Origin of the sequence: Streptomyces sp. NPDC051310, from assembly GCF_044455245.1 — a bacterium.
GTDB lineage: Bacteria > Actinomycetota > Actinomycetes > Streptomycetales > Streptomycetaceae > Streptomyces.
Window position 1 is genome coordinate 55,172 of record NZ_JBITEO010000025.1, and the last position, 49,545, is coordinate 104,716.

Consider the following 49,545-nt stretch of genomic DNA (forward strand, 5'->3'; position numbering starts at 1 on the left):
CATGGTGAACTTCTTCACCTTCGGCGCGCCGCCCCAGTAGCGCGGGTTGGCCTTGAAGCTGATCTTCTCGCCCTTGGACCAGCCGGTGAGGACGTAGGGGCCGGTGCCGATGGGCTTGGTGGTGAAGGGACCGGAGTTGACGTCCTGCTTCGCCGCGACGTGCTCGGGGGCGATGGCGAGGACCGTGCGCTCGGCGAAGGGCGCGTAGGGGTACTTGAGCGTGAAGACGACCGTGTCGTCCCCGGCCGCCCTGACGTCCTTCAGGGCGTCGAGCTCGGTCTTGGACGGGTTGTTGGTCTTCTTGTCGAGGATGGTGCGGTAGGTGAAGACGACGTCCTTGGCGCTGAACGGCTTGCCGTCGCTGAAGGTAACGCCCTTGCGGAGCTTGTACGTGTACGTCAGGCCGTCCGCGCTCACCTCGGGCAGCGCGGCCGCGAGGGCGGGCTGGAGCTTCATGTCGCCGTCGAAGGCGAGCAGCCCGTCGAAGATCTTGGAGTTGCCGTCCTTGCCGTAGCCGAGGAGGGGGCTGAGCGTCTCGGGTTCGTAGGCGATGCCGACGACCGCGCTGTCGCCGGCGCCGTGGCCGCTGCCGCCGGAGCCGGGGTTCGAGCAGGCCGCCGCGGTGAGGGCCAGGGCCCCGGCCATCGTCGCGGCGGCCATGCCGCGTATGGATCGGGCGGTCATGGTTCCACACCCCTCGTGAAGATCGGCTGTTGTTGCGAACGATTCGCAATTAAACCGCATGTAGAGGGGTGGGTTCCTACCGCGGTCCTTACGAGCCGGCCCGGGGCCCGGGGAGGTCCACCAGCTCGGCGAGCGCCGCCTTGTGCTGTCCCGCCGCCCCCAGCGCGGCCTGGTCGGCCTTGGCGCGCTTGAGGTGGAGATGCGCGGGGTGCTCCCAGGTCATACCGATGCCGCCGTGCAGCTGGACGCACTCCTCCGCCGCGCGGACGGCCACCCGTGAGCAGTACACCTGGGCGACGGCCACGGCGACCGGGGCGTCGCCGCTGCCGGTGGCGAGCGCGTCGGCGGCGTTGCGGGCGGCGGCGCGGGCGTGCACGACCTGGAGCCACAGCTGCGCCATGCGGTGCTTGAGCGCCTGGAAGGAGCCGACCGGGCGGTTGAACTGGTGGCGCTCGCGGGTGTGGCGGACCGTCTCCTCCAGGCACCACTCGGCCAGGCCGAGCTGCTCGGAGGCGAGCAGTCCGGCACCGGCGAGCAGCCCGCGGTGCACCGCCGCGCGGGCGGCGCCGGCGTCGGCGAGCCGGGTTCCGGCGTCGCCGGCGGTCACGGCGGCGAGGGGGCGGGTCAGGTCCAGCGGGGTCTGCGGCGCGATGGACGCGTCGGCGGCGTCGACCGCGTACAGCCCGTCGGGCCGCACCACGAGCAGCACGTCGGCGCGGGCGGCGTCCGCCACGCCGGTGACGGTACCGGCGGTCGCCGGCTCGTGCCCGGGGCCGGCGGAGAGCGGCACGGCGAGCACGGCGGTCCGGCGGCCGCCGGCGAGCTCGCCGAGCAGGTCGGCGGCGGCCCGGCTCGCGTCCAGGGCGAGCAGCGCCTCGGTCGCGACGACGGAGCTGGTGAGGTACGGGACCGGTGTCACCGCGCGGCCGAGTTCCTCCAGCACGACGGCCGCCTCGCGGTGGGTCGCGCCCTGGCCGCCGAGCTTCTCGGGGACGAGGAGCCCGGCCGCGCCCATGCCGGTGGCGAGCGCCTGCCAGAGGGCGGGGTCGTACGCGGTGTCGCGCTCGATGCGGCCGGGCAGCTCCGCGGGGGCGGCGCGGCCGGTGAGCAGGGAGCGCACGGCGGCCCGCAGGTCGCTCTCCGCCTCGGAGTAGAGCAGGTCGGTCATCGCGCCAGGTCCTTCCATGCGACGTCCTTGTCGGTGCGCGGCTCGGCGGGCAGGCCGAGGACGCGCTCGGCGACGATGTTCAGGAGCACCTCGCTGGTACCGCCCTCGATGGAGTTGCCCTTGGAGCGCAGGTAGCGGTAGCCGGCGTCCCGGCCGGTGAAGTCGACCAGCTCGGGGCGGCGCATGGTCCAGTCGTCGTACAGCAGCCCTTCCTCGCCGAGGAGTTCGACCTCCAGGCCGCTGATCTCCTGGTTGAGGCGGGCGAAGGCGAGCTTCATCCCGCTGCCCTCGGGGCCGGGCTGGCCCGCCACGAGCTGCTGGCGCAGCCGTTCGCCGGTGAGCCGGGCGACCTCGGCGTCCACCCACAGGTCGAGCAGGCGCTGGTGGAGGTCGTGGGTGCGCAGTTCGGGACGTTCGCGCCAGGTCCGCGAGACCGGGCCGATCATGCCGCCCTCGCGGGGGATGCGGGCGCCGCCGATCGAGACCCGCTCGTTCATGAGGGTGGTCTGGGCGACCTTCCAGCCGTCGCCGATCCCGCCGAGGCGGTGGGCGTCGGGGATGCGCACGTCGGTGAGGAACACCTCGTTGAACTCGGCCTCGCCGGTGATCTGGCGCAGCGGCCGCACCTCGACGCCCGGGTCGGTCATGTCGCACAGGAAGTACGTGATGCCGCGGTGCTTGGGGGCGTCCGGGTCGGTGCGGGCGATGAGGATCGCCCAGCGGGCCACGTGGGCGCTGGACGTCCAGACCTTCTGGCCGTTGACCACCCAGTCCTCCCCGTCGCGCACGGCGCGGGTGCCCAGGGCGGCGAGGTCGGAGCCGGCGCCGGGTTCGCTGAACAGCTGGCACCACACCTCCTCCCCCACCCACAGGGGGCGCAGGAAGCGCCGCTTCTGCTCCTCGGTGCCGTAGGCGAGGATCGTCGGGGCCGCCATGCCGAGGCCGATCCCGATGCGGCGCGGGTCGTTGTCGGGGGCTCCGGCGGCCTCCAGTTCGGCGTCGACGACGGCCTGGAGGGCGCGGGGGGCGTCGAGCCCGCCGAGGCCGACCGGGTAGTGGACCCAGGCGAGACCGGCGTCGAACCGGGCCGTGAGGAAGTCCGTGCGGCCGGTGGTGGCGGGAGGGTGCGCGGCCAGCAACTCCTGGGTGCGGCGGCGCAGTTCACCGGCGTCGGTCATCGTGCTGCTCCTTCCGTGGCGGCCGGGAGGACGACCAGGCGGCCGGTGGTGGTGCCGTCGGCGACGCGCTGGACCGCGGCCGGCGCGTCCTCGAAGGCGACACGCTCGCTGATCAGCGGCTTGATGAGGCCCTTGGCGGCGTACGCGGTGAGCGTGTCGTGGCAGCGGCGGACGGCTTCGGGGTCGAACTGGTTGTACAGGCCCCAGTGCAGGCCGACGATCGAGTAGTTCTTCACCAGCGCGTGGTTGAGGGCGGGGGCCGGGATGTCGCCGCTGGCGAAGCCGACCACGACGATCCGGCCCTCGAAGGCCACGCACTTGGCGGACTTGGCGTACGCGTCGCCGCCGACCGGGTCGTAGACGACGTCGGCGCCCCGGCCGCCGGTGGCCTCCTTGACGGCCGCGACGATGTCCTCGGTACGCCGGTCGACGACCAGGTCGCAGCCGAGTTCGCGTGCGACGGCGGCCTTCTCGGCGCCGCCCACGACTCCGATGACCCGCGCGCCTGCCGCCTTGCCGAGCTGGACGGCGGCGCTGCCGACGCCGCCCGCGGCGGCGTGGACGAGGAGCGTCTCGCCCTCCTTGAGGCCGGCCCGGCGGTGCAGCCCGAACCAGCCGGTCTGGTAGCCGATGTGCAGGGCCGCGGCTTCGGCGTCGTCGAGGGCGTCGGGCGCGGGCAGGACCGCGGCGCCGTCGGCGACGACGTACTCGGCGAGCCCGCCGTACGGCAGGGCGGGCGTGGCGATCACGCGGCGGCCGTCCTCCGTCTCGCCGCAGATCTCCACGCCGGGGGTGAAGGGGAGGGGCGGGCGCACCTGGTAGTGGCCGCGGCACAGCAGCGCGTCCGGGAAGTTGATGTTCGCGGCCGTGACCCGCAGCAGGAGCTGCCCGTCGCCGGGCACGGGCCGGTCCACCTCTTCGAGCCGCATCACCTCGCTCGGCTCGCCGTTGCGGTGTACGCGCCATGCCTGCATCGAGGGCCTCCACAAGGGTCGGGCAGAACCACCTTGGGCAGCATACTAAGCGGTCGCTTGCCCGGCGGGGAAGAGGCGGGCCCCGGAGACCGGCAGGGTCTCCGGGGCCCGTCCGCTCGTACGGGCGCGCGGCGGGCCCGGCGTCAGCGGCTGAAGAGCTCGAAGGTCACGGCGGGGCGGCCGCCGAAGCGCGCGGCCGCGGCCTGGGCGTTGCCGGTGAGGAAGGAGCGGCAGTACTCCTCCGGGTCCTGGTCCGTCAGGCCCTCGATGTAAGCGCGGTGCTCCAGCAGCGAGCGCACGGCGCGCTCCAGACCGGGGGTCGCGTCGACGGCGTGGGTCGGGGCGGAGGATCCGGCGACGGCCACCCAGCGGACGCCGTTCCACGGTTCGAGGCCCTGCTCGGCGAGCTCGGGGAAGATCCAGCGGTTGCCCGCGTCCGCCGCCGCGTCGAGGGTGGCGCGGCCGACCGCGACGTGGTCGGGGGTGTTCCAGGCGACGCCGCCCCAGGTGTCGCGGTGGTTGAGCGTGATGACGAGTTCCGGGCGGTGGCGGCGGATCGCGGCGGCGATGTCCCGGCGCAGCGCGAGCCCGTACTCGACGACCCCGTCGCGGTGGTCGAGGAACTCCACCACCGGGACGCCGACGACCGCGGCGCCGGCCCGCTGCTCCCGCTCCCGCAGGGGGCCGCAGGTGGCGGGGTCGATGCCGTCGATGCCGGCCTCGCCGCGTGTGGCGAGGAGGTAGACGACCTCGCGGCCGGCGTCGGTCCAGGCGGCGACGGCCGCGGAGCAGCCGTATTCGAGGTCGTCGGGGTGGGCGACGACCGCGAGGGCCCGCTGCCAGTCCTCGGGCATCGGCTGGAGCTGGTCGGTCGGTCGATCGGTCAGGTGATCGGTCATGGCCGCAGGATACGGGCGTGATGATCGACTCCGCGGCCGTATCGGGCGGGGAGTTCGCCGACCCGTCCCGGGGCCGCTCGGCCGCGCCACCGGCGCGGGCCGGCGGGTCAGGACCTCGGGCCGCCCGCACGGACGCCGCCGTGGCTGCGCCCCCTCCCCGAGTCGCCGCGGAAGCCCGTACTCGCCGCGGAAGCCCCTCAGCCGCGGAAGCCCGTACTCGCCGCGGAGGCCCCCGCCGGTGCGGCCCACACGGCGGTGCGGCACACGCGGCGGGGGCATCCGGTCAGCGGTCGCCGAAGGCGTCGGCGGATCTGATCCGCTCGCGCACCCACACACCGGCGGGCTTCAGGGAGCCTGTGCCGGCCCAGGGACCGCCGGCGGCGCAGGTGCCGCTGCGGAAGACGGCGCCGGAGCGGTGGTCGTCGGAGAAGTTCCAGTTGGACCAACTGATCTTCTTGCTCGCCATCAGGTCGAGGTAGCGCTGCGCCATGGCGAAGTCGTCGGCACCCTCCCCCGCGTAGTCCTGGGTGCCGAACTCGGTGACGAAGACGGGGAGCTTGTCGGCCGCCCTGGAGAGGGTGGCGAGGTACTCGTCGCGGTGCGAGGCGGCATAGAAGTGGAAGGTGTACATGATGTTGGCGGCGCGCACCGGCGCGGCCACGACCTCCCGCTCGTCGGAGCCCTCGGAGACGCCGAACGACGACCACGCGCGCGTGCCGACGAGCACCGGGGTGCCGGGGTCCTCGGCGCGGATGACGGGGATGAGCTGTTCGGCATAGCTCCGGATGCGGGACCAGCCGACGCCGCTGGGTTCGTTGGCGATCTCGTACAGCAGGTTGTTCTTGGCGCGGTGGCGCCGGGCGATCTCGGTGAAGAAGGTCTTGGCGCGGGCGAGGTTGTGGTGCGGGTCGCCGGGGCTCAGCATGTGCCAGTCGACGATGGCGTACAGGCCGCGTGCGGTCGCCTGCTCGATGAGGGAGTGCACCATGTCGGTGTACTTGCGCGGGTCGGTCTCGTAGCCGCCTTCCTGGATGTACATCGAGATGCGCAGGACGTCGGCCTTCCAGTCCTGGGCCAGGGCGTCGAGCGATCCGCCGGTCAGGCACCGGCCGTACCACTGCAGACCGTGCGTGGACATGCCGCGCAGCTGGATCGGGACGCCGTGCTGGTTGCAGAGCCTGGTGCCGCAGACCCGGAGCCGGCCGTTGGCCGCGACCGGGGTACGGAGCTCCTGCGCGCGCTGGACCGCGGCGGTGTCCAAAGCGGGCGAGGGCGGCTGGGCGAGCCCGAGCAGCAGGGCCGCGAGGAGCACGGGGAGGAGAAGGATCCGTCTCATGTGGGGGTCTCCAATGCCATTGACGGAGCGTGAGACTGGAAGGAAACTTTCCTAACTTTCCTGGAGTGATGAATAGCAGGGCACGCCCCGCCCAGCAAGGGTCATGACAAAAGACGGAGGGAAGACGGGAGGGTCGATCCGGAGGCACATCGGCGCTTCAGGCGGTCTCCACGCGGTCGCTGCCCCCAGGGATCCGGTGCTAGAAATGGTGCATGAGTGGACGTTCCGGACGATCCAGGCACGCGTCGGGCCGCCCCTTCGCCGGCCGGTCCGGACACGGTGACCGCGACGGACGTCCCGGCCCGCCCGACGAGGACCACGGTCTCCGACCGCTCCTGGGCGCGCGCAGCGTCGCGGGCCAGGTGCTCCTGCTCCAGGTCCTGGTGGCGGTGCTGCTGATCTCGGCCGCGGTGGTCGCGGTGACGTTCCAGACCCGGCGGGACAGCGAACAGGAGGCCAAGAGCCGTTCGCTCGCCGCCGCCGAATCCTTCGCGGACGCCCCGGGTACCGCCGGGGCGCTGGTGTCGCCCGATCCGGCGGCCGCCCTCCAGCGCCACGTCGACGACGCCCGCCTCGGCTCCGGCGTCGACTTCATGGCGGTGATGGCGCCGGACGGCACCCGGCTCGTGGACACCGACCGGACGCTGATCGGCAAGCGCGCCGAGGGCGTCGAACGGGCCACCGCGGGAACGGCGTTCGCGGAGATCTTCGAGGGCGCCCCGAACGACGCGGCGCGGGCCGTGGTCCCCGTCCGCGACCCCGACGGCGACCTCGTCGGCCTCGTGGCCGCCGGGGTGGCCATCGAGAACGTCGGGGAAGCGGTGGACCGCCACCTGCCCATCCTGCTGGGCTCCGGCGCCGCCGCCCTGGCCCTGGCCGTCGGCAGCTCGGCGCTGGTGAGCAGGCGCCTGCGGCGGCAGACGCACGGACTCGGCCCCACCGAGATGACCCGGATGTACGAGCACCACAACGCGGTGCTGCACGCGGTGCGCGAAGGCGTGCTCCTCGTCGGCGGCGACGGCCGGCTGACCCTCGCCAACGACGAGGCGCGCAGGCTCCTCGAACTGCCCGCCGACGCCGAGGGCCGGCACGTCACCGAGCTGGGCCTGGACGAGGACGTCGCCGAACTGCTGGCCTCCGGCCGCACCGTCACCGACGAGGTCCACCTGGCGGCCGACCGGCTGCTCGCCGTCAACACGCGGCACACCGCCCCGTACGGCGGGGCCTCCGGCACGGTCGCCACGCTCCGGGACACCACCGAACTGCGGGCCCTGTCGGGCACGGCCGAGGTGGCGCGCGAGCGGCTGAAGCTGCTGTACGAGGCCGGGGTGCGGATCGGTACGACGCTGGACGTGCAGCGGACCGCCGAGGAGCTCTCGGAGGTGGCGGTCCCGCGGTTCGCCGACTTCGTCAGCGTGGAGCTGCTGGACCCGGTGCTGCGCGGTGAGGAGCCGACGGAGGAGCACACGCAGATGCGGCGCGCCGCCCTGAGCGGCATCCGCGCGGATCCGCCGCTCCAGCCGGTGGGCGACCGGATCCGGTTCGACGACCCGACCACGCCGATGGCGGCGGCGCTGGCGAGCGGGCACGCGGTGCTGGAGGCGGACCTGACGGTGGCGCACGGCTGGCGCGCCCAGGACCCCGACGGTGCCGACGAGGCGATGGCGTACGGCATCCACTCGCTGATCGCCGTGCCGCTGCAGGCGCGTGGTGTCGTCATGGGGATGGCCAACTTCTGGCGTTCGGAGCGCGCGGAACGCTTCGAGGAGGAGGACTTGGCCTTCGCCGAGGAGCTGGCCGCCCGCGCCGCCGTGGCCATCGACAACGCCCGCCGCTTCACCCGCGAGCACACCATGGCCGTCACGCTGCAGCGCAGCCTGCTGCCGCGGGTGCTGCCCGAGCAGGAGGGGCTGGAGGTCGCCTACCGCTACCTGCCGGCCCAGGCCGGGGTGGGTGGCGACTGGTTCGACGTCATTCCGCTGCCCGGGGCGCGGGTCGCGCTCGTCGTGGGCGACGTCGTGGGGCACGGACTGCACGCGGCCGCCACGATGGGGCGGCTGCGCACGGCCGTGCACAACTTCTCGGCCCTCGACCTGCCGCCGGACGAGCTGCTGGGCCACCTGGACGAGTTGGTCTCCCGCATCGACCAGGAGGAGGGCGACGGCGGTGGGGACGGCATCACGGGCGCCACCTGCCTGTACGCCATCTACGACCCGGTCTCGGGCCACTGCTGCGTGGCGACCGCCGGCCACTTCGCCCCGGCGCTCGTCCTGCCCGACGGAAGCGTGGATTTCCCCAAGGTGCCCGTCTTCCCGCCACTGGGGCTCGGCGGCGGGCCGTTCGAGACGGCCGAACTGCACCTGCCCGAGGGCAGCCGCCTGGTGCTGTACACCGACGGCCTCATCGAGCACCGCGAGCGGGACGTCGACACCGGGCTGCGCCTGCTGCGCGACACGCTGGCCGACCAGGGGAACCGGACGGCGGAGGAGACCTGCCGAGCCGTGTTCGGCGCGATGCTGCCCCCGCACCGCAGGGACGACATCGCGCTGCTGGTGGCGCGGACCCGTCTGCTGGACCCCGGCCGGGTCGCGGACTGGGACGTCCCCGCCGACCCCTCGGCCGTCGCTCCCGTACGCGCCGCGTGCGGCCGGCAACTGGAGGCGTGGGGCCTGGGGGACATCGGCTTCACCACGGAGCTGATGCTCAGCGAGCTGATCACCAACGCGATCCGCTACGGCTCCGAGCCGATCCACGTACGGCTGCTGCGCGAGCGCCACCTGATCTGCGAGGTGTCCGACGGCAGCAGCACCTCCCCGCACCTGCGGCGCGCCGCCACGACGGACGAGGGCGGGCGCGGGCTGTACCTGGTGTCCCAGTTCGCGGGGCGGTGGGGAACCCGGTACACGCCGACCGGGAAGGTGATGTGGACCGAGCAGCCCCTGACCGGCGAGCCGCAGCCGGTGGCCGGCCTGCTGCTGGACGACCTGTCGTGGTGACCCGTGGGGCGTCCCGAACGAGAGGCGCTAGCGACGGCGGGCGCAGCTCCAGGCGCCCATGCCCTGCTGCGCGGCGAGCTTCTTGGCGGTCGCGATCTGCTCCGCCCTGGTGGCGAGGTCGGCCCGGGGCGCGTACTTGCGGCCTCCCGCGGCCTCCCAGCTGGACTGGGTGAACTGGAGGCCGCCGTAGTGACCGTTGCCGGTGTTCGCCTTCCAGTTGCCGCTGGACTCGCATGCGGCGATGGCGTCCCAGTCGACGCGCGCGGCCGTGGGGGCGGAGGCATGGGCGGCGGGTGCGCCGAGCAGCAGCAGCGCGTGAGCGACGATCACGGTGCGGAGCAGCGTTCTGAGGGGGCGTCGGTTCGTACGTCCGGACATGGGCGTCCTTCCTCCGGGGACCCTGCCGCGGACCGGGCAGGGTGCTCCGACCGTAGGTCCGGCCGTCCGGACCGGCACGTGCTGTTGCGCCCATCGGGCTGTTGTGATCGATGAATCGACAATTCACGCCGTCATGGTTGCGGCCGTTCGCGGGCGGGCGCGGACCAGGTCACGGCGGTGGCGGCGGTGGCCAGGGCGACCGCCGTCAGCCGCTCGTAGTCGAGGGTCTCCGGGGTGTCGGTGGGCTGGTGGTAGTGCGGGTTGCGGAAGTTCGCCGTGCTGGTGAGCATCAGCGCCGGGATGCCCGCGTTCCAGAAGGCGGCGTGGTCGCTGCGGTCCAGGTGGGCCAGCGGGGGCACGGCGAGACCGGCCAGTGCGCCCAGCGGACCGTGGGGCCGGGGGTCGCGCAGGGTGACACAGCGCAGCGGCGGGTCGGTGGCGTGTGCCGCGCGGCGCCACAGCGATGCCGCCCCGTCCGTCGCGCGGCGGTGCACGACGAGCGTGAAGTCGCCCCGCCGACCGGTGGAACGGACCTCGGCGGCCACCTCGGGGAAGGCCGCTTCGAACCCCATCGGCATCAGCTGGCTGCCGGGTTCCGTCGAGAAGCAGCCGACCGACTCCAGGCAGATCATCCCCACGGCCTGCCGGCCGCGCCGCAGCCGGCGGGCCGCGTACCGGGCGCCGATCAGTCCGAGTTCCTCCATGTCGAGGACGGCGAGCGTGACGGCGGGCGGCCGCGGCAGCCCGGCGAGGAGCCGGGCGGTCTCCAGCAGTGCGGCGACACCGGAGGCGTTGTCGTCGGCGCCGGGGCTGGCGTCGACGGTGTCCAGGTGGGCGCCGACGACCACGGTGCGGCGGTGGTCCGCGCCCGGCAGCCGCGCCAGGACGTTGGCGCCCGTCAGCCGGCGGTGCAGCCGGAATTCAAGCGGGAGTGCCCGGTGGCCGCGCCGGTCGGTGGAGCCGACCCGGCACCGCACGTCGAAAGGCTGCCGTTCGGTGCGCCAGCCCGCCGCGGCGAGCTCCCGGGCGACGTACGCCTCGGCCCGCAGCATGGCCACGGGGGCGCGGGTCCGGCTGCGGGGACCGGTGGCGAGCCGCTCCACGTCCCGGCGCAGCCGCAGCGGGTCGGCCCGCGGCGCGAGCGTGCGGACGAGTTCGGCCACCTCTGTCATGGCACCACCGTGCGCCTCTTCGCGCGGCGTCACAATGGGAGGTGGAGAGCGCCCGCCCCCCACGGCGCGCCGCGACAGAGAGGGGGCGACCGACCGTGGCGTACGCGGCCGTGACCGCCCTGAGCCATGCCGGGCTGGTCCGCGAGCACAACGAGGACAGCCTGGTCATCGGCCCGTGGACGCTGTGCGGAACCGTCACGCACAGCCCCCAGACGCTGGTGTTCCCGCTGGGCACGCCCCTCGTCGTGGCCGTAGCCGACGGGCTCGGCGGACAGCCGGCCGGTGAGGTCGCCAGCGCCCTGGTCGTCCGCCGGCTCGCCGCGCTCGGCACCACGCTGGACGGCGAGGAGGCGGTCCGGGGTGTGCTGGACCACTGCAACCGCGCGGTGTACGCGACCGCGGAGGCCGAACCGGAGCTGCGCACGATGGGCACCACGGTCGCGGGCGCCGTGGTCCTGGCGGATTCGCTGCTGGCGTTCAACGTCGGCGACAGCCGGGTGTACGACGCCTCGGGCGAGGAGTTGCGCCAGGTGAGCGTGGACGACAGTCCGCCGCCCCCGCCCGGGCGCCGCACCACGTCGATCGTCACCCGGACGCTCGGCGGCGGCCCCGTGTACACCGAGGTCGCGCCGCACGTGGCGGCGTGCGCCGCGGCTCCGGGGATGCGCTTCCTCGTCTGCAGCGACGGGCTGACCGACCCGGTGCCGGACGACGAGCTGGAGAACCTGCTGCGGGTCTACGACGACGGCCGGGCCGCGTTCGAGCTGTGGAAGGCCGCCATCGACGCCGGCGGCCCGGACAACATCACCCTCGCGGTGGTGCGCATCGGCGCCTGAGCCGTACGGGCCTCCGTACGGCCGGTGGGGGCCCGGCGGGGGTCATACGCGGCCGTGGGCCTTCTGGGCGCGCCGGGACAGGGCGTCGATGACGACGGCGACGAGCAGCACGCCACCCGTGATCATGAACTGCACGGCCGCCTGGATGCCCAGCAGCGCCACGCCGGAGGCGATGGACTGGATGACCAGGACGCCCAGCAGCGCGGACCACACCCTGCCGCGGCCGCCGAAGAGGCTGGTGCCGCCGATGACCGCGGCGGCGATGGCGTTCATCAGGAGGTTGCCGCCGCCGGACGCCTGGCTGGCCGAGGTGACCCGCGAGGCCAGGAAGAGCCCGCCGACCGCGGCCATCGTGCCCGAGACCATGAACACCGAGATACGGATCCAGGCGACGGCGAGCCCGGCGCGCCGGGCGGCCTCCACCCCACCGCCGAGCGCGAAGATCATGCGCCCGTATGTGGTGCGGCGCAGGACGTAGTCGAGGCCGACGAGGACGACCATGAAGACCAGCAGGGCCAGCGGCAGGCCCTGGAACCGGTTGAGCACGAACGCGGCGGCGAAGACGACCACGGCCAGCGCGGCCGTGCGGGCGGCGATCCCGGCCGGCGTGCGGGACGGCACCCCGGCGGCCACGCGTCGCCGCGCGTCCTTCAGGGCGACGAGGAGGTACCCGGCGACGCCCAGCGCCGCCACCCCGTAGGCCACTGCCACGTCGTGGAAGTAGTGGCCGGTCAGCAGGGCGACCAGGCCCTCGTCGTCCAGGTTGACGGTGCCGCTCGCCCCGAGGATCCAGAGCATCAGGCCGTTCCAGCCCAGCAGTCCCGCCAGGGTGACCACGAAGGCGGGGACACCGACTTTGGCCAGGAAGAACCCGTGCAGGGCGCCGATGGCCGTGCCCATCACCACCGCGACCACGACGGCGAGGCCCTCCGCCATGCCGTGCTGCACGTTCAGCACGGCGAACACGGCAGCGGCCAGCCCGCTCACCGAGCCCACCGACAGGTCGATCTCGCCCAGGAGCAGGACGAAGACGATGCCGACGGCGATCATCCCGGTCCCGACGATGTCCACGCTGAGGTTGGACAGGTTGCGGGGCGAGAGGAACTTCTCGTTCAGGCTGACGAAGATGATCCAGATCGAGGCCAGGCTGAGCAGTACCGGCAGGGAGCCGAGCTCGCCGCTGCGCAGCCGGTCCGCGAACGCCCCGGCGGTGCGGTCGGCGCGGCCGCGGAGCCGGCGCACGAGGCCGTGCCGCCCGGCGTCCGGGGCCGGCCCGCTCACAGGTCCGCCTCCCACTCGCGCGAGGCCCGGCGGGTCACGGCGTTGTCCGTGGCGCCGGTGATGGAGGAGATGATCTGCTCGTGCGAGGTGGTCGTCACGTCGAAGAAGCCGTTGTTCCGGCCGAGGCGCAGCACCGCGATCCAGTCCGCGACGGCTTTGACGTCCCCCATGTTGTGGCTGATGAGCAGCACGCCCAGCCCCCGTTCGCGCAGCCGGTCCACGAGGTCGAGGACCTGGGCGGTCTGCTCGATGCCCAGCGCGGCGGTCGGCTCGTCGAGCAGGACGAGACGCGGTTCGCCGAGCAGGGAGCGGGAGATGGCCACGGTCTGCCGCTGCCCGCCGGAGAGCGAGGCGACGGGCAGCCGCACGCTGGGCATGCGGATGGAGAAGGTGTCCAGCAGGCCGAGCGTCCGGCGTTCCATCTCCACCTCGTCGAGGATGCCGATGCGGTGGATCTCGCGGCCGAGGAAGAGGTTGCCGACGACGTCGAGGTTGTCGCACAGCGCCAGGTCCTGGTAGACGGTCGCGATGCCGAGGTGCTGGGCGTCGTGGGGGCGGCCGATGTGGACGGGCCGTCCGTTCCACTCGATCGCGCCGTGGTCGGCGGGATCCACCCCGGCGACCACCTTGATCAGGGTGGACTTGCCGGCGCCGTTGTCGCCCACCAGCGCGACGACCTCGCCGGCGCGGATCTCCAGATCGATGTCCGCGAGCGCCTGCACCGCTCCGAACCGTTTGGAGATGCCCCGCAGCGCCAGCAGAGGCGGTGCTGACATGTCAACCACTCCCTTGCGGCGGCACCCCATGTCACGGGGTGAGACCGGCCCTGTCGCAGTCGGACGCGTACTTGGGGGTGCAGATCTGGTCGACCGAGTACATCCCGTCCGCGATGACGGTGTCCTCGATGTTGCCGGCCGTCACGGAGACCGGGGTGAGCAGGACCGCCGGTATGTCGCGGGTGGTGGCGCTGGTGACCCTGCCGGTCGCGATGCGGTCCGGCGGCTCGCCGCGTACCAGCGCGACGGCCATCTCCGCGGCCGCGCCGGCCTCCAGGCGGAAGGGCTTGTAGACGCTCATGTACTGTTCGCCGGCGACGATCCGCTGCAGGGCGGCGAGTTCGGCGTCCTGCCCGGTGACCGGCGGCAGCGGGTGGATCTTCGCCGACTTGAGCGCCGAGATGATCCCGGAGGCGAGGCCGTCGTTCGCGGAGTAGACGCCGTCGATGCTCTCGGCGCCCAGCGCGGCGATGGCGCCGGACATGTTGATGTGGGCGTTCAGCGGCCGCCACTCGGCGGTGTCGTACGCCTTGCCGATCCGGACCTTGCCCTCCAGGGCGGCGAGCGCGCCCTTCTTGAACCAGGCCGAGTTGGGGTCCGTCGCCGATCCGTTCATCATCACGATCTGGCCGCCGCGCGCCTCGTCGCCGAGGGCTTCGAGGAGCGCCTCGCCCTGGAGCCTGCCGACCCGTTCGCCGTCGAAGGAGACGTATGCCGAGACGGGGCCCTCCACCAGCCGGTCGTACGCGACGACCTCGATGCCGGCCGCGCGCGCCCGCTCCACGGAGGAGCGGAGGGAGCGGGAGTCGACGGCGTCGAGGATCAGTACGCCGACGCCTTTGGTGATCATGGCGTCGACCTGCTGCTGCTGGGTCGCGACGTCGGCCTGGGCGCTGGCGAACTCCATGGTGCACTCGGGGCACAGCTCGGCGATGCGCCGCTCGATCAGGGGGCGGTCGAACCGGTCGAAGCGGTTGGTGTTGTCGGGGAGCAGCAGGCCGATCGCCCGGGTGTCGCGGGGCACGTCCGCGTCCCGGTCGACCTCGCCGGCCCGGCCGCAGGCCGCCAGGCCGAAGGCCAGGACGAGCCCGGCGGCGAGGGCGCCGGACGGGCGCCGGCGGCGCGTGGGCACGGCCCTCACCTCCCCGGCCCGGCGGCGGCCGGGTCGCCGGGCGGTTCGCGGGGTGACAGGGCCAGCTCGCTCCACACCTGTTTGCCGCCGCTGAGCGGCACCGACCCCCAGGACGTGGACAGGGCCTCGACCAGCAGCAGGCCGCGTCCGCCGGTGGCCTCCCAGTCGACGCTCGCGGACTTGACCGGGGCCCGGGGCGACGCGTCGTTCACCGCGACCCGCAGCCGGTCCCCCGCGAGGGTGAGATCCAGCCGCACCTCGCCCCGGGTGTGGGCGATGGCGTTGGTGACCAGTTCGGACACGACGAGCAGCGCCATGTCGACCTCCTCCTCCACACCCCAGCCGCGCAGCGTGCGCGCCGTGAAGCGCCGTGCGTGCATGACGGCGTCGGGCAGCCGCCACACCGCCCAGCGGGCCCGCACCGGTCGCACCCGCATGCCGTCGTAGCGCAGCAGCAGCACGGCCACGTCGTCGTCGCGCCGCCGCGTGCCCGCCACCAGTTCGTCGGCGACGCGTCCGAGGTCGGCCGGGTCGGCCGCGTCGAGCACCGCGCGCACGCCGCGCAGTCCGTCCTCCAGGCGCAGGGTGGACGACTCGACCAGTCCGTCCGTCAGCAGGGCGACGACGGTTCCGGGCGCCAGCCCCACCTCGGTCATCGGGAACTCGGCGTCCGCCATCACGCCCAGCGGCGGTCCGCCCTCGACCTCGGTCTCCTCGGTGGCGCCGCCGGGCGGGCGCAGCAGCGGGGGCAGGTGCCCGGCCCGGACGAGCAGGGCGATGCCCTCCTCCATGTCGAGGTCGACGTAGCAGCAGGTGGCGAACAGGTCGGTCTCCATGCCGACCAGCAGCCGGTTGGCGTGGGCGACCACCACGTCGGGCGGGTGTCCCTCCACCGCGTAGGCGCGGATGGCCGTGCGCATCTGGCCCATGATCGTGGCGGCCCCGGCGCTGTGGCCCTGCACGTCGCCGATGACGAGCGCCACGTGGCCGTCGGAGAGCGGGATGACGTCGTACCAGTCGCCGCCCACCTCCAGGCCGACCGTCGCGGGCAGGTAGCGGGCGACGGCCGTGCCCCCGGGGAGGGCGGGCAGCTTGCGGGGCAGCAGGCTGCGCTGGAGCATCGTGGCGAGCTCGTGGCCGGCGTCCAGCGCGTGGGCGCGCATCAGGGCCTGGCCGACCAGTCCGGCGGTCGCCGTCAACAGGGAGCGCTCCTCCGGCCCGAACCGGTGCTCACCGTCCCACCCGACCAGGCAGACGCCGACCATGCGGCCGTCCGCCGGCAGCGGCAGCACGGCAAGCCCTCCCGGGCCGATGCCGGCGAGCCCGGGTTCCAGTTCGGTGCCCCGCGGCCACAGGGCGACGTGGCCCTCGCGCAGGGCGCCCTCCAGGGTGGGCAGGGAGTGGCAGGACGCGTCGGGCCACTCCGAGCGCCATTCGGAGCGCCACACCTCCGGCCAGGCGTCCGGCTCGGGCGGGTCGAGCAGGGTGACCACCAGGCGGTCGCCCTCCAGTTCGGCGACCGCCACCCGGTCGGCGTGCAGCGGCTCGCGCAGCGACTCCACGACCACGCGGCTGACGTCCCGGATGGTCGTCGCCGCGGCCAGGGCCGTGGACAGCCGCTGCACCAGGGACACCTCGTCGGGGGTGGGGCGCAGGTACGAGGCGTCGCCGACGACGCCGAGCATCCGTTCCGGCCGGCCGTCGGCGCCGGCGAGCACCCTGCTGCGCAGGCCCAGCCAGCGCAGCTCACCGCCCGGGCGGCGGATCCGGAACGCCAGCTGCTGGTGGGCATCGGGCCGGTCCGGTTCCACCACCGACATCAGCGCGGGCACGTCGTCCGGGACGGCGCAGGCCAGCAGGGTGGAGACCTGGCCGTCGAAGGTGCCCGGCGGGATGCCGAGCAGGGCGAGCACCTGCGCGTCCACCTCCATACGGCCCGTGCTCAGGGTGAGGGCGAAGGTGCCGCCGCGCATCGGCAGCAGGGCGTGGCCCGCGGGCGCGCCGATCTCCGCGGGGGCGGCGACCCGGGCCGCGGCGGCCTCCAGCCCGGCGGCGGTCTGGTCGGCGTACAGCTCCAGCAGCGCCCGCTGGACGGCGTCGAAGCCGTCCTCCGCCTTCCGTACGACGACGAGGCAGCCCAGCAGCGCCCGCTCGCCGTCCCCGCCGCCGAGCGGCAGCGCGCCCACGGAGACGGGGCTGTCCAGGCCGTAGGGGACGAGGTCCTGGGCGCTCAGCCACAGCGGGCGGCCCGTGCGGCACGCGTCGGCGACCGGGGAGCGCCCGCCGAGGTCGTACGCCGGCGGGATGCCGTACGGCCCGTGCGTGTCGCCGGCCGTCTCGGCCAGCCGCAGCTCGCCGCCGCTGCCGGCGGGGACGTAGACAGCGGCCAGCTCCACCCCGCAGGACGCAAAGATCTGCCCGGTCAAAGCGCGCACCGCCTGTCGTACGCGGAAGCCACCAGCGTGTGCCGCTGTGCCTCGCCTCTACCCCATGCTCCTCCTTACCGGGCAGGAGCAGCCAGTCAGGACGACCGTGCGGCCGGCCGCACGGTCCCGCCCGGTCAACCGGTCCACGTCCCGTCGGCGACCTCGGGCATGTCGGTGCCGTGCTCCCGGATCCAGGCGTGGTGCCGGGTCCGGGTGTCGGCCATGGCCTGCCGTACGGCGGTGGCCCGCACCGCGAGGCCGGGTACGCGGTCGATCACGTCCGGGCCGGGGGACGTGCCCCGGTGCCCGAGCAGCCGCGGCCTGATGTGCGCGGCTTCGAGGGCTGCCCGAGCAGCGGGTTGTCCCGCAGGTGGAGCTGTCCGGCCGACAGGTGGTCGGCGGCCCGCCAGTGCGCGTCGAGGGCGGCGGCCTCCTCGTCGGTGAGCGGTGCGGCATGCGGGTGCGTGGTCGTGGGCATGTGTGTACCTCCGCGGATTCGGGTGCCCGGTCCGGGCGGTGTCCCCCCGGGCACCGCCCCGACCGTCACCCGACCGGCCCCCGCGCCCCGGCCCACGGCCCCGACTTGCCGGAATCGGTACCCGAGGGGCGTGCCGGGGCGCACGCCGGGCATGCCCGACGGGAACATCCGTACGGAGGGGCATCCCCACGGAACACGACGGACCGGCGATCATGGTCCGTGTACTGGTCGCACAGGACCGATACGGAGGAGCGAACACATGCCGAACGAGCGCGCGGGACAGCAGGCGCGGCCGGAGGACCTGGTCGACGTGGCCCGGCTGGTGACCGCGTACTACGCCGTGCACCCCGACCCGGCCGAACCGGCCCAGCGGGTGGCTTTCGGAACGTCGGGGCACCGCGGGTCGTCCCTCGCCGCGGCGTTCAACGAGGACCACATCGCGGCGACGAGCCAGGCGATCTGCGAGTACCGGGAACGGCAGGGCATCGACGGCCCGCTGTTCCTCGGGGCGGACACCCACGCCCTGTCCGAGCCGGCCCGGGTGACGGCCGTGGAGGTCTTCGCGGCCAACGGAGTGACCGTGCTCATCGACTCGGCCGACGGCTATACCCCGACCCCCGCGGTGTCCCACGCCATCCTCACCCACAACCGCGGCCGCACCTCGGGCCTGGCCGACGGCGTGGTGGTCACGCCCTCGCACAACCCGCCGGCGGACGGCGGCTTCAAGTACAACCCGCCGAGCGGCGGCCCCGCCGGGTCGGAGGCGACCGGCTGGATCCAGGAGCGGGCCAACGAGATCATCACGGGTGGCCTGAAGGACGTCCGGCGCCTCCCCTGGACCCGCGCGCTCGCGGCGCCCACGACGGGCCGGTACGACTTCCTCGGCGCCTACGTGGGCGACCTGCCCTCCGTCCTGGACCTGGACGCCGTGCGCGGCGCGGGCATCCGGATCGGGGCCGATCCGCTCGGCGGCGCCTCCGTGGCGTACTGGGGCCGTATCGCCGAGGAGCACCGGCTCGACCTGACGGTGGTGAACCCGCACACGGATCCGACGTGGCGGTTCATGACGCTGGACTGGGACGGCAGGATCCGGATGGACTGCTCGTCGCCGTACGCCATGGCCTCGCTCATCGAGGCCCGCGACCGCTTCGCCATCGCCACCGGCAACGACGCGGACGCCGACCGGCACGGCATCGTCACCCCGGACGGCGGGCTGATGAACCCCAACCACTACCTGGCCACGGCCATCGACTACCTGTTCCGCCACCGCGAGCGGTGGCCGGCCGGTGCGCGGATCGGCAAGACGCTGGTGTCGTCCGGCATGATCGACCGCGTCGCCGCCGGTCTGGGCCGGGAGCTGGTGGAAGTCCCCGTCGGTTTCAAGTGGTTCGTGGACGGGCTGGCCGACGGCACGCTCGGCTTCGGCGGTGAGGAGTCGGCCGGTGCGTCGTTCCTGCGCCGCGACGGCTCGGTGTGGACCACCGACAAGGACGGCATCGTCCTGGCGCTGCTCGCCTCCGAGATGCTGGCGGTGACCGAGCGCACGCCCAGCGAGCACTACACCGCGTTCACCGAACGCTTCGGCGAGCCGGCCTACGCCCGTGTCGACGCGCCGGCCACCCGCGAGGAGAAGGCCGCGCTGAGCCGCCTCTCCCCCGCCCAGGTGACCGCCGGCACGCTCGCCGGCGAGCCGATCACGTCCGTGCTGACCGAGGCGCCGGGCAACGGCGCGCCCATCGGCGGCATCAAGGTGTCCACGGCGAACGCCTGGTTCGCCGCGCGCCCCTCGGGCACGGAGGACGTCTACAAGGTGTACGCCGAGTCGTTCCACGGCCCGGAACACCTGGCGCGCGTGCAGCAGGAGGCCCAGTCCGTCGTGTCGGCGGCGCTGTCCGGCTGACACGCACACGCCCGCCCCCGCCGGAACGGGCCGCCCGCGCACGGATCCCGCCCGGGCCGGGTCAGCCCACGCTCATCGCGAAGGTGACGGTGGTTCCGGCGGGGCCCGGGACGACGGTGAGGCGGTCGGTGATCAGCCGGGTCAGCCACAGGCCCCGGCCCGGGCAGCAGCCGTTGAGGCCGGGCGCGAGGTCGGGGATGACCTCCTCGGTGAAGCCCGGCCCGCGGTCGCTGATCCGGCACTCCAGCTCCCCGGGGGTCCGGGCGAGCACCAGCACGCCCTGTCCCCCGCCGTGCTGCACGGCGTTGACGGCGACGGCGTCCATGGCCACCACGAAGTCCCCGCGGCGCGGCTCGGGGAGCCCGGCGAAGGCGGCGTAACTCTCCACCAGGACGCGCAGCGGCGGGATGTCCGCGGCGCCGAAGCGGCGGCGGAGCAGGACTTCCTCGGCACTCGGGTGCAGGGACACGGCGCTACCCCGTCACTTCCAGGCGCGCCGGGTCCGCGCCGAGGCGGCGCAGCAGCAGCGCGTGCCCCGCGGAGCAGCGGACCCGTACGGGCCGGCCGGCCGCGGCCCGGGCGATGCGGCGGACGAGTTCGTCCGCGCACGCGGCGCTCAGGAACCCGGTGCGCCGCAGGTCCACCGTGACCACCCCGGACGCCCCGCTGTCGCGGAACAGTGCGGCCAGCGCCTCGGCGAACCGGGGGGCGGTCGCCAGGTCCGCCTCCCCGATGACGCGCAGCGTGCCGTTGCCGTGCAGGCACCTCAACTGCCCGAGCCGCGGCAGCAGGTTCCGGGGGTGGGCCCGGCACATGGCTTCGAGGACCGGCTCGGGGAAGCGGCGCCGGTCGTAGGCGCAGATCTCGCTGTAGAAGCCGTCCGTGAACAGGTGGCCGGCCCGGCGCTCGCGGTCCATCATCATGTCCAGTCCGGCGCCGAGGTCGGCTACCCAGCCCATGTCGATGTAGGCGCGCAGGCCGCTGAAGCCCTCGACGCGCGCGGCCTCGGTCTCCTCCACGATGCGCCGCCACTGCCGGTCGGCGGTGAACCGCCGCTGCGGCAGGATCAGTTCCCGCATGCTGCTCAGCTCCAGTTGCGCCCGCTCCCAGCCGGAGGCGGCCGGCAGCCCGGGAGCCTCCTGCAGCCGCGCCCGGACCTCCGACTCGCCCAGGTGCGGCGGCCCGAGGACGATGACCTTCTCACCGCGGACGAGCCCGGCCCACACGAAGGCGGCCAGGACGTCCCAGCCGGGGGCTTCGCCGTCGTAGCACAGGAACGCGTGGTCCCCGGCGCCCATGTGCTGCACGGGCAGCGTCCCGGGGTGCTGCTCCTCGCCGGCGAGACCGCCCACTCCACCACCCCCGTGTAACCGCCGTGTAGCGCAACGTTACAGAACTCCGGCGATCTCCCGGTAGCCGGGTGGCGGGAACCCGTCCGCGCTCCTTCCCCTCCTCCTGTGTGCACGACGTCAACGGAGCGGTGGGGAACGGACGATGGAAGAGACGCGCGGGGCGGGCACGTACGGGGCGGAGGCCGGCGCGGGTGCCGGAGCGGAGGCCGGTCCCGCCGGGAGGGCCGGCGGGCCGAGCCGCCGCCGGCTGCTGGGGGCGGGTGCCGCCGCCGCCTCGGGGGCGCTGCTCACGGGGATCGCCGGGGTACGGGCGGCCGGCTCCGCGCCGTCGCCGTCCCCGGCGCGGGTGGCACCGGTGGCCGGCACGGCATCCGGCGTGCCCCGCCCCGGGGACTGGGCGGCGCTGGCCCGGGGCCTGGACGGTTCGCTGCTGCGGCCGGGCGACCGCGACTACGACGCGGCCCGGACGCTGTTCAACCCCCGGTTCGACGGCGTGCGGCCGGCGGGTGTGGCGTACTGCGCCCGTGCCGAGGACGTCCGCACCTGCCTGGAGTTCGCGCGCCGGCACCGGGTGCCGGTCGCGGTGCGCAGCGGCGGCCACTCGTACACGGGCTGGTCGTCGGGGCCGGGACTGGTCGTGGACGTGCAGAGGATGGCGGCCGTCTCGGTGGGTTCCGGCACGGCGACGATCGGCGCCGGGGCCAAACTCATCGACGTGTACGACCGGTTGACCGCGCGCGGCCGGACCGTGCCGGCCGGGTCCTGCCCCACGGTGGGCGTGGCCGGACTGACACTGGGGGGCGGCGTCGGCGTGGTCAGCCGGGCCTACGGGCTGACCAGCGACAGTCTGACCGAGGCCAGGATCGTCACGGCCGACGGCCGGATCCGGGATGTCGACGCCCGCCGCGACCCCGATCTGTTCTGGGCGCTGCGCGGCGGCGGGAACGCCCAGTTCGGTGTCGTCACCGAATTGCGGATGCGCACGCACGCGGCGCCGGAGTGCACGACCTTCTTCCTGAGCTGGCCGTGGGCGCGGGCGGCGGCCGTCGTGCGCGAGTGGCAGCGCTGGGCGCCGGCCGCGCCCGACGGGATCTGGGCCAACCTCCACCTGGCCGCCCCCGTGGGCGGACGGCCCGGGTCCGTCCGCGTCGGAGGGCTCGCCCTGACCGGCCGCAGGGACCTGGAGAACCGGCTCGACCGGCTCGCCGACGCCATCGGCGCGGCGCCCCGCTCGGAGTCGGTGCGCACCCGCCCGTTCATGGACGCGATGAAGGTGATGGGCGGCGTGTCGGGCTTCACCGTCGCGCAGGCCCACCAGAAGGGCAGCCTGCCCGGCCGCACCCCGCAGGGCCGGGTGGCGCGCGAGTCGTACGCGGCCCGCTCGGACTTCTACACACGCCGCATCCCGGCCGACGGCATCCGGGCGCTGATCTCGCGGGTGGAGCAGCTGGCGCGGCTGTCCGGCGGTGGTGCCGGCAGCATCGCGCTGGACGCCATGGGCGGGGCGGTGAACCGGGTCCGGGCCACCGACACCGCGTTCGTCCACCGTGACGCGCTCTTCCTGGCCCAGTACATCGTCTCCTGGCCGGACAAGGCCGCCGCCGGGACGGTGAAGCGGCACCGGGCGTGGCTCGACGGCACGTACGACGTGATGCGGCCGTGGGCGAGCGGTCAGGCGTACCAGAACTACACCGATCCCGCGCTGCGCGACTGGCGCCGGGCCTACTACGGGGTGAACATCGACCGCCTGGTGAAGGTGAAGGCGGCCTACGATCCCGGGCGCCTCTTCCGCCACCCGCACGCCTTCTGAGGCGGAACGGGCCGCGTCACCGGTTCGCCCCGCCCGGGGGGCGGGCCGGGGCCTCGGGTGTCACGCTGCTGCGGTACGGCCCGTGCCCCTGTGCCCCCGCGAGACCGAGGAACCGCCCGTGATCACGACTGACTTCGCCACCGGCTCCCCCTGCTGGCTCGACCTCGGCGCGCCCGACGTGGCAGCGACCGCCAGGTTCTACAAAGCCGTGTTCGGCTGGGAGTTCGAGCCGTTCAGCGCCGAGGACGCGCAGTACGGCTTCTTCAAGCTGGACGGCAAGGTGGTCGGCGGGATCGGGCCGCTCACCGAGGAGGGCGCCCGCTCCGCCTGGATGATCTACTTCCGTACGCCCGACGCCGCGGTCACCACGGAGGCCGTGCGACGGGCGGGCGGCACGGTACGTGTCGAGCCGATGGACGCCGACGGCGAGGGCCGCATGGCGCAGTTCACCGACCCCCAGGGCGGCCAGTTCGCCGTCTGGCAGCCGGGCAGCTTCGGGGGGGTCGACGTGGTCGACGCGCCGGGAGCCCTGTCGTGGACGGAGCTCTACACGACGGACGCCGCCGCGGCGAAGGAGTTCTACGGCAGCCTGTTCGACTGGCAGACGCAGGACATGGACCTGCCCGGCGGGGGCGGCACCTACTCGCTCATCACCCCGTCCGGCCTGCCCCCGGAGCGCATGCACGGCGGCCTGATGCAGCTCCCGTCGGAGGCCCTCGCGCTGAACGGCGGCCGCCCGTACTGGCACCCGGTCTTCGGGACGACGGACTGCGACGCGACCGTCGCGAAGGTCACCGCCCACAACGGCACCGTCCAGATGGGCCCGGAGGACGCGGCGGGCGTCGGCCGGCTCGCCGTGTGCGTGGACCCGTCCGGCGCGGACTTCGTGGTGCTCGCCCCGACGGAGGGCTGACGCCCACCGGCTGTCGCCAACCCGCGGCGGCCCGGGCAGCCGTGGAGGGGCGTTTCCCTTACGGGTGTGCGAGGGCCTCCGGGCTGTCCCCTGGGCGGCAGGTCGGACGGAGTGGTACTGATCCGGGCGGGTGACCGCCCGTGTACACGCCGCCGGCCGGCCCCTCTCCGGCGCACCCGGTCGCGATCATGCGACGGTGATCATTCAACGCCACTCCCCCTCCCGCCGGCGCGCCGTACCGGTGGTCGGCCTCGCCGTGATCGGCCTGCTGTCGGCGCCGTCCGCCCCGCCCGCCGCCGCCCGCGACGCTGCGGCGCCCCCCGCCCCCGCCTCCGCCTCCGCGCCCCGGCCGGTGACCCCGGCGGAGGCGCGGACCGCGGCCCATCTGGAGGCCGTCCGTCATCGGCCCGCCCTGCTGCGGGCCTTCCTCCGGAACCTGCCCAAGGGCGGCGACCTGCACCACCACCTCTCCGGTGCCGTCTCCACCGAGTACCTGATCCGGCTCGCCGGGGAGGACGGTCTGTGCATCGACGAGGAGTCGATGACCGCGGTGGCCCCGCCGTGCGGGCCCGGCCGGCGCCCGGCGGCCGACGCCGCGGGCGACCCCGCCTTCCACCGGGCGCTGCTGCGGGCCTGGTCCATGGAGGACTTCCCCGCGGGGGAGTCGGGGCACGACCACTTCTTCGCCACCTTCGGCAGGTTCGGCGAGGTGACCTGGCGTCACCGCGGCAAGCTGCTGGCCGAGGTCACCGCCACGGCGGCCGCGCAGAACCAGTCGTATCTGGAGACCATGGTCTCGCCCGCGTCGGAGGCGGTGAAGAAGCTCGCCGACGAGGTCGGCTGGGACCCGGACCTCGCCGAGCTGCACGACAAGCTGGTGGCGGGCGGGAAGCTCGACCGGCTGGTGGCCGAGGCGCGGACGGAGGCCGACGAGGCGGACGCCGAGTTCCGCGCGGAGGCGCGCTGCGGCAGCGCCCGGCCCGCTCCCGCCTGCCGCGTGACCGTCCGGTGGATCTCACAGGTGTCGCGCGGTGCCGCGCCCGAGCGGGTGTTCGCCCAGATGGCGCTCGGTCTGCGGCTCGCCGAGCGCGACCGGCGGTTCGTGGCGGTCAACCTGGTGCAACCGGAGGACTGGGACAGCTCGCTGCGCAACTACCGCCTCCACATGCGCATGCTGGCCCATCTGCACCGGGTCTACCCGCGGGCGCGTCTCACCCTGCACGCGGGCGAGCTGGTGCCGGGTCTGGTCAAGCCGGAGGACCTGACGTTCCACATCGACGAGGCGGTGAACGTGGCCGGCGCGGAGCGCATCGGCCACGGGGTCGACCTGGTCCACGAGAACGACTGGCAGCGGCTCGCCCGCACGATGGCCGCCCGCGAGGTGGCCGTCGAGGTGCCCTTCACGAGCAACGCCCAGATCCTCGGGGTCCGTGGCGCGGACCACCCGTTCTCCCGGTACCGGGCGCACGGCGTGCCGGTGGTGCTGTCCACGGACGACCCCGGGGTCTCCCGTACCGACATCAGCCGCGAGTACGAGCACGCCGCCACGACGTACGGCCTCGGCTACCCGGAGCTGAAGGACCTGGCGCGCGCCTCGCTGGAGTACGCGTTCCTGCCCGGGCGCAGCCTGTGGCGCGGCAACCCCACGCGTGAGGGCTACCGTCCCGTCGCGGAGTGCGGGAGCGAGCCGACCGCGGGCGCCTCGGCCGGTGCGGCGTGCCTGGAGCTGCTGGCCGCGAGCCCCAAGGCGGCCCTCCAGTGGCGGCAGGAAGCCGCCTTCGCCGTGTTCGAGCGGACGTTCCGGGGCGTCGCCGCCGGGAAGTGACGGCGGGCGCCTGCCGGGCGCGGCACCGGCGATCCGGGGCGGGCCGTCAGGAGGCGCGCAGGTAGAACCGGATCGTGGTGCCGTCCGTGCCGGTGTGGACCCGGACCAGGTCGGAGAGGTGGTGCACGAGCATGAGGCCGCGGCCGCCGGGCCGGTGCGGGGGCGGCGGCCGCCGGCCGGCCAGCGGGTCGGTCAGCCGTCCGCTGTCGTGCACCTCGCACACCACCTGACCGCCCTCGTCCCAGATGCGCAGGGTCCCGTGGCCGGCGCCGTGGATGACGCTGTTGGTGGTCAGCTCGGCGACGGCCAGGGCCAGGTCCTGCAGCCGTATGGCGGTGAGACCCAGCCGCTCCCCCTGCTCGACGGCGAAGTGCCGCACCTCGGGGAGCTCGGGGGCGGCGAAGGCGTACGCCGCGGCGCCGGGCGGGGTCGGCAGGGCCGTGTTGTAGCGGGCGACGGCCTTGTCGGGGTCGTAGGCGGTGGAGACCGTCTCGCGGGACTCCTCCACGATGACCGGGTGGGTCGCCAGCGCGTCGGCGAGCACCCGCTCGTCGAGTCCGTCGGCGTCGTAGGGGCACAGGATGGTCACGTCGCGTCCGGCGAAGGCCATGTTGATCAGTGCCTCGTGCTGGACGCAGGCCGGGTACTCCAGCTCCGTACGCCCGGCCCAGATCGGCTCGCCGATGATGCGGACCCGGCCGGGCCGCTGGGCGTCGGCGAAGGCCCGCAGAACGCCGGGGATGATGCGGCCGGGGTTGCGGCCCGCCTGCGTCATGTCGACGAAGCGGACGGCGCGCGCGTCGTCGCCCAGCGCACCCTTGATCGTCTCCAGCCGGGCGGGCGGGGCGGCGACGGCGACCGGCTCGCCGGCGGCCAGGCCGTCCAGGATGAAGGGAACCGTTCCCGCCACGTACTGCTGTTCACCGCGGTAGAACAGCGCCGGGTGCACGAACGGATCGTCGACGGTGGCCTCGCTCGTCACGACGCCACCTCGATTTCGGACAGTCCGGGCCAGAAGAGTTCCAGTATGCGGGGCAGCTGCGGCGGTGGGTCGTGCAGGACGATCCGCCGACCCGACGTGAGAGCCTGCGCGGTCAGCGCCAGATCCGTGATGCCGGCGACGTCGACGAACGTCACCTGCGACAGATCGGCGTGACAGGCATCCCCTGGCTGCCGCACAAGTTCCTCCAGCACCGTGTGCCAAGCGGCGCGCGTGAGGTGGCTCATCTCGCCGATCACGCGCACCCCGGGCCGGTCCGACATCGGGTACGCCTCCAACGAGGCCCCTTCCGCCGACATCGTGCCGCCGTCCGCCCCGCCGGCGGGTCGGCCCTTCGTGTTCATTCTCCGAACCGTACCCTCCCGGCCGGCAGTGCGGGACGCCGGTGGGGGTGTCGAGGCCGTGGAGGCACATCCTGGTGGGCGAATGCCCGGTGCACCGTAGCCCATGCACGCGTGCGCGTCACACCCGGCCGGGCCCCCGGCGGGGCCGGGCCGCGCCGGACGGCGCGGCCACCGACAGCGAGGAGCCCGATGAACGACACGTCCGCCGCCTTCCGCCTCCTTCCCGGGGCGTCCGACTCGCCCGTGCTCCTCCATGTCCCGCACTCCGCGCGCGCCATACCCGCGGACGTCCGGGAGGGCATCGTGCTGGACGACGCGGCACTGGAGACGGAGCTGGACCGCATCACCGACGCGTGCACGGCGGAGATCGCCGCCGCGGCGGCTCTCCGGGCGGCGCCCGGCACGCCCTGGCGGTTCGTCAATCAGCTGTCGCGCCTGGTGGTGGACCCGGAGCGCTTCCCCGACGAGCGGGAGGAGATGCGGGCCGTCGGCATGGGGGCGGTGTACACCCGTACCACCCACGGTGAAGAGCTCCGGCGGCCCGGCACCGACACGGAGCCGCTGGTCCGGCGGTACTTCGACCCGTACGCGCGGGCCATGACGGCGGCCGTGGCGGGCCGGCTGGCGGCGGCCGGACGGGCGGTGATCATCGACGTGCACTCGTACCCGGCACGGCGGCTGCCGTACGAGCTCCACGGCGACGGCCCGCGGCCGCCGGTCTGCATCGGCACGGACGCCTTCCACACCCCCGCCGCACTGCGTGACGCGGCGTGCGCGGCGTTCGCGGGCTTCGGCGGAACGGGGCTCGACAGTCCGTTCGCCGGGACGTACGTACCGCTGCGGTACCACGGGCACGACCCGAGGGTCCGCGCGCTGATGGTGGAGATCCGGCGGGACCTGTACCTCGGGGACGGCGGGCAACCCTCCGCCGACGGGTTGGACGCGCTGTCGGAGGCGCTGGCCGAACTGGTCGCGGCGGTGTCGGCGGACCGGCCGTAGTCCGCGGCGGAGGTGCGGGGGAAGCGGCGCCGAGGGGCCGCACGCGGTGGCGGGCCGTCGTACGAGCGGCCGGAAAGAGTGTTGCCGCGACCGGTGAGCATCCGCTGCCCTGGAGGGGGTGACGCGTGGGTGGCGCCCGGGTTACGGGCTCGACAGCGAGGAGGGGGCCGTGATCACTGTCCCGCGGTGCACGACCGGCGCGCGCACCGGCGCCCGCGCCGTTCCCCGGCCGTACTCCGCCCCCATGGTGTGCGCGTGCGTGTTCCTGGGTTCGGCCGGGCTCCTGCCGCTGCTCGGCGCGACCGGGGAGCTCCACCACCCCGCCGCCGCCTTCCCCGCCTACTGCGTCCTCGCGGCCGCCACGGGCCTCCGGGCGCGCGCCCGGGCGGCGCCGCTCAGCGCCCTGCTGTGCTGGCTGTTCTACGACGGTTTCGTCGTCCATCAGCAGGGCGAGCTGACCTGGGACGGCTCCACCGACGCCCGCCGCCTGGGCGTGCTCCTGGCGGCCGCGGCGCTCGGCACCGCCGCGGGGTGCGCCGTCCGGGCGCTCGCAACCCGCCCGGCGGCTGGCGGGCGGCTGGCGCGGTGTGCGGGGGTACGTCAGGCTGGAGGCATGAGCGACCACGTGGGACCTCCGATGGTCGTCTCCGGTGTCGTGCCGGGCGACCCGCCGTTCCGCATGGTCGAGGTGGACGGCGAACCCGTGGGGATCGCGCGGGACCTGTCGGACGTGGTCCGGCTCGCGCGTCGGCTGGGCCTGAAGCACGTGGACCTCGACGATCCGGCGGTCGTGCGCTGGGTCGGCGGCGGCAAGTACCACTGGAACCCCTGAGCCCCGCTCCTGCGGACCGGCGGGCGGTGGGGCGGGGGGTTCACGAGCCGCAGGGACCGGGGGCCGAGGGGGAGCGCGAGCAGGCGCCGGGCGGCGGTTCAGTCGCCCTTGCGGAACAGCCGCGACATCCGCTCGCCGGTCTCCTGCCGCAGCGGGCCGGGGGCCTCGTCCAGGCCGATCAGGCGCGCCAGGTCGCGGGCGTGGACGTCCGCGGCGGCCTCGATCAGGCCGGCCAGGGCGTCGACGGCCTCCCGGCCGCGTGACCGGGCGACCAGGCCGGTCGCGACCGCGACCGCCGCCGCCGGCCACCACCACACGGCCAGGACGGCGTAGCCCACCGCCCATGCCGCGAGGCGCCCCGCGGCGGTGAAGGCGGCACGGGACGCTTCGAGCTGCCGCTGCGCGGGTTCCGGCAGCACCAGCCACAGGCGGGGCCAGAGCGCCGCGAGGTCCAGGCCGTAGGCCGCGTCGACGCGTTCGGCCGCTGCCTGCATGCGGTCGCCGCACCAGGTGGGCCGGGTGGGTTCCACCGGCGCGATGCGGTCGCGGACCCGGTAGCGGCGCTCGATCTCCGCGTCCGGCAGCCGTACGTCCCTGATCCCCTCGACGCGCTCGTCCTCCGCCCTGCGCCAGCGCGCCCGCCGGCGGCGTACCAGCGCGCGGGAGACGGGATCGGCGGCCTCCCGCAGCCAGAACCGTTCGATCGCGGCTCCCACGAACTGCGCGGCCAGCGTGGCCGCCGAGGAGAGCAGCAGAGCGACCGCCACCAGCAGCGCGGCCGTGCCGGGCCGGCCGACGGCCGGACGGCGGGTGAGGGCGTCCATGCCCTCACGCAACCGGTCCAGATCATGCCCGTGGGCGTGGCCGAGGACGGCGCCGGCCGCGGCGGCGCCGAGGAACAGCGCACCGGGCAGGATCAGCTGGTTCAGCCAGCGCTCGGTGAGCTTGCTCCCGAGGGTCGTCAGCAGGGCGTTCATGCGTCGCGGCGGAGCTGTTCCCGGCGCATGCGGACGCCGTTGACCGCGCACCGCGGGGCGGGCCGCAGGTCCGGCGCGGGTTCGCGCCGGGCGCAGGGCACCGCACCCGGGCAGCGCGCCACCTTGATCACCCGGCGGATGCCGGGCGGGGTCGTGGCGGCGCTGCGGAAGCGGCCGCCCAGACCGCGGGCGTCACCCGCCCTGCGCAGTTCCTCGTCCACCGCGCGGAAGGCGGCCAGGAGTTCCGTCCCGTCGCCGCCCGCGGCCAGCAGGGACCGGGCGCGCTCCACGGCGGCGCGCACCCCGGGGACCGCGGTCACGGATGTGTCCCGCTCGGCGAGCAGGAGGCACAAGGCCGCGGTGTACGCAGCCAGTTGCTCACCCGGTCCCTCCCGGCCGGTCTGTCCCTCGTGCCCGGTCTGCCGGGCCTGTTCGGCTGCTCGCGCTCGCTGCTCGTCCGGTTCTGCCATGGGCGCAAGTCTGTCGTACAAGCACACGGCCGGACACGGGATCGAGGAGGATGGCGAGGAGGACGGGGAGGGTGACGGGGATGGGGACGGGAGCGGGGACGGGGAGCCCGGGACGGCGGCCGGAAGGGCCGGGCAGCGACCGTGACGGGTGGCTCGGCGCGGTCCGGGAGCGGCTCGTACGGGCCATGGAACACCAGGATGGCGACGCCCTGTTCGCGCCGGAGGCGGACGGCGCGCTGCGCGGCCTGCTGAGCAGTACCGACCTGCGGGCGGACCTGGAGGCGCGGCACGCCGCCGGGTGGTTCTACTGGTGCCGGGCCGGGGCGCTCGGTGAGGGCCGGGGCGGTGAGGAGGGGGCCGCCGCCGGGATGCTGCTGCTCCCGGTGTGGGCCGCGGATCCCGCGTCCGTACCGGAACTGCTGGCCGACCGGTACGCGGCGGACGTCCGCCCGGGAACCGTCGAGGCGGACGGGCCGCCCGAGTGGTCCGCGCTCTGCGCGGCCGTCACGATCGCGACCGGGCGGGTCGATCCGGCCGGGGCCGGCGCCTCACCCTTCCTGCGCGGGGCGCACGAACTGGCCGCCCGGCTCGCGGCGTCGGGGAAGGAGCCGCGGGAACTGCTGACCACGGGCGCCGCCGCCGGGGTCCTGGCGTTCATGGCGACCAGGCCGGACGACCCCGCCTACCCCACGCGCGCCTCCGACCTGGCCGGCCTCCTCTCCGCCACCGCCCGCACCCTCGGTGACCGGCACGCCCTGAACCTGGCCGTGACCCTCACCCACCACGCGCTGAAGCGCACTCCGGCCGGCGAACCGGACCGCCTCGCGGCCCTCGGCAACCTGGGCCTGCTGCTGTGCGAGCGTTTCGAGGAGGCGGGCGACCCCGAGGACCTCCGCGAGGCGATCGGCATCGCCCGGGACGCGGTGGAGCAGGCGGGTGAGGGGCATCCCCGGTACGGCGGGTACCTCAGCTCGCTCGGGTACGCGCTGCGGCTGCGCCTGGTGCGGGAGGGCGGGACCCGTGAGGACCACGACGAGGTGGTCGACCTGTTCCGCAGGGCGGCGCCCCGGGACCCCAGGGGGCCGGGTCCGGGGTACGGCAACCTGGGCAGCGCCCTGCTCCAGCGCTACCAGCACACGGGCGCGCTGCCCGACCTGGAGGAGGCGGCGGCCGTCCTGACGCGGGCGGCCGGGGAAGCCTGGCCGGACCCGGCGGAGCGGATCGGAGTGCTCAACACGTTGGGGAGCGCCCTGCGCATGCGTGCGGCGCGGACCGGCAAACCGGAGGAGCTGGACGCGGCCCTCGTTCACCTCCGGGAGGTGCTGGCGGCCACACCCCGGGTCACCCGGCGGACGGCCGGCCGCCTGGTCAACCCCGCGCTCGCGCTCCAGGCGCGGTACGAGCGGGACGGTGCCGCCGCCGACGTGGAGGAGGCGGTCCGGCTGCTGCGCGATGCCGTCGCGGTGCTGCCCGCGGGACACCCGGAGCGCGCCGTCGCGCTGGACAACCTGGGGCGTGCGCTGCACGTCCGGTACGGGCGTACGGGGCGGGCCGAGCAGCTGGAGGAAGCGGTGCGCGCCCTGCGGGAGGCGGTGGACACCACGCCCGCCGGCCACGACATGCTCGGTGCGCGGCTGCTCAACCTGGGCGGCGCGCTGACCGCCCGCTACCACCTCACCGGTGACAGCTCCGATCTGCGCGAGGCCCTCGACAGCAGGCGCACGGCCGCCGGGCTGCCCGGCCTGGCGCCCGCCGCGCGTGCGGCGGTGCTCGGCGCCACCGGGAGCGCGCTGCTCCAGTACGCGGACCGGGACCCGGAGCGGGCCGGGACCGCCGGGATCGACGACGCGGTGGCGTACCTGCGCACCGCCCTGGAGCTGACCCCGCCCGGTGACGGCCTGCTCCCCCGGCGCCGGCTCAATCTCGCGATCGCGCTGGTCCGGCGTGCCGAGCTGCCGGGTCGCCGCAAGGACCTGCGGGAGGCGCGGCGTCTGGCGGAAGCGGCCCTCGCCGCGCTGCCCGAGGGATCACCCGACTGGGCGTCCTGCGCGTCGGTCCTCGCCGGCGTGCGGGCGCAGGGCCTGACCCGTCTGAGCCCGGCGTCCGGCCTCGCGGAGGTGACCGGGCTCCTCCGGGCGGCGGCGGACGCCACCCCGGCCGGGCACCCGGCGCGGACGCGGCGGCTGATCCGTCTCGGTGCGGCGCTGCGCGCCCGCCACGAGCACACGCGCGACCCCGCCGATCTCGCGGCCGCGGCGGAGGCGTTCGGCGTGGCGGCGGGCGAGGAGCCGTGCCCGGCGTCCGAGCGGCTGGACGCGGCGCGGGAGTGGGGCCGGGCCTGGGCGGACCAGGGCCGCTTCGACCTGGCTCTGGAGGGCTTCACCCTCGCGGTGGACCTGCTGCCGTCCCTCGCGCCGCGCCGGCTCCTGCGGGACGACCAGGAGTTCCGGCTCGGCCGGGCGGCCGGGCTGGGCGCCGAGGCCGCGGCCTGCGCCCACCGGTGCGGCGACCCCGGGCTCGCGGTGCGGCTGCTGGAGCAGGCGCGCGGGGTGCTGCTGGCGCAGGCCTTCGACACCGACAGCGATCTGACCCGGCTGCGGGCGGCGGCGCCCGGACTGGCCGACCGCTTCGAACGACTGCGGGAGGCCCTCGACGCGACGTCGGGCGGCGAGCACGTCACGTTCGAGGACGGTTCGGCGGACCCCGCCCTTGCCGAACCGCGACCGGGCGGCTCGGCGGACGCCGGGACGGGGACGGGGGCCTCGGACACTGCCGGTACGCGACCGGGCGGCTCGACGGACGCCGGGACGGGGACGGGGGCCTCGGACACTGCCGGTACGCGACCAGGCGGCTCGACGGACGCCGGGACGGGGACGGGGGCCTCGGACACTGCCGGTACGCGACCGGGCGCCTCGACGGACGCCGGGACGGGGACGGGGGCCTCGGACACTGCCGGTACGCGACCGGGCGGCCCGGCGGGCGCCGGTACAGGAGCGAGCGGCCGGGAGCCGGGGCCTTCCGCGGACGCCGGTGCGGGGCCGGGCCCGGCCGGCGCGGAGTCGCGGCGCCGCGCCGCCACCGCCTGGCAGGAGTTGCTGGCGGAGATCCGCTCACGCCACCCCGAGCTGCGTCTTTTCCGCCCCGTGCGGGAGTGGGACGTGACGGAGCTGCGGGCGGGCGCCGAGGCCGGCCCCGTGGTCCTGCTCGCCGTGTCGGCGTACGGCAGTTGCGCCCTGGTGATCACGGACCGCGCCATCGAGGCCGTACCGCTGCACCGGGCGACCCCGGAGGCCGCCGCGGAGCGGAACGCGCAGTTCCAGGACGGCCTCGCCCTGCTGGGCGCGCCGGATTGCACGCACCAGCAGGCGCTGCGCGCGCAGGCGGTGGTACGGGACGTGCTCGCGTGGCTGTGGTCGGCGGTCACCGGGCCCGTGCTGCGGCACATCGGGCTCCACCGGCCGCCCGCGCCGGGCGACGCCTGGCCGCGGCTGTGGTGGTCCCCCGGGAGCGCGCTCGGCGCACTGCCGCTGCACGCCGCCGCACCCGATGACGGGTCGCCCGGCGCGCTGGACCTGGTGGTGTCCTCGTACGTGCCGACCCTGCGGACACTGCGCCACGCCCGCACCCGCGTGGCCGCGCCCGCCCCCGCGGAGTCCGGCCTGCTGATCGTCGCCGTCCCGGATCCGGAGGGGCTGCCACGGCTCCCGGAAGCCCGCCGCGAGGCCGAGTGGCTCGCCGGGGCGGTGCCCGGGGCACGGCTGCTCAGTGACGGCCGGGCCACCCGCGAGGCGGTCGGGGCGCGGCTGCGGGAGCACCCGTACGTCCACTTCGCCTGCCACGCCGTGGGCGATCCGCTGAACCCGTCGGGCAACCGGCTGGTCCTGCACGACCACGCCGACCGCCCCCTGACTGTCCGCGACGTGACCCGGCTGCGGCTGCCGGACGCCCGGCTGGCCTACTTGTCCGCCTGCGACACCCTGCGGACCAGTCCGGAGCTCGCGGACGAGTCGGTGAGCATCGTCGGCGCCTTCCAGATGGCGGGCTTCCCGCACGTCGTCGGCGCGCTGTGGCCCGTGGACGACGCGGTCGGGGCGCGGATCGCCCGTACCGTCTACCGTTCCCTGCGCACCCGGGACGGCGGCCTGCGGGTCACGGGCACGGCCGGGGCCCTGCACGCCGCCGTCCGCGAGGTCCGCGCCGACTACCCGGCGACGCCCAGCCTGTGGGCCTGCCTGGTCCACGCGGGCCCCTGACGCGCCGCACACCGGCCCGGGGGCAGGGGTGCGGCGCCGGTGGGGTGGAAGCCGGCGGTCAGGTGGTGCGGATCCCCGGGTCGGACAGGCCGGGTGCGCCGGTTTCGACGTGGCCGGCGAATCGGCGCAGGAAGTCGGGCGTGGACGAGGTGACCGTCACGTCGTACCAGTTGCGGCAGGCCCGCAGGTCGACGGTGTGGGTGACGGTGGCGCCCCTGCGGACCGTGAAGGTCTGCGGGCCGTCCGCGTAGGCGTTGGCGACGGTCAGCTGCGCGTCGCCCCCGCCGGTGTTGGTGCACGTCAGGTCGAGGTTGCCGGTGGTGGCGTTGTGGCGCGCGGTGACCTCGGGGCCGGGGGTCTTGCCGGGGTTGCGGAAGCGGCGCAGGAAGCCGTCGGGGCCGTGGACGGTCAGGTCGGTGACGCCCTTGGAGTACTGCGTGTTCCAGGTGTCGGAGATCGACCTGCCGGCCTCGGTGGTGTACGTCCAGGGAGCGTCGGTGCGGTTCGCCGCGGTGACGTAGAAGTGGGCGCCCGCCGCCGGGCCGCCGCTGAACGTCAGCCGGTACTTGCCGGCGCTCGTGTCCGCGAGGCCGTCGACGTACGGGGCGTACGCGAGCGGGCGGGTGGGCTTGCTGCCGGGCTCCTGCCGCGGCATCGTGCCGACGGCCGGGGCGGTGGGCCGGAAATCGGGGTGGCGCTCGCGGTCCGGCGGGTAGTACCCGTCGGTGGGCGGCAGGCCGGCGGGCGCCGTCTGCGTGCGCGCGAAGTCGAACGCGGAGGTCAGGTCGCCGCAGACCGCGCGCCGCCAGGGCGAGATGTTGGGCTCCCTGACGCCGAAGCGGCGCTCCATGAACCGGATGATCGAGGTGTGGTCGAAGGTCTCGGAGCAGGTGTAGCCGCCGGTGCTCCAGGGCGAGACGACGATCATGGGGACGCGGGGCCCGAGCCCGTAGGGCCCCGCGACGTAGCCGGTCCTGCCGGGGAAGTAGTCGAGCGTCGTGGGGGCGGTGGACAGGCCCTGCGCGGTGCCGGAGGGCACGTACGGCGGCACGACGTGGTCGAAGAAGCCGTCGTTCTCGTCGTACGTGATGAACAGGGCGGTGCGGGCCCACACGTCCGGGTTCGAGGTCAGCGCGTCGAGGACCTGGGCGATGTACCAGGCGCCGTAGTTGGACGGCCAGTTGGAGTGCTCCGAGAAGGCCTCCGGGGCGGCGATCCAGGAGACCGCGGGCAGCCGGCCGGCCCGGACGTCGGCGCGGAGTATGTCGAAGAAGCCGTCGCCCTTCGCGGCGTCGGTGCCGGTGCGGGCCTTGTCGTACAGGGGGTCGCCGGGGCGGGCGTTGCGGTAGGTGTTGAAGTAGAGCAGGGAGTTGTCGCCGTAGTTGCCGCGGTAGGCGTCGTCGATCCAGCCCCAGTGGCCGGCGGCGTCGAGGCCGTCACCGATGTCCTGGTAGACCTTCCAGGAGATCCCGGCCGCCTCCAGGCGCTCGGGGTAGGTGGTCCAGCCGTACCCGGCCTCGGCGTTGTTGAGGACGGGACCGCCGCCCGTGCCGTCGTTGCCGGTGTGTCCGGTCCACATGTAGCAGCGGTTCGGGTCCGTGGAGCCGATGAAGGAGCAGTGGTACGCGTCGCAGACGGTGAAGGAGTCGGCGAGCGCGTAGTGGAAGGGGATGTCGTCCCGCGTGAGGTACGCCATGGTGGTGGCGGTCTTCGCGGGCACCCACTGGTCGTACCTGCCCTTGTTGAACGCCTTCTGGCCGCCTGCCCAGTCGTGGTTGAGCCCCTGCAGGAACTCCATGCCGAGGTCCTCGCCCTCGGGGCGGAACGGGAGGGTCACCTTGTTGGAGCCGTCCGCCTGGTGCCAGACCGGCTTGCCGCTCGGCAGCGTGACGGGGCGCGGGTCGCCGAATCCCCGTACGCCCTTCATCGCGCCGAAGTAGTGGTCGAAGGAACGATTCTCCTGCATCAGGACGACGATGTGCTCGACGTCCTGGAGGGTTCCGGTACTGCCCTGCGCGGGGATGGCGGCGGCCCGGGCGATGCTGTCCGACAGCATGGTGAGGGCGGCCGTACCACCGGCGAGCTGGAGGAAGCGGCGACGGTTGAGTTCTGCCATGGGGTGTGTGGACCTCTGCGTCTGGAGGTGGCGAGGGGCGCCCCAAGAACAGCGTGCGCGGGGTATCGCCCGGCGGACGCTCCATGACTGCCCGGAGTACGCCGGGCGAACGCCCCGCGCTCCGGCGCGCTTTCGGCCGACGGCACGGGCGCACCGCGGTGGCGTCGAGTCCCCACGGCACCTTGCGTTTCCGCACCCCCGTCCGCCTCACGGACCGCACGGCACCGCGCGTCTCCCTGGCCCGTCGGCCTCAGGAGCCCTCGGCACCTCGCGCTCCCGCAGCCCCGTCCGCCTCACAGGCCCCACGCCACCGCGTGACCCCGGCCCGCCCGCGGCGGTGGCGCGTCGTCCTCGACGCGCGCGGCACCGGAGGCAGGGCTCGCTCAGCTCCGCAGCGCCTCGTCGAGTCGGAGGTCGGCTCTACTGGTACCGGGGCGGCCGCGCGGTGAGACTGGGAGAGGGGTTCACCAGCGGAGGCCGCCATGAGCACTGCTTCTCCCACCCGGATCACCGCCGCCCTCCCCGCGGAGCACCGCGAACGGCTGATGGGCCTCGCCCGCGAGATGAACTTCACCGAGGGTGATCGCCTGTTCGACGAGGGAGCCCGGGCCGACCGCTTCTGGATCGTCCGGTCCGGTGCCGTCACCCTCGATATCCAGGTACCGGGCGGGCGGTCCGTGGCGATCGACACCCTGGGCCACGGCGAGCTGGTCGGGTGGTCGTGGCTCTTCCCTCCGTACACCTGGCAGCTCGGGGCGGAGGCCATGACGCCTGTGCGGACGCACGAGTTCGACGCGGTGGCGGTGCGCACGATGATGGAGGCCGACCCGGCGTTCGGCTTCTCGGTCGGGCAATGGGTCGGCCGGGTGCTCGCGACCCGGCTCCAGGCGGCCCGTATCCGGCTCCTCGACCTGTACGCACCGCACGGCAGCGGCGCCACGCCGTGAGCGGGGTGCTCAGCCGCCTGCCAGCTCCGCGACGAGCCGCCTGGCGAAGGGCACCTCCACACCGTGCCGCTCGGCGCTGCGCAGGAGTGCCCCGCCGATGGCGTCGAGCTCCAGCGGGCGCCCGGCCTCGGCGTCGCGCTGCATGGACGACTTGGTGGCGGCCGGGAAGGAGTCGTAGCGGGCGAGGATCCCGGCCGCGTCGGCCGGTACCCCGCAGGCCCGGCTGACGGCGGCGGCCTCCTCGACGAGGCTCACCAGTTCCTCCCGGCGCTCGGTCCGCGTCTCGCCGATGGTCAGACCGTAGCGGGTGGTGAGCAGGGCGAAGGGGGCGAGGAAGGCCAGTTTCGCCCAGAGGACGGCCGTCTCGTCCCCCGCCACGGTGGTCCGTACGCCCGCGTCCGTCAGCATCGCGGCCAGCGGGCCGAGGTCCTGCCCCGCTGCCCCGGCCAGGTCGATCTCGGCGAACGGGCTGCCGTGCACGATGACCCCGGGAGCGGTTCGGGTGGACTCCACCCTGATCACGCCCGGCACGACCTGCCGCGCGCCGTAGCGTGCCCGCAGGACGTCCGCGTGCTCGATGCCGTTCAGCAGCGGAAGGATCGGCGCGTCACCGAGCCGCTCGGGTGCCACGCGCTCCGCCGCCGCGTCGAGCGCGGTCGCCTTGACCGTGACGATGCACAGGTCGGCGGGCTCGCGCAGCTCGGTGCCGGCCTCCACAGCAGTGGTGAAGTCGCCGAAATGGCGGCTGCGCACCTGAAGGCCGTCCCGCCGCAGCACGTGCGCGGTCTCCTCCCCCGCCACGCAGATCACCCGGTGTCCGGCACGGGAGAGCAGCGCGGCCAGCAGGCCGCCCACGCCGCCGGGCCCGAGCACGGCGACGGTCCACAGGCCGGCGGCGGGGACGCGCACCGGATCCGCGGCCTGGCCAGGCGCGGAGGCAGGGGCGAGGTGGGAACGGGGGGTGTGCGGCACGCTGATGCCATCCTTCCGGGGGACCGGTTCCGGTGGGAGCACCGGCCGGGTGCGACGGGTCGGCCCCCGTGGTGCCCGTGCCGTCGTCCGCCTCCCATGCCGGGACGCACCACGGCGCCGGGGCACCGCGGGTGGCCGCCCTGGTCCGATGATCATCAGCGATGCGGAAACGCCCGTCAATGCCGCAGGGCAGGCGCTGACCGCGGGGTCGCCCGGGTCAGCCGAGGGTGCGGCGCACGCACTCGGTCACCACGTCGTGCAGGTTGCCGGTGTTGCACAGCAGCTCCCGCTGGACGCGGGCACCGGTCCCCGACTTCAGCAGACCGGCCAGCGTCTCCTGGGCGGGCATCACGTCGCCGGTGTCCTCGAGGGCGTCGCGCACATGGTCGAAGAGGGCCCGCACCACGGCCTCGGCCGGGGCCGGCCGCATCGTGACGGGGTGGATGAGCTGGTCCTCCAGGCCCGACCGGGCGGCGCGCCACGCGGCGAGCCGCAGCAGCGCCACGCCGTGCCGCGCGGGCGGCTCGCCGTCCCGCCACTGCCGCGCGGCCGTCTCCACCAGTCCCCTGATCAGCGTGGCCAGCAGCACCGTGGTGGACGGGTCCAGGCACACGTCGGCGACGCGGACCTCGACCGTGGGGTAGGAGTGGGAGAGCCGGGCGTCGAAGTAGACCATTCCCTCGTCCCTGAGCACCCCGCTCGCCACCATGTCCGCCACCTGTTCGTGGTACCGGTCGGCGGAGCCGAACACCTCCACCGGTCCCGCCGACGGCCAGCGGCCCCACACACGGTTGCGGTAGCTGCTGTACCCGCTGTCCTCGCCCTGCCAGAACGGCGAGTTCGTACTCATCGCCAGCAGGACCGGCAGCCAGGGCCGGATGCGGTCCAGGACCGCGACGCCCTCCTCGTCGGACTCCACGGAGACGTGGACGTGGCAGCCGCACGTCAGCTGCTCCTGGGCGGTGAGGCCGAAGTGCTCCTTGAGCCACTGGTGGCGCTCGCCGGTCCCGATGGTGGGGCTCACCTCCAGGGGCGAGGTACCGAGGGCCGCGACGGACGCGTCCAGGTCCTCGGCGTGGCGCGCCGCCTCCGCCCGCCACCGCCGGATCTCGTCCTGCAGGTCGCCCATGTCCGTCTGCGGGCTGGTGGCGAACTCCAGCTGCTGGCGCTGCAGTTCGCTCTCGAAGACCTCCCCGGCGCCCTGCGGGTCCCGGGACGCCGCCGCGAGGACCGCCGCCGACAGGGCGCGGGGTTCTCCGGTCCGGCCGTCCACCAGGAGCAGCTCCTCCTCGACACCCACACTGCGCACGTCAACCACCCTCTCTTTCACAACAACCCCCGTGCTGCCGCTTCGCATGCCCCCGATCCGGTCCGGCACGCCTGGAGTGCCGCAGCCGGTGAACGGGGCATACGGGCTGACACAAGATCGTCCGTAGCCCGTGAGGGAGAGGATCCACCCATGGCGATATCCGCCCGCAGGCCGCGCCCCGACCGTCCGGTGGGCCCCGACCGGCCCGTGGGCCCCGACGGCCCGGCGGGCCCGTCCGCCCGGCGCCCGCGTTTCAGCCTGCGCGACACCGTCCTGGGGTTCGGACTCGCGGCGATCCTGCTCTGCGGTACCGGCATGACCGCACGGGCGGCCGTCAGGGACACCACCGACGTCCCCGCTGCCGCGCTGGCCCTGGCGGGAACGCTGGCCGTGGTGGCCGCTGTGGTACGCGCCGGTCTGCGCCGCCGCGCCGGAACGGCCTCGCCCCTCCTGCCCGCGGCCGGAGAAGCGGTCGCGGATCCGGAGGCGGCCCCGTACGCGGCGATCGACTACACGGCCATGGACCCGGCCGCTTTCGAGAAGGCCGTGGCGGAACTGTGCACACGGGACGGCTGCCTGGAGGTCGAGGTCGTCGGCGGCGCCGGGGACCTGGGTGCGGACGTCCTGGCGACAACGCCGGACGGGCGGCGCGTCGTCGTCCAGTGCAAGGCCTACGCACCCGACCACAAGGTGGGCTCCCAGGACCTCCAGCGCTTCGGCGGGACGTGCTTCGCCGTGCACGGCGCCCATGTGGCGGCCGTGGTCACCACGAGCGAGTACACCGAGCCGGCCCTCCAGTACGCCGAACAGTGCGGCATCCTCTGCATGGACGGCCACGGCCTCGACGCCTGGACGCGCGGCACCGGCCCGGCACCGTGGCACCTGGCGCCCCTCCCCGCGGAGGAGTGCTGACGCCGGCGGTTCCCCGGCGCCCGTCGGCGGGACCGGGGAGCCGCTGTCCAGCGGCGGCACGAGCGGTGCACACCACCGCCCACCGCCGCGTGTCCCCGCCTTCCGGCCGGGCACGCGGCGGTGGGCGGGGACACGCGGCGGTGGGCGGGGACACGCGGCGGTGGGCGGGAAAGACGCACCGAAAACGCCGCCCCGCTGTGGGCGGGGCGGCGTCGGCAGGAGCGAGCGGCGTTCAGTCGGTGGTGCGTTCCGCGGCCAGGAGGGCCGCGCTGACGAGGGTGGCGAGCAGGTCGATGTCGGAGCCCGTCTCCAGTCTGACGCCCACCCAGCCCGTCGGGGCCGGGGTCAGGTTGAGCGCGGTGGACGTCCGCAGCGCGGGCCGGAGCCGCTCGATCATGGCGGTCGTGAGGTGCACCTGAGCGGTGCTGCCGCCCGGGAAGCGGACTATTTCCCTGTCGCCCGCGCACAGACCGGGCGCGGGGCGGTCGCAGCACGCGCCGCCCCGGGTGAGCGCCGACCACTGAGCCAGACGGGCGTCGGCGTGTTGAGCCAGATCCATGGGGCTCAGCCTGCCCGACCCCGGGCGGCCTGCACAGCCCTCGGAACCGTCTTTCCGGGGCAGGGCACCGCCCGGGCCGGGCAGCACGTGCTCCGGGCCGCCGCGGCGCGGGGGTCAGCGCGTGCTGAGCATCCCCTCACGCAGCTTCTTCAGCGCCCGGGAGAGCAGCCGGGAGACGTGCATCTGCGAGCAGCCGAGGCGTTCGCCGATCTGTGACTGGGTGAGCTCCTCCACGAAGCGGAGGTGGATGATGCGCCGGTCGCGCTCGTCGAGCTGGGCGATCATCGGGGCGAGGGTCTGGAAGTCCTCGACGAGCTCGAGCGCCGGGTCCTCCGCGCCGATGAAGTTGGCCAGTGCCGCTTCACCGTCCTCGCTGTCGCTGTTGATGGCGGCGTCGAGGGAGCTGGACCGGTACGCGTTCGACGCGAGACGGGCCTCGATGACCTCCTCCTCGGAGAGGCTCATCAGCTCCGCCAGCTCCTTGACCGTGGGGGTGCGGCCCAGGCGCGTCCGCAGCTCCTCGGTGGCGCGGGCCAGTTCGACGCGCGCCTCCTGCAGGCGCCGCGGGACGTGGACGGCCCAGGAGGTGTCGCGGAAGAATCGCTTGATCTCGCCGACGATGTACGGCACGGCGAAGGTGGTGAACTCCACCTCGCGGGAGATCTCGAAGCGGTCGATGGCCTTGATGAGGCCGATCATGCCCACCTGGACGATGTCTTCCATCTCGTCCGCACCACGGCTGCGGAACCGGCCGGCGGCGTACCGGACGAGCGACATGTTCATCTCGATGAGCGTGTTCCGCACGTCCTGGTACTCGTGCGTACCTTCCTCCAGCACGGCGAGCCGGTCGAAGAAGACCTTCGACATCGCCCGCGCGTCCTGGGGCGCCACACTCCGGGGGGCGGGCACCTCCGGCAACTGAGCGACTTCCTGCTCCACACCAGTCCGGTCAAGCGCGCTCGCCGTCATGTCTCGTCCCTCCCTTTCATTCGGCAAGCCCCGTCCTGTCCGCTCGGGGCTCGTTGGGCCGCGCATACCCGGCCCTGCGCCATACATGCATCGTTTTTTTTACGGATGTGCCGTGCCCGTGTCCGCGCGGGGCCGGGCGGCGGCGCTGCGGGTCAGGGTCCTGCCACGGGGTCGGCCCCGACGGCCTGCGCCACACCGTCATAGAGGGGCAGCACGCCTTCCAGCCCGGTCAGCGCGAAGAGACGGCGTACGAACTCGGACGGGGACGCGATCCGCAGACGGACCCCCAGCTCCACGTGGGCCAGCAGGAGGACGTTGATCATGGTGGAGTCCGCGAAGGAGACCTCGGAGAGGTCCAGTACCAGTGGATCCGCGTGCGCGGCGGCGTCCTGGAGCACGGCACGCAAGGGGTCGACACTGTCCAGATCCGCTTCCCCGGAGAGCACGACGACACGTGCGCCGGCCTCCGTCCGTTCGGTGACTTGCAAAGTGGGCTCGGCAGGATGGGGAGTGTGCACAAGCCAACGATAGAAGCGACTGTTGCCGTTTGACAACATTCCCCCCATGGCAACAGTCCGTGCCTCGTCGCATCGCAACCTGTGCGGGGGAGGCGCATCGCCGGGACGGCGGACCCTGGGGTGCGGCTAGGCGCTCTCGGCCGCGGACGGGCCGTCCGGCGCGTCCGCCGCGCCCGGCGACTCCACCTGCCGTGCCGCCTCCCGGAAGGCGATCAGCCCTTCGGAGAGCGCGCCGACCGCGGCGGGGTCCATGTGCGCGAGGACGGCCAGCACCTCCCGCGCCCGGGCGCCGCGCAGCTCGGCCAGCACGGCGTGGCCCTGCCTGCTCAGCCGCAGCTCCACCTCACGGCGGCTGGTGGCGCTGGGTTCGCGGGTGACCAGGCCCATCGCCTCCAGGCGGTCGCACAGCCGGGACACCGAGGAGCTGCGGGAGCGCAGTGCCTCGCTCAGGGTGCGCAGGTTCGTACCGTCACGGCGTTCGAGCACCAGCAGGGCCCGTAGCTGCGACGGCGAGACCGGCCCGGAGGGCACCGTCTCCTGGCCCCGCCCCAGCACCACCTCGAGAAGTTCGGCGGCCGCGCAGACGTCTGCCGCCACTTGCTCGTGGCGGCGCGACGGACTGGTGAAGCGGGGCACCGATCCACTCTGTCACCCGGCGGCGCCGTTTGTCAGCCCGGGCGGCGCCGGGTTCCGCGACCGTCCCCCACACCTTCATGATCGTCACACAACTCCCATAGGAAGGCTTCACACCCGGCGCGGTGGCGACCGGCCGGACGCCGGCGGCGGCCGGGCCCGGCGCGGTGCATCGCGAGGCGGCCGCCCACCGCGGCGCGGACACGACGGGCGACGCGCTCGTGCTGTGCCTGGACCGGCACGGCCGGCCGGACGACGGCGGGCCCGCACACCAGGAGGAGGACGGGCCCGCGCACCGGTACCGGGAGGGGGACGGGACGGGGACGCCTAGGAAGCGTCCGCCCCTTCGTCCAGCAGGAACTCGGCCCGGATCCGCTTGCCCACCGGCACGCTCTCGACCGTGACCCGGTGGCAGAGGGCGTGCACGATCTCCATGCCGTGTCCGCCGACGCGGGCGGGGTCACGTGCGTACAGCATCGGCCCGACGGCGTTGCTGTCGTACACCGTCACGGTCAGCCACCGGGCGCAGCCTTCCAGTTCGAGCATGTACGGCCCGTCGCTGTGGCGGTCGGCGTTGGTCACCAGTTCGCTGACGACCAGCCGCACGTCCTGTTCCGTACGGGCGGGCAGCACGGCGAGCCATTCGGCGGCGAGTTGCTGGAGAAAGCCGTCGGCGAAGGCCCGGGCAGCCGCGATGCAGCCCGGCTCCCCCGTGTACTCCGCGACCCTGCGGAGCGGTGGGAGCGGGCCCAGCGGGCTGGCGGGGGGGCGTTTCTCTGTTGTCATCTCGGTGGTCATGTACTCCTGCCCCGTCGACGGTAGGCACACCGGCCACGTCGCTTCCCTTACCCCGTCCGATCCGGTGCACTCCCCCGAATTCAGTGGGCCAGGACGACCAGCGCGACGGCGCCGAGGAGGTCGACGACGCAGCACCACTCCGACCAGCCCCGGGGAACGACCTTCCCGCTCCGGTGGTGCGCGAAGTCCCACACGGCGTGCCCCAGCCAGCCCGCCGCGAGCACGTACCGGGCGGCGGTGCCGTCGGACACCAGGACGGCCAGCGCCACGGCGCCGAAGCCGGCCAGCCCGGCGACCTGGATGCCGAGCCCTCCCCGGCCCGTGAACTCGCCGCGGGCGAGACCGAAGGCCAGATAGCAGACGGGCATGATCGCCAGCAGCCACGCCAAGGGCTCCAGAGGGGGAAGGCCGTCGCCGAACGTGGCGGCCACCACCACGAGGGCGAGCAGCGTGGGCCAGCGGTGCAGGACCGCGGTGAACAGTCCCGGGGAGGCGCCCCCGGAGTCCCCGCGGGCCCGCTTCGGCGTGTCCGTCCCCGGTGTGCAGTCGATCATGAGGTGCCTCCCCCTGTGATGGCCGTCATGGCGTCCCCCACTGTTCACCGGACGGGCGGGCGCGTCGCCGGGGGACGCGGCTCATGTCGCGAACCTTGGGGTGCCGGTCCTTTCCCCCTAGGGTCGTGCGCGTGGAGGAACGGTTGGTCGTCGTCGTCGGTTACGAGGCGGCGGAGCTGCTGGACATCGCCTGCGTGACGACGTCCCTGGCCATGGCGAACGGGATCGGCCGTCCCGGCGTCCCCTACCGGGTGTCCCTGGCCAGCCCCGGTGGCGGGCCGGTGGTCTGCGGCTCGGGGCTGACGCTGCAGGGCCAGCAGTCCCTCGAGCGCGTCACCGGCCCGGTCGACACCCTGCTCGTCTCGGGCGGCCTGGGGCACGAGCGGGCCGCCGCCGACCCGCGCCTCGTCGCGCACGTCCGGCGCCTGGCCCGGGACAGCCGCCGGGTGGCCTCGGTGTGCACCGGGGCGAGCGTCCTGGCGGCCGCCGGGCTGCTGGACGGCCGCCGGGCCACCACCCACTGGCGGTACGCACACCGGCTCGCCGCCCGCCACGGGGACGTCACCGTCGACCCCGACCCCATCTGGATCCGCGAAGGGAACGTCTACACGGCCGCGGGCGTCACCAGCGCCCTGGACCTGACGCTGGCCCTGATAGCGGAGGACCACGGGGAGGAGCTGTCCCGCGAAGTGGCGAGGAACCTGGTCGTCTACCTCCAGCGCCCCGGCAACCAGGCGCAGATGAGCATGTTCGTCGCCGGCCCTCCGCCCGCGAACGACCTGGTGCGCCGGCTCGTGGAGCACATCGCGGTGCACCCCGGCGGCGATCTGACGGCCGTCGCGCTCGCGGCACGCGCGGGGGTGACGCCGCGCCATCTCACCCGGCTGTTCCGGGAGCACCTCGGCCTGACACCGGGGAAGTACGTCCGCAGGGCGCGCTGCGAGGCGGCCGCCCACCTGCTGGTGACGACGGCGCTCCCGGTCGCCGGCGTGGCCGTCCGCTGCGGATTCGGTTCGGCCGAGGCGCTGCGCCAGGCCTTCACCGACCGGTACGGCATCTCGCCGTCGCGCTACCGGACGGTGCACACCGCCGGGCGGCCCGGCCGCTGACGGCCGTGGCCGCTCGCTGCCCTTGCCTCACCCGCCTCGCTTCACTCGCCTCGCCTCACCCGCCTCGGCTCATCTCACCCGTATCCCGATGATGCAGGTGTCGTCGTCGGTGTCCGACCTGCTGTGCGTGAGGAGGCTGTCGAGGCGGTGCTCCAGGGACGGGGCGTGGGTGCGTGCCGTCTTCACCAGCTGCGCCAGGGCGTCCTGGACGGACAGGTCCTTCCGCTCGACCAGGCCGTCGGTGTACATCAGCAGGACGTCGCCCTCGTCGAGCTGGACCTCGCCCTCCGTGTAGTCGGCGTCGGCGAGGGCGCCGAGGAGCAGGCCGCCCACGAGGGGCAGCGTCCGCGCCTCGTCGCCGCGTACCAGCACGGGCGGCAGGTGCCCGGCCCGGGCCCACCGCAGCACACGGGTGTCCGGGTGGTAGATGCCGCACACCACGGTCGCGGTGACCTGTTCGGTCAGGTGGTGGGCCACGATGTTGAGCCAGGACAGCAGCTGGGCGGGGCCCGCCCCGGTGACTGCCAGGCCGCGCAGGGCGTTGCGCAGGACCACCATGCTGGTCGCCGCCTCGATGCCGTGCCCGGCGACGTCACCGACGCACAGCAGGACGTCCTTGGAGGGCAGGACGACCGCGTCGTACCAGTCGCCGCCGACGAGGGAGTCGGACTCCGCCGGCCGGTAGCGGACGGCGACGTCCAGGCCGGGCACGGCGAGCGGCGCCCGGGTGGGCGGCATGATGGCGTGCTGGAGCTGGAGGGCGAGCCGGTTGTGCTCCTCGGCCTGCTGCTCGCTGTGGGCGAGCCGGTCGCGCGTGGCGGCCAGCGCGACCTCCGTCCAGTGCTGGGAGGAGATGTCCTGGTAGGCGCCGCGGACGGAGAGCAGCCGGCCGTCGTCCCCGAGCACCGGCTCGGCGACCACCCGGATGTGGCGGGTGACCTTGTCGGAGCGCTGGAGCCGGAAGGCGACGGACGCGCGGCGCCGCTGGTGCAGGACGGTGCGCAGGAACCGTCCGATGGCGACGGCGTCGTCGGGGTGGGCGTGCGCCGGCAGGTCCTCCAGCGGGACGGGGGCCGCGGTGGGCGGCAGCCCGCGCAGCTCGAACAGCTGGCGGTTCCACACGATCTCGCCGCTGCGGACGTTCTCCTCGAACCCTCCGATGCGGCCGAGGCGCTGGGCGTGCTGCAGGAGGCTCGCCAGACGGGCGGTCTCGTCCTCCACGCGCCAGATCAGCAGGACGCCGGAGCCGTGGCGGGTGATGCTGACGTCGGCGACGGCCGTGAGCGGCACCTGCTCGACCAGCGTGGTCAGGGTCATCCGCTCGGCGCGGAACGCTTCGCCGGTCGCGTATACACGCTGGATCTGGTCGAACAGGTCTCCGGCGCCGGCGGCCATCGGGTACGCCTCGAGGAACAGGGCACCGCTGACGGCGCTGCGGGGCCGTCCCGTCGGGTCGATGAACCGGCTGTTGGTGTGGTGGACCCGGAAGTCGGTGAGCCGGCCGTCGGCGTCGAGGTACGGCAGCAGGACCAGCGCGGAGTCGTACAGGCCCTCGGCCAGTTCCACCAGTTCCGTGACGTACGGCAGCGGTGCCGCGACGGCCGGGGACCGCTCCCCCGCGGCGTGCGGTTGCTCCTCGAGGGTGCGGGCGCACAGCTCGGCGAGGGCCTCGAACTGCCGGGCCACCTGCGGCGGCTGGGCCTCCAGCGGGTGGGGCCAGCAGATCTCCAGGACACCGTGGATGCGGCCGCCGGTGCCCGCGGGGACGGCCGTCCGGCCGCTGTCGGGGTGCTCGAGGCGGCCGATGGAGGGGATGCCGTCCTGTGACAGGGACCTGATCGAGATGGTCCGGCGTTCGGTCAGGGCGCGCCGGGCCACCGTGGTGACGCCGGGCGGCACGTACCTCCAGCGCTGCGCCTCCCCCGGGGCGAACCCGGCATGACCCGCCAGGGTCAGTGAGGCGTCCGACCCGGCGAACCACACGGCGACCGCGTGGGCGCCGAGCGGCACCAGGGCGTGCTCCAGGAGGGATTCCGCCACCGCCTGGGTGTCGTCCGCCGCCAGCGCGGCGGACTCGGCGGTCCGCAGGCGTACGGCGACGGATCGCGCGCCGGGATCCTCGTCCGGGTTCCGCGACCCGGCCGGGGCGTCCGGCGCGGCTCCGGCCCGGGTGCGCCGGACGAACTCGTCGGCGATCTCGGCGAAGCGGTCGCGTGCCGACTGGTTGATGACGTCCGCGGCCAGCTCCAGCTGCGTCACCCCGGCCTGGTCCGCCAGCGTCTGCAGCTGGCGCGCCGCCTCCGCAGGGGCGCACCGCAGCCGTTCGACGAGCATGCCCTTGGCCAGTTCGACGAGTGCGCGCCCGTCGGCAGCGGCCTGGGCGGCCCGGACCTCGCGGCGCAGCCGCTCCACCGTGGCGGCGAGCCGGCCGATGGCCTCGGTGTGCTGCCGCCCCCCGAGCGCGCCGTCCTCCGCCGGACGGCGGGGCGGCGCCGGCAGGGCGGCGTCCCCGGTGGGGCGTGCGGTGTGCTCGGACGTGGTCATGACGCTGCGGCCCTCTCGTCGGCGGGCGTGCCGGGCAGGGTCCGGAGCGCATCGCGGACCGTCATCGGCTCGCCCGGCTGAGCCAGTGCCGCACGCGGGCGACGAGGTCGTCGGCGTCCACCGGCTTGGTGACGTAGTCGCTGGCCCCGGCGGCGAGGCTCTTCTCCTGGTCGCCGGGCATCGCCTTGGCCGTGACGGCGATGATGGGCAGACCGGCGTGCGCGGGCATGCGCCGGATCTCCGCGGTGGCCGCGTAACCGTCCATCTCGGGCATCATGACGTCCATCAGGATCAGCTCGATGCCCGGGTGCCGGTCGAGGGCTTCTATGCCCTCGCGTCCGTTCGCCGCATGCAGGACGTGCACGCCGTGCAGCTCCAGGATGCCGCTGAGGGCGTACAGGTTGCGGGCATCGTCGTCCACGACCAGGACCGTGCGGCCCGCGAGCCGGCCGTCGACGGGCTGGGGCGCGAGCTCGGCCGTGCCCTCGCGGCGTACCAGGGGCAGGACGTCGCCGGGCTGCTCGGCGGACAGGTGCAGCGTGATGCGTTCCCGCAGCTCGTCGAGGCCGGAGAGCAGCTCCAGCGGGCGGGCGTCGGCCCGGGACTGCAGGGCTCGTTCGTCGGCGGGTGCGAGCCGCCGGTTGTTGTGGGCGAGGACGGGTACGGCGCTGAGGGCAGGGTCGCCCTCGACGGCGTCCAGGAACCGGAGCGCTTCGCCGCCCGCCATGTCGAGTTCGAGTACGACGCAGTGGAAGGCCTCGGCGGCGAGGGCGGCCGCCGCCTCCTGGGCGCCGACCGCGGTGATCACTTCGACGTCGGCGCTGTCGCGGTCGCCGAGGCCGCGGTTGCCCGCGAGGTCCTGGGCCGCGCTCTCGGCGACGAGGGAGAGCAGACCGCGGGGCCGCTCCTCGATGACCAGCAGACGGCGCTGCTGTCTCGGCACGGCCGTGGACGGTCCGGCGGGGCCGCGGTCGCCGTCCGCGGCGCCGGTGCCCCGGGCGCCGCCGGCCGTGGTGCGGGATTCCGCCCGGTCGGCCGGGCGTTCGGCGAAGTCGGTGCGGGCGGCCGGCAGGTAGAGGGTGAAGGTGCTGCCCTCCCCCGGCACGCTGGCGACGCTCACGGCTCCGCCGAGGAGGTGGGCGATCTCCCGGCTGATGGACAGGCCCAGGCCGGTGCCGCCGTACTTGCGGCTGGTGGTGCCGTCGGCCTGCTGGAA

The 49,545-nt window shown here is 74.5% G+C and carries 43 protein-coding genes (1 of these 43 running past the window's edge); 12 read left to right on the plus strand and 31 right to left on the minus strand.

Annotated elements, in window-relative coordinates; translation table 11 throughout:
• From ACIA79_RS28605 to ACIA79_RS28630, 6 genes are all read right to left on the minus strand, one after another.
• Positions 1 to 684 carry the 5' end (the start) of an ABC transporter substrate-binding protein gene (locus ACIA79_RS28605; RefSeq protein ID WP_399431249.1) on the minus strand. The gene continues 912 nt to the left of window position 1, outside the view, so 684 of the gene's 1,596 nt are visible here — the first part of the coding sequence; its start codon is at positions 682 to 684; its stop codon lies off the left edge, out of view.
• 88 nt (positions 685 to 772) lie between these two features.
• On the minus strand, positions 773 to 1,870 hold the full coding sequence (locus ACIA79_RS28610; protein ID WP_399431250.1) for an acyl-CoA dehydrogenase family protein: 1,098 nt from the start codon (positions 1,868 to 1,870) through the stop codon (positions 773 to 775).
• Complete coding sequence (locus ACIA79_RS28615; RefSeq protein ID WP_399431251.1) at positions 1,849 to 3,030, minus strand: acyl-CoA dehydrogenase family protein; 1,182 nt, start codon at positions 3,028 to 3,030, stop codon at positions 1,849 to 1,851. The genes ACIA79_RS28610 and ACIA79_RS28615 overlap by 22 nt, the downstream gene beginning before the upstream one ends.
• The gene (locus ACIA79_RS28620; protein WP_399431253.1) at positions 3,027 to 4,004 is read right to left on the minus strand and encodes an NADPH:quinone oxidoreductase family protein; all 978 of its coding nucleotides are present in this window, start codon (positions 4,002 to 4,004) and stop codon (positions 3,027 to 3,029) included. The genes ACIA79_RS28615 and ACIA79_RS28620 overlap by 4 nt, the downstream gene beginning before the upstream one ends.
• A gap of 143 nt (positions 4,005 to 4,147) precedes the next feature.
• Positions 4,148 to 4,903: a PIG-L deacetylase family protein gene (locus ACIA79_RS28625; RefSeq protein WP_399431254.1), complete on the minus strand. Its 756-nt coding sequence runs from the start codon at positions 4,901 to 4,903 to the stop codon at positions 4,148 to 4,150.
• A 283-nt stretch (positions 4,904 to 5,186) separates the two neighbouring features.
• A complete protein-coding gene (locus ACIA79_RS28630; protein ID WP_399431255.1) occupies positions 5,187 to 6,239 on the minus strand; it encodes a glycoside hydrolase family 5 protein in 1,053 nt (350 codons plus the stop codon).
• A gap of 212 nt (positions 6,240 to 6,451) precedes the next feature.
• On the opposite strand from ACIA79_RS28630, the gene ACIA79_RS28635 reads away from it, so the two are divergent.
• On the plus strand, positions 6,452 to 9,235 hold the full coding sequence (locus ACIA79_RS28635) for a SpoIIE family protein phosphatase (RefSeq protein WP_399431256.1): 2,784 nt from the start codon (positions 6,452 to 6,454) through the stop codon (positions 9,233 to 9,235).
• A 27-nt stretch (positions 9,236 to 9,262) separates the two neighbouring features.
• On the opposite strand, the gene ACIA79_RS28640 is transcribed toward ACIA79_RS28635, so the two are convergent.
• Together ACIA79_RS28640 and ACIA79_RS28645 are read right to left on the minus strand one after the other, a co-directional pair.
• Positions 9,263 to 9,613, minus strand: a complete 351-nt coding sequence (locus ACIA79_RS28640) for a transglycosylase family protein (protein ID WP_399431257.1) — start codon at positions 9,611 to 9,613, stop codon at positions 9,263 to 9,265.
• A 131-nt stretch (positions 9,614 to 9,744) separates the two neighbouring features.
• A complete protein-coding gene (locus ACIA79_RS28645; protein WP_399431258.1) occupies positions 9,745 to 10,785 on the minus strand; it encodes a M28 family peptidase in 1,041 nt (346 codons plus the stop codon).
• Positions 10,786 to 10,880: 95 nt separating this feature from the next.
• Between ACIA79_RS28645 and ACIA79_RS28650 the strand changes: the two genes are divergently transcribed.
• Complete coding sequence (locus ACIA79_RS28650) at positions 10,881 to 11,621, plus strand: PP2C family protein-serine/threonine phosphatase (RefSeq protein ID WP_399431259.1); 741 nt, start codon at positions 10,881 to 10,883, stop codon at positions 11,619 to 11,621.
• Between the two features lie 42 nt (positions 11,622 to 11,663).
• On the opposite strand, the gene ACIA79_RS28655 is transcribed toward ACIA79_RS28650, so the two are convergent.
• From ACIA79_RS28655 to ACIA79_RS28680, 6 genes are all read right to left on the minus strand, one after another.
• Positions 11,664 to 12,902 carry a sugar ABC transporter permease gene (locus ACIA79_RS28655; protein WP_399431260.1) on the minus strand — a complete coding sequence of 413 codons (1,239 nt, stop codon included), beginning with the start codon at positions 12,900 to 12,902 and terminating at the stop codon, positions 11,664 to 11,666.
• Positions 12,899 to 13,678, minus strand: a complete 780-nt coding sequence (locus ACIA79_RS28660) for an ATP-binding cassette domain-containing protein (protein ID WP_399431261.1) — start codon at positions 13,676 to 13,678, stop codon at positions 12,899 to 12,901. The genes ACIA79_RS28655 and ACIA79_RS28660 overlap by 4 nt, the downstream gene beginning before the upstream one ends.
• A gap of 31 nt (positions 13,679 to 13,709) precedes the next feature.
• The gene (locus ACIA79_RS28665) at positions 13,710 to 14,810 is read right to left on the minus strand and encodes a substrate-binding domain-containing protein (protein WP_399431262.1); all 1,101 of its coding nucleotides are present in this window, start codon (positions 14,808 to 14,810) and stop codon (positions 13,710 to 13,712) included.
• A gap of 5 nt (positions 14,811 to 14,815) precedes the next feature.
• Positions 14,816 to 17,236, minus strand: a complete 2,421-nt coding sequence (locus ACIA79_RS28670; RefSeq protein ID WP_399431263.1) for a SpoIIE family protein phosphatase — start codon at positions 17,234 to 17,236, stop codon at positions 14,816 to 14,818.
• Between the two features lie 134 nt (positions 17,237 to 17,370).
• Positions 17,371 to 17,514, minus strand: a complete 144-nt coding sequence (locus ACIA79_RS28675; RefSeq protein ID WP_399431299.1) for a hypothetical protein — start codon at positions 17,512 to 17,514, stop codon at positions 17,371 to 17,373.
• Positions 17,511 to 17,882, minus strand: coding sequence for a hypothetical protein (locus ACIA79_RS28680; protein ID WP_399431264.1), 372 nt, complete (start codon positions 17,880 to 17,882; stop codon positions 17,511 to 17,513). The genes ACIA79_RS28675 and ACIA79_RS28680 overlap by 4 nt, the downstream gene beginning before the upstream one ends.
• 91 nt (positions 17,883 to 17,973) lie before the next feature.
• Here ACIA79_RS28680 and pgm point away from each other — a divergent pair, with 91 nt between their 5' ends.
• Positions 17,974 to 19,614 (plus strand): phosphoglucomutase (alpha-D-glucose-1,6-bisphosphate-dependent), encoded by a 1,641-nt coding sequence (gene pgm / locus ACIA79_RS28685; protein WP_399431265.1) that lies wholly within the window; start codon positions 17,974 to 17,976, stop codon positions 19,612 to 19,614.
• 61 nt (positions 19,615 to 19,675) lie between these two features.
• On the opposite strand, the gene ACIA79_RS28690 is transcribed toward pgm, so the two are convergent.
• Positions 19,676 to 20,083 (minus strand): ATP-binding protein, encoded by a 408-nt coding sequence (locus ACIA79_RS28690; RefSeq protein ID WP_399431266.1) that lies wholly within the window; start codon positions 20,081 to 20,083, stop codon positions 19,676 to 19,678.
• 4 nt (positions 20,084 to 20,087) lie between these two features.
• The gene (locus ACIA79_RS28695) at positions 20,088 to 20,966 is read right to left on the minus strand and encodes an MEDS domain-containing protein (protein WP_399431267.1); all 879 of its coding nucleotides are present in this window, start codon (positions 20,964 to 20,966) and stop codon (positions 20,088 to 20,090) included.
• Positions 20,967 to 21,108: 142 nt separating this feature from the next.
• Between ACIA79_RS28695 and ACIA79_RS28700 the strand changes: the two genes are divergently transcribed.
• The 3 genes from ACIA79_RS28700 (at position 21,109) to ACIA79_RS28710 (ending at position 25,514) form a co-directional block, all read left to right on the plus strand.
• Entirely contained in the window at positions 21,109 to 22,776 is a 1,668-nt protein-coding gene (locus ACIA79_RS28700) for an FAD-binding oxidoreductase (protein WP_399431268.1), read from the plus strand.
• 118 nt (positions 22,777 to 22,894) lie between these two features.
• On the plus strand, positions 22,895 to 23,689 hold the full coding sequence (locus ACIA79_RS28705; RefSeq protein WP_399431270.1) for a VOC family protein: 795 nt from the start codon (positions 22,895 to 22,897) through the stop codon (positions 23,687 to 23,689).
• Positions 23,690 to 23,885: 196 nt separating this feature from the next.
• A complete protein-coding gene (locus ACIA79_RS28710) occupies positions 23,886 to 25,514 on the plus strand; it encodes an adenosine deaminase (protein ID WP_399431271.1) in 1,629 nt (542 codons plus the stop codon).
• Positions 25,515 to 25,560: 46 nt separating this feature from the next.
• Here the strand turns inward: ACIA79_RS28710 and ACIA79_RS28715 are convergent, their stop codons facing one another.
• Together ACIA79_RS28715 and ACIA79_RS28720 are read right to left on the minus strand one after the other, a co-directional pair.
• Positions 25,561 to 26,496: an anti-sigma factor RsbA family regulatory protein gene (locus tag ACIA79_RS28715; RefSeq protein ID WP_399431272.1), complete on the minus strand. Its 936-nt coding sequence runs from the start codon at positions 26,494 to 26,496 to the stop codon at positions 25,561 to 25,563.
• Positions 26,493 to 26,858, minus strand: a complete 366-nt coding sequence (locus ACIA79_RS28720) for an STAS domain-containing protein (protein WP_399431273.1) — start codon at positions 26,856 to 26,858, stop codon at positions 26,493 to 26,495. The genes ACIA79_RS28715 and ACIA79_RS28720 overlap by 4 nt, the downstream gene beginning before the upstream one ends.
• A gap of 189 nt (positions 26,859 to 27,047) precedes the next feature.
• On the opposite strand from ACIA79_RS28720, the gene ACIA79_RS28725 reads away from it, so the two are divergent.
• Complete coding sequence (locus ACIA79_RS28725) at positions 27,048 to 27,857, plus strand: N-formylglutamate amidohydrolase (protein WP_399431274.1); 810 nt, start codon at positions 27,048 to 27,050, stop codon at positions 27,855 to 27,857.
• A gap of 169 nt (positions 27,858 to 28,026) precedes the next feature.
• Entirely contained in the window at positions 28,027 to 28,689 is a 663-nt protein-coding gene (locus ACIA79_RS28730; RefSeq protein ID WP_399431275.1) for a hypothetical protein, read from the plus strand.
• A 98-nt stretch (positions 28,690 to 28,787) separates the two neighbouring features.
• On the opposite strand, the gene ACIA79_RS28735 is transcribed toward ACIA79_RS28730, so the two are convergent.
• Complete coding sequence (locus ACIA79_RS28735; protein ID WP_399431276.1) at positions 28,788 to 29,666, minus strand: hypothetical protein; 879 nt, start codon at positions 29,664 to 29,666, stop codon at positions 28,788 to 28,790.
• The gene (locus ACIA79_RS28740) at positions 29,663 to 30,136 is read right to left on the minus strand and encodes a hypothetical protein (RefSeq protein ID WP_399431277.1); all 474 of its coding nucleotides are present in this window, start codon (positions 30,134 to 30,136) and stop codon (positions 29,663 to 29,665) included. The genes ACIA79_RS28735 and ACIA79_RS28740 overlap by 4 nt, the downstream gene beginning before the upstream one ends.
• Before the next feature lie 185 nt (positions 30,137 to 30,321).
• Between ACIA79_RS28740 and ACIA79_RS28745 the strand changes: the two genes are divergently transcribed.
• The gene (locus tag ACIA79_RS28745) at positions 30,322 to 34,389 is read left to right on the plus strand and encodes a CHAT domain-containing protein (RefSeq protein ID WP_399431278.1); all 4,068 of its coding nucleotides are present in this window, start codon (positions 30,322 to 30,324) and stop codon (positions 34,387 to 34,389) included.
• A gap of 58 nt (positions 34,390 to 34,447) precedes the next feature.
• Here ACIA79_RS28745 and ACIA79_RS28750 read toward each other — a convergent pair whose 3' ends face one another.
• Positions 34,448 to 36,505, minus strand: coding sequence for a phosphocholine-specific phospholipase C (locus tag ACIA79_RS28750; protein ID WP_399431280.1), 2,058 nt, complete (start codon positions 36,503 to 36,505; stop codon positions 34,448 to 34,450).
• 482 nt (positions 36,506 to 36,987) lie between these two features.
• Between ACIA79_RS28750 and ACIA79_RS28755 the strand changes: the two genes are divergently transcribed.
• Entirely contained in the window at positions 36,988 to 37,452 is a 465-nt protein-coding gene (locus ACIA79_RS28755; protein WP_399431281.1) for a Crp/Fnr family transcriptional regulator, read from the plus strand.
• Positions 37,453 to 37,461: 9 nt separating this feature from the next.
• Here ACIA79_RS28755 and ACIA79_RS28760 read toward each other — a convergent pair whose 3' ends face one another.
• Positions 37,462 to 38,361 carry a ketopantoate reductase family protein gene (locus ACIA79_RS28760; RefSeq protein ID WP_399431298.1) on the minus strand — a complete coding sequence of 300 codons (900 nt, stop codon included), beginning with the start codon at positions 38,359 to 38,361 and terminating at the stop codon, positions 37,462 to 37,464.
• 280 nt (positions 38,362 to 38,641) lie between these two features.
• The gene (locus ACIA79_RS28765; RefSeq protein ID WP_399431282.1) at positions 38,642 to 39,733 is read right to left on the minus strand and encodes a glutamate--cysteine ligase; all 1,092 of its coding nucleotides are present in this window, start codon (positions 39,731 to 39,733) and stop codon (positions 38,642 to 38,644) included.
• A gap of 150 nt (positions 39,734 to 39,883) precedes the next feature.
• Here ACIA79_RS28765 and ACIA79_RS28770 point away from each other — a divergent pair, with 150 nt between their 5' ends.
• A complete protein-coding gene (locus ACIA79_RS28770) occupies positions 39,884 to 40,645 on the plus strand; it encodes a restriction endonuclease (RefSeq protein WP_399431283.1) in 762 nt (253 codons plus the stop codon).
• A gap of 232 nt (positions 40,646 to 40,877) precedes the next feature.
• Here ACIA79_RS28770 and ACIA79_RS28775 read toward each other — a convergent pair whose 3' ends face one another.
• The 6 genes from ACIA79_RS28775 to ACIA79_RS28800 form a co-directional block, all read right to left on the minus strand.
• Positions 40,878 to 41,204, minus strand: coding sequence for a luciferase family protein (locus tag ACIA79_RS28775; protein WP_399431284.1), 327 nt, complete (start codon positions 41,202 to 41,204; stop codon positions 40,878 to 40,880).
• 114 nt (positions 41,205 to 41,318) lie between these two features.
• The gene (locus ACIA79_RS28780) at positions 41,319 to 42,173 is read right to left on the minus strand and encodes an RNA polymerase sigma factor SigF (RefSeq protein ID WP_399431285.1); all 855 of its coding nucleotides are present in this window, start codon (positions 42,171 to 42,173) and stop codon (positions 41,319 to 41,321) included.
• Between the two features lie 152 nt (positions 42,174 to 42,325).
• Positions 42,326 to 42,691, minus strand: coding sequence for an STAS domain-containing protein (locus tag ACIA79_RS28785; RefSeq protein ID WP_399431286.1), 366 nt, complete (start codon positions 42,689 to 42,691; stop codon positions 42,326 to 42,328).
• A 126-nt stretch (positions 42,692 to 42,817) separates the two neighbouring features.
• A complete protein-coding gene (locus ACIA79_RS28790; RefSeq protein WP_399431287.1) occupies positions 42,818 to 43,327 on the minus strand; it encodes a MarR family winged helix-turn-helix transcriptional regulator in 510 nt (169 codons plus the stop codon).
• Positions 43,328 to 43,651: 324 nt separating this feature from the next.
• The gene (locus tag ACIA79_RS28795; protein WP_399431288.1) at positions 43,652 to 44,122 is read right to left on the minus strand and encodes an ATP-binding protein; all 471 of its coding nucleotides are present in this window, start codon (positions 44,120 to 44,122) and stop codon (positions 43,652 to 43,654) included.
• An 80-nt stretch (positions 44,123 to 44,202) separates the two neighbouring features.
• The gene (locus ACIA79_RS28800) at positions 44,203 to 44,676 is read right to left on the minus strand and encodes a hypothetical protein (protein WP_399431290.1); all 474 of its coding nucleotides are present in this window, start codon (positions 44,674 to 44,676) and stop codon (positions 44,203 to 44,205) included.
• A 131-nt stretch (positions 44,677 to 44,807) separates the two neighbouring features.
• On the opposite strand from ACIA79_RS28800, the gene ACIA79_RS28805 reads away from it, so the two are divergent.
• A complete protein-coding gene (locus tag ACIA79_RS28805) occupies positions 44,808 to 45,785 on the plus strand; it encodes a GlxA family transcriptional regulator (RefSeq protein ID WP_399431291.1) in 978 nt (325 codons plus the stop codon).
• Positions 45,786 to 45,854: 69 nt separating this feature from the next.
• On the opposite strand, the gene ACIA79_RS28810 is transcribed toward ACIA79_RS28805, so the two are convergent.
• The gene (locus ACIA79_RS28810) at positions 45,855 to 48,329 is read right to left on the minus strand and encodes a SpoIIE family protein phosphatase (protein WP_399431292.1); all 2,475 of its coding nucleotides are present in this window, start codon (positions 48,327 to 48,329) and stop codon (positions 45,855 to 45,857) included.
• 61 nt (positions 48,330 to 48,390) lie between these two features.
• Positions 48,391 to 49,545, minus strand: a 1,155-nt coding sequence (locus ACIA79_RS28815; protein WP_399431294.1) for a response regulator, incomplete at its 5' end; no start/stop codon positions are given.

What these genes read in the sequence shown, in the direction of transcription:
- ACIA79_RS28610 (WP_399431250.1), bottom strand. Translation starts at nt 1,870, where the DNA reads ATGGAAGGACCTGGCGCGATGACCGACCTGCTCTACTCCGAGGCGGAG.
- ACIA79_RS28615 (WP_399431251.1), bottom strand. Translation starts at nt 3,030, where the DNA reads ATGACCGACGCCGGTGAACTGCGCCGCCGCACCCAGGAGTTGCTGGCC.
- ACIA79_RS28620 (WP_399431253.1), bottom strand. Translation starts at nt 4,004, where the DNA reads ATGCAGGCATGGCGCGTACACCGCAACGGCGAGCCGAGCGAGGTGATG.
- ACIA79_RS28625 (WP_399431254.1), bottom strand. Translation starts at nt 4,903, where the DNA reads ATGACCGATCACCTGACCGATCGACCGACCGACCAGCTCCAGCCGATG.
- ACIA79_RS28630 (WP_399431255.1), bottom strand. Translation starts at nt 6,239, where the DNA reads ATGAGACGGATCCTTCTCCTCCCCGTGCTCCTCGCGGCCCTGCTGCTC.
- ACIA79_RS28635 (WP_399431256.1), top strand. Translation starts at nt 6,452, where the DNA reads ATGAGTGGACGTTCCGGACGATCCAGGCACGCGTCGGGCCGCCCCTTC.
- ACIA79_RS28640 (WP_399431257.1), bottom strand. Translation starts at nt 9,613, where the DNA reads ATGTCCGGACGTACGAACCGACGCCCCCTCAGAACGCTGCTCCGCACC.
- ACIA79_RS28645 (WP_399431258.1), bottom strand. Translation starts at nt 10,785, where the DNA reads ATGACAGAGGTGGCCGAACTCGTCCGCACGCTCGCGCCGCGGGCCGAC.
- ACIA79_RS28660 (WP_399431261.1), bottom strand. Translation starts at nt 13,678, where the DNA reads ATGTCAGCACCGCCTCTGCTGGCGCTGCGGGGCATCTCCAAACGGTTC.
- ACIA79_RS28680 (WP_399431264.1), bottom strand. Translation starts at nt 17,882, where the DNA reads ATGTTCCCGTCGGGCATGCCCGGCGTGCGCCCCGGCACGCCCCTCGGG.
- pgm (WP_399431265.1), top strand. Translation starts at nt 17,974, where the DNA reads ATGCCGAACGAGCGCGCGGGACAGCAGGCGCGGCCGGAGGACCTGGTC.
- ACIA79_RS28700 (WP_399431268.1), top strand. Translation starts at nt 21,109, where the DNA reads ATGGAAGAGACGCGCGGGGCGGGCACGTACGGGGCGGAGGCCGGCGCG.
- ACIA79_RS28720 (WP_399431273.1), bottom strand. Translation starts at nt 26,858, where the DNA reads ATGAACACGAAGGGCCGACCCGCCGGCGGGGCGGACGGCGGCACGATG.
- ACIA79_RS28725 (WP_399431274.1), top strand. Translation starts at nt 27,048, where the DNA reads ATGAACGACACGTCCGCCGCCTTCCGCCTCCTTCCCGGGGCGTCCGAC.
- ACIA79_RS28735 (WP_399431276.1), bottom strand. Translation starts at nt 29,666, where the DNA reads ATGAACGCCCTGCTGACGACCCTCGGGAGCAAGCTCACCGAGCGCTGG.
- ACIA79_RS28740 (WP_399431277.1), bottom strand. Translation starts at nt 30,136, where the DNA reads ATGGCAGAACCGGACGAGCAGCGAGCGCGAGCAGCCGAACAGGCCCGG.
- ACIA79_RS28745 (WP_399431278.1), top strand. Translation starts at nt 30,322, where the DNA reads ATGGAACACCAGGATGGCGACGCCCTGTTCGCGCCGGAGGCGGACGGC.
- ACIA79_RS28750 (WP_399431280.1), bottom strand. Translation starts at nt 36,505, where the DNA reads ATGGCAGAACTCAACCGTCGCCGCTTCCTCCAGCTCGCCGGTGGTACG.
- ACIA79_RS28755 (WP_399431281.1), top strand. Translation starts at nt 36,988, where the DNA reads ATGAGCACTGCTTCTCCCACCCGGATCACCGCCGCCCTCCCCGCGGAG.
- ACIA79_RS28770 (WP_399431283.1), top strand. Translation starts at nt 39,884, where the DNA reads ATGGCGATATCCGCCCGCAGGCCGCGCCCCGACCGTCCGGTGGGCCCC.
- ACIA79_RS28775 (WP_399431284.1), bottom strand. Translation starts at nt 41,204, where the DNA reads ATGGATCTGGCTCAACACGCCGACGCCCGTCTGGCTCAGTGGTCGGCG.
- ACIA79_RS28780 (WP_399431285.1), bottom strand. Translation starts at nt 42,173, where the DNA reads ATGACGGCGAGCGCGCTTGACCGGACTGGTGTGGAGCAGGAAGTCGCT.
- ACIA79_RS28795 (WP_399431288.1), bottom strand. Translation starts at nt 44,122, where the DNA reads ATGACCACCGAGATGACAACAGAGAAACGCCCCCCCGCCAGCCCGCTG.
- ACIA79_RS28800 (WP_399431290.1), bottom strand. Translation starts at nt 44,676, where the DNA reads ATGATCGACTGCACACCGGGGACGGACACGCCGAAGCGGGCCCGCGGG.
- ACIA79_RS28810 (WP_399431292.1), bottom strand. Translation starts at nt 48,329, where the DNA reads ATGACCACGTCCGAGCACACCGCACGCCCCACCGGGGACGCCGCCCTG.